The 56,316-nt window shown below is 72.3% G+C and carries 51 protein-coding genes and 1 pseudogene (1 of these 52 only partly in view); 15 read left to right on the top strand and 37 right to left on the bottom strand.

The window, feature by feature from the left end; genetic code table 11:
- Window positions 1-155 carry the 5' portion of a 50S ribosomal protein L35 gene (rpmI, locus tag ACIPXB_RS14710; RefSeq protein ID WP_030192941.1) on the bottom strand. 40 nt of this gene lie to the left of the window's left edge, so the window shows 155 of its 195 coding nt (coding positions 1-155); the start codon lies at window positions 153-155; the stop codon falls past the left edge of the window.
- Window positions 156-259: 104 nt separating this feature from the next.
- Window positions 260-922 carry a translation initiation factor IF-3 gene (gene infC / locus ACIPXB_RS14705; RefSeq protein WP_401449061.1) on the bottom strand — a complete coding sequence of 221 codons (663 nt, stop codon included), beginning with the start codon at window positions 920-922 and terminating at the stop codon, window positions 260-262.
- 333 nt (window positions 923-1,255) lie between these two features.
- Here infC and ACIPXB_RS14700 point away from each other — a divergent pair, with 333 nt between their 5' ends.
- Entirely contained in the window at window positions 1,256-1,633 is a 378-nt protein-coding gene (locus ACIPXB_RS14700; RefSeq protein ID WP_401449059.1) for a DUF1844 domain-containing protein, read from the top strand.
- Window positions 1,634-1,756: 123 nt separating this feature from the next.
- Here the strand turns inward: ACIPXB_RS14700 and ACIPXB_RS14695 are convergent, their stop codons facing one another.
- The 3 genes from ACIPXB_RS14695 to ACIPXB_RS14685 form a co-directional block, all read right to left on the bottom strand.
- Window positions 1,757-2,494: an SseB family protein gene (locus ACIPXB_RS14695; RefSeq protein ID WP_401449605.1), complete on the bottom strand. Its 738-nt coding sequence runs from the start codon at window positions 2,492-2,494 to the stop codon at window positions 1,757-1,759.
- Window positions 2,495-2,496: 2 nt separating this feature from the next.
- Window positions 2,497-3,861 (bottom strand): type VII secretion-associated serine protease mycosin, encoded by a 1,365-nt coding sequence (gene mycP / locus ACIPXB_RS14690; RefSeq protein ID WP_401449057.1) that lies wholly within the window; start codon window positions 3,859-3,861, stop codon window positions 2,497-2,499.
- 77 nt (window positions 3,862-3,938) lie between these two features.
- Window positions 3,939-4,652, bottom strand: a complete 714-nt coding sequence (locus tag ACIPXB_RS14685) for a hypothetical protein (protein WP_401449055.1) — start codon at window positions 4,650-4,652, stop codon at window positions 3,939-3,941.
- Window positions 4,653-5,526: 874 nt separating this feature from the next.
- On the opposite strand from ACIPXB_RS14685, the gene ACIPXB_RS14680 reads away from it, so the two are divergent.
- Complete coding sequence (locus ACIPXB_RS14680; RefSeq protein WP_401449052.1) at window positions 5,527-6,729, top strand: amino acid deaminase/aldolase; 1,203 nt, start codon at window positions 5,527-5,529, stop codon at window positions 6,727-6,729.
- 86 nt (window positions 6,730-6,815) lie between these two features.
- Here the strand turns inward: ACIPXB_RS14680 and ACIPXB_RS14675 are convergent, their stop codons facing one another.
- From ACIPXB_RS14675 to ACIPXB_RS14665, 3 genes are read right to left on the bottom strand one after another with little or no spacing between them, the layout of a single operon-like run.
- The gene (locus tag ACIPXB_RS14675) at window positions 6,816-7,607 is read right to left on the bottom strand and encodes a 3-oxoacyl-ACP reductase (protein ID WP_401449050.1); all 792 of its coding nucleotides are present in this window, start codon (window positions 7,605-7,607) and stop codon (window positions 6,816-6,818) included.
- A 7-nt stretch (window positions 7,608-7,614) separates the two neighbouring features.
- Window positions 7,615-9,003, bottom strand: a complete 1,389-nt coding sequence (locus ACIPXB_RS14670; RefSeq protein ID WP_401449048.1) for an aldehyde dehydrogenase family protein — start codon at window positions 9,001-9,003, stop codon at window positions 7,615-7,617.
- A gap of 8 nt (window positions 9,004-9,011) precedes the next feature.
- Window positions 9,012-10,376 (bottom strand): glutamine synthetase family protein, encoded by a 1,365-nt coding sequence (locus ACIPXB_RS14665; protein ID WP_401449046.1) that lies wholly within the window; start codon window positions 10,374-10,376, stop codon window positions 9,012-9,014.
- A gap of 106 nt (window positions 10,377-10,482) precedes the next feature.
- Between ACIPXB_RS14665 and ACIPXB_RS14660 the strand changes: the two genes are divergently transcribed.
- The 3 genes from ACIPXB_RS14660 to ACIPXB_RS14650 all read left to right on the top strand — a co-directional run bounded on the left by ACIPXB_RS14660 (window position 10,483) and on the right by ACIPXB_RS14650 (window position 13,624).
- Window positions 10,483-11,229: a FadR/GntR family transcriptional regulator gene (locus tag ACIPXB_RS14660; RefSeq protein WP_401449044.1), complete on the top strand. Its 747-nt coding sequence runs from the start codon at window positions 10,483-10,485 to the stop codon at window positions 11,227-11,229.
- Window positions 11,230-11,358: 129 nt separating this feature from the next.
- Window positions 11,359-12,855: an ethanolamine permease gene (gene eat / locus ACIPXB_RS14655; RefSeq protein WP_401449042.1), complete on the top strand. Its 1,497-nt coding sequence runs from the start codon at window positions 11,359-11,361 to the stop codon at window positions 12,853-12,855.
- A 67-nt stretch (window positions 12,856-12,922) separates the two neighbouring features.
- Window positions 12,923-13,624: a gamma-glutamyl-gamma-aminobutyrate hydrolase family protein gene (locus tag ACIPXB_RS14650; RefSeq protein ID WP_401449039.1), complete on the top strand. Its 702-nt coding sequence runs from the start codon at window positions 12,923-12,925 to the stop codon at window positions 13,622-13,624.
- A 109-nt stretch (window positions 13,625-13,733) separates the two neighbouring features.
- Here ACIPXB_RS14650 and ACIPXB_RS14645 read toward each other — a convergent pair whose 3' ends face one another.
- Window positions 13,734-14,684 carry a LysR family transcriptional regulator gene (locus tag ACIPXB_RS14645; protein WP_401449037.1) on the bottom strand — a complete coding sequence of 317 codons (951 nt, stop codon included), beginning with the start codon at window positions 14,682-14,684 and terminating at the stop codon, window positions 13,734-13,736.
- An 82-nt stretch (window positions 14,685-14,766) separates the two neighbouring features.
- Between ACIPXB_RS14645 and ACIPXB_RS14640 the strand changes: the two genes are divergently transcribed.
- Window positions 14,767-15,936, top strand: coding sequence for a TDT family transporter (locus ACIPXB_RS14640; RefSeq protein ID WP_401449035.1), 1,170 nt, complete (start codon window positions 14,767-14,769; stop codon window positions 15,934-15,936).
- On the opposite strand, the gene ACIPXB_RS14635 is transcribed toward ACIPXB_RS14640, so the two are convergent.
- Window positions 15,933-16,676, bottom strand: coding sequence for a helical backbone metal receptor (locus tag ACIPXB_RS14635; protein ID WP_401449032.1), 744 nt, complete (start codon window positions 16,674-16,676; stop codon window positions 15,933-15,935). The two genes, ACIPXB_RS14640 and ACIPXB_RS14635, sit on opposite strands and share 4 nt — an antisense overlap.
- Window positions 16,676-17,311: a helix-turn-helix domain-containing protein gene (locus ACIPXB_RS14630; protein ID WP_401449030.1), complete on the bottom strand. Its 636-nt coding sequence runs from the start codon at window positions 17,309-17,311 to the stop codon at window positions 16,676-16,678. The genes ACIPXB_RS14635 and ACIPXB_RS14630 overlap by 1 nt, the downstream gene beginning before the upstream one ends.
- 176 nt (window positions 17,312-17,487) lie before the next feature.
- Here ACIPXB_RS14630 and ACIPXB_RS14625 point away from each other — a divergent pair, with 176 nt between their 5' ends.
- The 4 genes from ACIPXB_RS14625 (at window position 17,488) to ACIPXB_RS14610 (ending at window position 22,411) form a co-directional block, all read left to right on the top strand.
- Window positions 17,488-18,393, top strand: coding sequence for a 5'-3' exonuclease H3TH domain-containing protein (locus ACIPXB_RS14625; RefSeq protein WP_401449602.1), 906 nt, complete (start codon window positions 17,488-17,490; stop codon window positions 18,391-18,393).
- A gap of 91 nt (window positions 18,394-18,484) precedes the next feature.
- Window positions 18,485-19,270: a siderophore-interacting protein gene (locus ACIPXB_RS14620; RefSeq protein WP_401449028.1), complete on the top strand. Its 786-nt coding sequence runs from the start codon at window positions 18,485-18,487 to the stop codon at window positions 19,268-19,270.
- 617 nt (window positions 19,271-19,887) lie between these two features.
- Window positions 19,888-21,435, top strand: coding sequence for a serine hydrolase (locus tag ACIPXB_RS14615; RefSeq protein ID WP_401449025.1), 1,548 nt, complete (start codon window positions 19,888-19,890; stop codon window positions 21,433-21,435).
- 25 nt (window positions 21,436-21,460) lie between these two features.
- Complete coding sequence (locus ACIPXB_RS14610) at window positions 21,461-22,411, top strand: RluA family pseudouridine synthase (RefSeq protein WP_401449023.1); 951 nt, start codon at window positions 21,461-21,463, stop codon at window positions 22,409-22,411.
- Between the two features lie 41 nt (window positions 22,412-22,452).
- Here ACIPXB_RS14610 and ACIPXB_RS14605 read toward each other — a convergent pair whose 3' ends face one another.
- Window positions 22,453-22,662 (bottom strand): hypothetical protein, encoded by a 210-nt coding sequence (locus tag ACIPXB_RS14605; RefSeq protein ID WP_401449020.1) that lies wholly within the window; start codon window positions 22,660-22,662, stop codon window positions 22,453-22,455.
- A gap of 117 nt (window positions 22,663-22,779) precedes the next feature.
- Here ACIPXB_RS14605 and ACIPXB_RS14600 point away from each other — a divergent pair, with 117 nt between their 5' ends.
- Entirely contained in the window at window positions 22,780-25,776 is a 2,997-nt protein-coding gene (locus tag ACIPXB_RS14600; RefSeq protein ID WP_401449017.1) for a hypothetical protein, read from the top strand.
- A gap of 82 nt (window positions 25,777-25,858) precedes the next feature.
- Here the strand turns inward: ACIPXB_RS14600 and ACIPXB_RS14595 are convergent, their stop codons facing one another.
- From ACIPXB_RS14595 to ACIPXB_RS14540, 12 genes and pseudogenes are all read right to left on the bottom strand, one after another.
- A complete protein-coding gene (locus ACIPXB_RS14595; RefSeq protein WP_401449015.1) occupies window positions 25,859-26,509 on the bottom strand; it encodes a TetR/AcrR family transcriptional regulator in 651 nt (216 codons plus the stop codon).
- A gap of 90 nt (window positions 26,510-26,599) precedes the next feature.
- Complete coding sequence (locus ACIPXB_RS14590; protein ID WP_401449012.1) at window positions 26,600-29,437, bottom strand: DEAD/DEAH box helicase; 2,838 nt, start codon at window positions 29,435-29,437, stop codon at window positions 26,600-26,602.
- Between the two features lie 224 nt (window positions 29,438-29,661).
- A complete protein-coding gene (tatC, locus tag ACIPXB_RS14585; protein ID WP_401449009.1) occupies window positions 29,662-30,627 on the bottom strand; it encodes a twin-arginine translocase subunit TatC in 966 nt (321 codons plus the stop codon).
- Window positions 30,628-30,671: 44 nt separating this feature from the next.
- Complete coding sequence (gene tatA / locus ACIPXB_RS14580) at window positions 30,672-30,968, bottom strand: Sec-independent protein translocase subunit TatA (RefSeq protein ID WP_401449006.1); 297 nt, start codon at window positions 30,966-30,968, stop codon at window positions 30,672-30,674.
- Window positions 30,969-31,063: 95 nt separating this feature from the next.
- Window positions 31,064-31,264, bottom strand: coding sequence for a hypothetical protein (locus ACIPXB_RS14575; protein WP_401449004.1), 201 nt, complete (start codon window positions 31,262-31,264; stop codon window positions 31,064-31,066).
- Between the two features lie 34 nt (window positions 31,265-31,298).
- The gene (locus ACIPXB_RS14570; RefSeq protein WP_401449001.1) at window positions 31,299-31,544 is read right to left on the bottom strand and encodes a hypothetical protein; all 246 of its coding nucleotides are present in this window, start codon (window positions 31,542-31,544) and stop codon (window positions 31,299-31,301) included.
- A gap of 25 nt (window positions 31,545-31,569) precedes the next feature.
- A complete protein-coding gene (locus tag ACIPXB_RS14565; RefSeq protein WP_401448998.1) occupies window positions 31,570-32,538 on the bottom strand; it encodes a helix-turn-helix transcriptional regulator in 969 nt (322 codons plus the stop codon).
- A gap of 17 nt (window positions 32,539-32,555) precedes the next feature.
- The gene (locus ACIPXB_RS14560) at window positions 32,556-33,512 is read right to left on the bottom strand and encodes a helix-turn-helix transcriptional regulator (RefSeq protein ID WP_401448995.1); all 957 of its coding nucleotides are present in this window, start codon (window positions 33,510-33,512) and stop codon (window positions 32,556-32,558) included.
- Window positions 33,513-33,660: 148 nt separating this feature from the next.
- Complete coding sequence (locus ACIPXB_RS14555) at window positions 33,661-34,041, bottom strand: FKBP-type peptidyl-prolyl cis-trans isomerase (protein ID WP_401448992.1); 381 nt, start codon at window positions 34,039-34,041, stop codon at window positions 33,661-33,663.
- A gap of 72 nt (window positions 34,042-34,113) precedes the next feature.
- Window positions 34,114-35,055: an FKBP-type peptidyl-prolyl cis-trans isomerase gene (locus ACIPXB_RS14550; RefSeq protein ID WP_401448989.1), complete on the bottom strand. Its 942-nt coding sequence runs from the start codon at window positions 35,053-35,055 to the stop codon at window positions 34,114-34,116.
- Window positions 35,056-35,161: 106 nt separating this feature from the next.
- Complete coding sequence (gene pafA, locus ACIPXB_RS14545) at window positions 35,162-36,523, bottom strand: Pup--protein ligase (protein ID WP_401448986.1); 1,362 nt, start codon at window positions 36,521-36,523, stop codon at window positions 35,162-35,164.
- Window positions 36,524-36,532: 9 nt separating this feature from the next.
- Window positions 36,533-37,820: pseudogene (locus tag ACIPXB_RS14540) on the bottom strand (MFS transporter).
- A 152-nt stretch (window positions 37,821-37,972) separates the two neighbouring features.
- Here ACIPXB_RS14540 and ACIPXB_RS14535 point away from each other — a divergent pair.
- Window positions 37,973-38,989: a LacI family DNA-binding transcriptional regulator gene (locus ACIPXB_RS14535; protein WP_401448983.1), complete on the top strand. Its 1,017-nt coding sequence runs from the start codon at window positions 37,973-37,975 to the stop codon at window positions 38,987-38,989.
- A gap of 90 nt (window positions 38,990-39,079) precedes the next feature.
- Here ACIPXB_RS14535 and prcA read toward each other — a convergent pair whose 3' ends face one another.
- From prcA to arc, 6 genes are all read right to left on the bottom strand, one after another.
- Window positions 39,080-39,841, bottom strand: coding sequence for a proteasome subunit alpha (gene prcA / locus ACIPXB_RS14530; protein ID WP_401448980.1), 762 nt, complete (start codon window positions 39,839-39,841; stop codon window positions 39,080-39,082).
- A 51-nt stretch (window positions 39,842-39,892) separates the two neighbouring features.
- Window positions 39,893-40,732 (bottom strand): proteasome subunit beta, encoded by an 840-nt coding sequence (prcB, locus tag ACIPXB_RS14525; protein ID WP_401448978.1) that lies wholly within the window; start codon window positions 40,730-40,732, stop codon window positions 39,893-39,895.
- Complete coding sequence (locus ACIPXB_RS14520; protein WP_401448976.1) at window positions 40,713-41,288, bottom strand: endonuclease VII domain-containing protein; 576 nt, start codon at window positions 41,286-41,288, stop codon at window positions 40,713-40,715. The genes prcB and ACIPXB_RS14520 overlap by 20 nt, the downstream gene beginning before the upstream one ends.
- 5 nt (window positions 41,289-41,293) lie before the next feature.
- The gene (locus ACIPXB_RS14515; protein WP_401448974.1) at window positions 41,294-41,506 is read right to left on the bottom strand and encodes a ubiquitin-like protein Pup; all 213 of its coding nucleotides are present in this window, start codon (window positions 41,504-41,506) and stop codon (window positions 41,294-41,296) included.
- A gap of 172 nt (window positions 41,507-41,678) precedes the next feature.
- Window positions 41,679-43,190: a depupylase/deamidase Dop gene (gene dop / locus ACIPXB_RS14510; protein WP_401448970.1), complete on the bottom strand. Its 1,512-nt coding sequence runs from the start codon at window positions 43,188-43,190 to the stop codon at window positions 41,679-41,681.
- A 247-nt stretch (window positions 43,191-43,437) separates the two neighbouring features.
- Complete coding sequence (arc, locus tag ACIPXB_RS14505) at window positions 43,438-45,204, bottom strand: proteasome ATPase (protein WP_401448967.1); 1,767 nt, start codon at window positions 45,202-45,204, stop codon at window positions 43,438-43,440.
- A gap of 264 nt (window positions 45,205-45,468) precedes the next feature.
- Here arc and ACIPXB_RS14500 point away from each other — a divergent pair, with 264 nt between their 5' ends.
- Window positions 45,469-45,798 carry a ferredoxin gene (locus tag ACIPXB_RS14500; protein ID WP_401448964.1) on the top strand — a complete coding sequence of 110 codons (330 nt, stop codon included), beginning with the start codon at window positions 45,469-45,471 and terminating at the stop codon, window positions 45,796-45,798.
- Window positions 45,799-45,802: 4 nt separating this feature from the next.
- Here ACIPXB_RS14500 and ACIPXB_RS14495 read toward each other — a convergent pair whose 3' ends face one another.
- From ACIPXB_RS14495 to ACIPXB_RS14485, 3 genes are all read right to left on the bottom strand, one after another.
- Entirely contained in the window at window positions 45,803-46,375 is a 573-nt protein-coding gene (locus ACIPXB_RS14495) for a hypothetical protein (protein ID WP_401448961.1), read from the bottom strand.
- Between the two features lie 163 nt (window positions 46,376-46,538).
- Window positions 46,539-47,444: a tRNA (adenine-N1)-methyltransferase gene (locus ACIPXB_RS14490; RefSeq protein ID WP_401448959.1), complete on the bottom strand. Its 906-nt coding sequence runs from the start codon at window positions 47,442-47,444 to the stop codon at window positions 46,539-46,541.
- A 19-nt stretch (window positions 47,445-47,463) separates the two neighbouring features.
- On the bottom strand, window positions 47,464-48,660 hold the full coding sequence (locus ACIPXB_RS14485; RefSeq protein ID WP_401448956.1) for a site-2 protease family protein: 1,197 nt from the start codon (window positions 48,658-48,660) through the stop codon (window positions 47,464-47,466).
- A gap of 134 nt (window positions 48,661-48,794) precedes the next feature.
- On the opposite strand from ACIPXB_RS14485, the gene ACIPXB_RS14480 reads away from it, so the two are divergent.
- The gene (locus ACIPXB_RS14480; protein WP_401448954.1) at window positions 48,795-49,679 is read left to right on the top strand and encodes a RecB family exonuclease; all 885 of its coding nucleotides are present in this window, start codon (window positions 48,795-48,797) and stop codon (window positions 49,677-49,679) included.
- A gap of 40 nt (window positions 49,680-49,719) precedes the next feature.
- Complete coding sequence (locus ACIPXB_RS14475; RefSeq protein ID WP_401449599.1) at window positions 49,720-50,391, top strand: response regulator; 672 nt, start codon at window positions 49,720-49,722, stop codon at window positions 50,389-50,391.
- 60 nt (window positions 50,392-50,451) lie between these two features.
- On the opposite strand, the gene ACIPXB_RS14470 is transcribed toward ACIPXB_RS14475, so the two are convergent.
- The 4 genes from ACIPXB_RS14470 to ACIPXB_RS14455 all read right to left on the bottom strand — a co-directional run.
- A complete protein-coding gene (locus ACIPXB_RS14470; RefSeq protein WP_401448952.1) occupies window positions 50,452-52,032 on the bottom strand; it encodes an ABC transporter substrate-binding protein in 1,581 nt (526 codons plus the stop codon).
- Window positions 52,033-52,101: 69 nt separating this feature from the next.
- On the bottom strand, window positions 52,102-53,706 hold the full coding sequence (locus ACIPXB_RS14465) for an ABC transporter substrate-binding protein (protein ID WP_401448949.1): 1,605 nt from the start codon (window positions 53,704-53,706) through the stop codon (window positions 52,102-52,104).
- A gap of 491 nt (window positions 53,707-54,197) precedes the next feature.
- On the bottom strand, window positions 54,198-54,899 hold the full coding sequence (locus ACIPXB_RS14460; protein WP_401448947.1) for an HAD family hydrolase: 702 nt from the start codon (window positions 54,897-54,899) through the stop codon (window positions 54,198-54,200).
- Between the two features lie 113 nt (window positions 54,900-55,012).
- Window positions 55,013-56,316: vitamin B12 dependent-methionine synthase activation domain-containing protein (locus ACIPXB_RS14455; RefSeq protein ID WP_401448945.1), on the bottom strand; the 1,304-nt coding region annotated here is incomplete at its 5' end.

The following is a 56,316-nucleotide window of genomic DNA, read 5'->3' as shown; positions in this document are numbered from 1 at the left end:
GGGGCCATCTCGGCGTTGCCGGTGAGGCGACGCGTCAGCTTGGACGACTTGTGCTCGAGCAGGTGGCGCTTGCCGGCGCGCTCACGGAGCACCTTGCCGGAGCCGGTGATCTTGAAGCGCTTCTTGGAACCGCTGTGGGTCTTGTTCTTCGGCATAGCGCCGTTATCTCCTCGTCAGTGGCGCCCCCACCGGCCCTGTGACGGGCCGGCCCACGGGAGCGTCATGTGTGTCGATTGATCCGGGACGGGCTGCCCCGGAATCAGGCCTCGGCGGGCGCCTCGGTCTCGGCTTCCTCGGCAGCAGCCTCGGTGGCCTCCGCGGACTGCCCCTGGCGCTCGGCCTTGCGGGCGGCCTGCGCCTCGCGGGCCTCGGCCATCGCCTCGGTCTTCTTCTTGTGCGGACCGAGGACCATGATCATGTTGCGGCCGTCCTGCTTCGGGTTCGACTCGACGAAACCGAGGTCCTGGACGTCCTCCGCCAGACGCTGCAGCAGTCGGTAGCCGAGCTCCGGCCGGGACTGCTCGCGACCACGGAACATGATCGTGATCTTGACCTTGTCGCCCTGCTTGAGGAACCGGACGACGTGACCCTTCTTGGTGTCATAGTCGTGCGGGTCGATCTTCGGCCGGAGCTTCATCTCCTTGATGACCGTGTGCGCCTGGTTCTTGCGCGCCTCACGGGCCTTCATGGCCGACTCGTACTTGAACTTCCCGTAGTCCATGAGCTTGCACACGGGCGGACGGGCGTTCGCCGCGACCTCGACCAGGTCGAGGTCGTACTCCTGTGCGAGCTCCAGGGCCTTGGCAAGCGGAACAATTCCGACCTGCTCGCCGCTGGGACCGACAAGTCGCACCTCGGGAACGCGAATCCGGTCGTTGATGCGGGGCTCGGCGCTGATGGATCCTCCTCGGTAGCACCACACGGCTGCCTGGCAGACAGTCGCGTACGTTTCTTCGTACGGACCCACCGCCCCGGGACACGAAAAACGCCCCGGACCGGGACACAGGCGGGAGCTCCAATACAACCGGAGCACCGCCGCGTACAACCGCGGGGCGCAGACTCGGGCGGCTTTCCATCGTCCGTACGGAACGATGGATGCCGCCTGACCGGTGACCCGCCGCCCCGGAGGGCGGTCAGGTGGGAGATCGGAGCCTCCACTTGTGGGCCGGGGACATGCGTCTCCGGCCGGTCGTCACACAAGGTTAGCACCCGGGGCCCGGGGAGACCAATCGGAGCCACGGCTTATGGTGAAGGCATGACTGACGCGACACCCTCCACCGCCACCGACGCCGACGTGGCCCCCGACTACGACGCCATGACGCGCGACATCGCGGACGTGCCCGCGGTCGAGGTGATCACCACGGTGGCCGTGCACCTGCTGAGCGCCGCGGCGGTCAACCTGGGCCTGGACAAGCCGGATTCCGAGCACAAGGACCTCGACGAGGCCCGCAAGCTGATCACCGCTCTGGCGGGCCTGGTCACGGCGAGCGCGACCGAGATCAGCTCCTTCCACGCGGCTCCGCTGCGTGACGGCCTGAAGTCCCTGCAGCTGGCCTTCCGCGAGGCGTCGATCGTCCCGGACGAGCCGGGCCAGGGGCCGGGCGAGAAGTTCACGGGCCCGGTCTTCGGCTGAGCGTCCGCCGCCGGCGGCGGACGAGGAGAGACGACGCAAGGGGCGGGGCCCGGTGGGAGACCACCGGGCCCCGCCCCTTCCGCACGTTCCTGACGTTTCTGCCGTTCTGCCGTTTCTACGTTTCTACCGTTCGAAGAGGGGCTCGCCGGGGGCTGCGGCGTCGGCCGGGAGGAGCGCGAGGCCCAGTCCCCGGACCAGCCGGGCCCGCAGGGTCTCGTCGGCGGCCAGGGCCCGCGCCACCGCGCGGGTGCCCGTGGCGGGGTCGGCGCCGTCGGCGAGGACGATCGCCAGGATGCCGTCCGCGTCGGCGCCGCCCGGGCCGAGGTAGGCCCGGCGCACCGAGGGCTCGGCGGCGACCGCGGCCCGCACGGCGCCGGTGACGGCCGGGTCGGCCAGCGGGTCGGCGTCGGTGCGGCCCTCGGCGAGGGCCCGCAGGCCGGAGCCGGTCAGCTGGTAGGGCACCGGGCCGGCCAGGTCGAGGACGACCGTGTCGGCCTTCTCGTGGGCCGCGGCCTGCAGGGCCTGGTGCAGCGGGACGGCCACCGGGCGGGCTGCCGGGTCCCACCGGGCCAGCGAGGCGGTGGAGGTGAAGGCCGGCAGCGCGCGGCGGCCGCCCGCGACCAGCGTGGGCACGGCCATGTCGCTGGTCTTCTCCCGCTTCAGGCCGGTCTCGGGGTCGGTCTCGACCTCACCGAGCACGGCGACGACGGGGACGAGCAGCCGGGCGCCCGCGAGCGCCGCGAGCACCTCGGGCTCCTTGGCCCGGTCCTCGGCCCACGCGGCGAGGGCCGCGCTCAGCCGGGGATCGGCGGTGCCGTCGTCGTCGGAGTATCCGGGGTCGGGAATGTTCTTCTGCGCCACAATCACCCGACCCTATCCTCTGCCCGGCGTCTGCCGAGTACGGCGGCCAGCGCGAGCAGGGCCAGTCCGCCGCCCGCGGCGGCGGGGGCCAGCAGGCGGGAGCGGCGTTCGGGCGGACGCACGGGCTCGGGCCCGGGGCCGAAGTAGGTCTGCCCGTACGGCACCGGGGCGGGCGTCGGGGCGTCGGGGCGCAGGGACTCGGCGGCGCGCAGGGCGGCGACGGGGTCGACGAGCCCGTGGCCGCGGGCGTCGTCGCGGCCGCCGGCCGGGGCGTTGGCGGCGGTGTCCTCGAGGAGCTTCTTGATCTGCGCCGGGGAGAGGTCGGGGTGGGCCGAGCGGACCAGGGCGACGGCGCCGGAGACGTAGGCGGCGGCGGCGCTGGTGCCCCAGCCCTCGTAGTAGGCGCGGTCGGGGTCGGCGATCACGACGTCGACGCCGGGGGCGCTGACGGTGGCGTACCAGCTGCGGGTGGAGAAGGGGGCCTTCCGGCCGCGCCGGTCGACGGCGGTGACGGCGATGACGCCGGGGTAGGCGGCCGGGTAGGAGGCGTGGTCGCCGTTCTCGCCGCCGTTGCCGGCGGAGGCGACCACGACGACGCCCTTGGCGAGGGCGTACTGGACGGCCTCGTCCTCGGCGGCCTCGTGGTGGGCGGCGTCGCTGTCGTCGCCGAGGGAGAGGTTGATGACGTGGGCGCCGTGGTCGGCGGCCCAGCGGATGCCTTCGGCGAGGGCGCCGCCCTTGTTCTCGCGGGCCTTGGCGCGGGCCGGGTCGCCCTCCTCCAGGATCACCCGGACCGGCAGGATCCGGGCGGCCGGGGCGAGGCCGAGGACGCCCTGGCGGCGGTTGGTGCCGTGCCCGTGGCCGGCGATGATGCCGGCCATGGCGGTCCCGTGGCGGGCCCAGGTCCGGTCGCCGCGGCCGGCGCCCATGCCGACGAGGTCGGTGCCGTCGAGGACCTGCCCGTCGAGGTCGGGGTGGGTCCCGTCGACCCCGGTGTCGAGCACGGCGACGGTGATCCCCTCCCCCCGGGTGGTCCCCCACGCCTCCTCGGCCCGCAGCGCGGTCAGCCCCCACTGCCGGTCCCGGATGACGTCGGCGACCGCGGGCGGAACGGCGACCCCGGCGAAGAGCGCGGCGAACAGGCCGACGGCGGCGACGCGGCGCCGCCCGGTGCCGGGGGCCCGCGTACGCCCGGCCGGGTGCCGCACGGTACGGCAGCCGGTGACGTCGGCCGGCCCGGCTCCCGCACCGGCCACGGACCCCTCGGGGTGCGGCGGTGCACCCGCCCTGCGGCCGGTGCCGTCGGTGGTGTCGGCGCCACCGTCCGGGGTGCGGGCAGGGGCGGGTATGGCCGGGCGGACGGGCATGGCTGGGCTCCCGGGTTCACCCGCGGCGGCGTAGGACCTCGACGGACGGAACGGGTCGGACGGGTCGGACGGGGGGATCATCGGGCGGGCTCCCCGGCGGGCGGGGCGGCGAGGGCGCGCAGCGACCGCTCGATCCGGTCGGCGACGGCCTTGGCCTCGTGCCCCAGGCCCGCCTGGGCGACCGGGCCGGTGTCCTCCTTCTTCATCGCCTCCTCGGCGGTGCGCGGCCGGCTCACCGTACGGCCGTCGGCGAAGGCGGAGACCGCGTACACGACGACCGGTGCCTCGGGGACGACGGACGCCGTCCAGGCGGCGCGCTGGGGGTCGGCGAACCCGTAGCCCTGGGGCACCGGGAGGTGGCCGCGCAGGGCGGTCATCGCGGTGGCGTCGGCGGGGGTGAAGACCAGGCCGACGGTGACGAGGGAACTGCGGGTGGCGTCGGTATAGGTCGCGCGCAGCACGCGGGTACAGCCCGTGGCGGCCAGCTGGGCCTGCCAGTCCGCGGGCAGCGCGGCGGAGCAGTCGGCGTCGGGGGCCAGGGCCACCCGGGTCCAGGTCCGCGCGGCCCCGCCGGGGCCGGCGCCCCGGCCCTCCAGGACGCGCGGGAACAGGGTGTCGACGGGCGTCGACCGCCACAGCGAGCCCGCCGTGCGGTAGACGGCCGCGGCCGACGGCGGCCGCGCCTCGGCCCGCCGCTCGAGCCAGGTCACGGCCCCTGCCCCGACGATCAGCGACGATCCCACGACGGCACAGAGCACGGCCCCGGCCACCCGCCGCCGGCGGCCCGGCACGACGACATCCTCGTACGCGACCACCCGCACCGCATCGACCCCCGGCCCACACGGCCCCTCGGTGACGGCATACGACGCGGCCGCAACAGCCGTACCGGCCCCACTGTCCCCCGCGCCGACCCCTTCGGACACGGACCGCTCACCGACCGGGCCGGCGGGCTGCTGGACATGCTCACCTCCGCCCGTCGGGACGGACCGTCCACCCGGCGCGGCAGTGCCACCAGCGGCAAACGCAGGCCGTGCGCCGGACGGGTCCCCGGACCGCAGGCCCGCACGGGTCCCGAACTCCTCGGGGGCGGCCCCGCCGGCATCGACCCGGGCCGGGGCGGGCGCCGGACAGGCGCCAGGCGCGACGGGCTCCGGGAGGCCGCTGGGCGTGGTGGGGTGTGGGTTCGACGTCGTCATCGCGCGGCTCCGCCCCCCGTTCCGTGCCCTCGCGGCTGCCTGCCCGTACTCTACGTCGTGCGCGTGCCTCACCGACCGATCCGCCCCACCGGCCCACGGCGTCCGCCGATGTCCCCGGCCTGGGTCAGGCCGGACCCGCCCCGGACGCCTGGCCCGGTGCGCCTCCGCGGTGCGGAGAAGGTTCCCACCGGGGCCGGGACACCCTCCACCAGCAGCCGGACCCCGTGCCCGGGCGCACGACGGCGGCTCCGTGCGGCAACCGCACCACACCGCCGGCCGGCCCACCCTGGCCAAGGCGCGATCCCGGCACCACGCGTCGGCGACCCACTGGCGCCCCCGCGCCGGCCGCGGCGGCCTACCGGGCCCGGGTGTCGCCGGCGGCGGGTCGGGCCCGCCTGGGGCGGGCATGGGTGGGGATCGCCGGGTTCTGCCCCTACCCACCGGTAGGCCCGTCTGGCAAGCTGCGCGCATGACTTCCCCCGCCGCCGACCGGGCCCGCTACGACCGGGCCACCGCCCACCTCGACGCGCCTCTCGCGATCGTGGATCTCGAGGCCTTCGACGCCAACGCCGACGATCTCGTGCGGCGGGCGGACGGGAAGCCGGTGCGGGTGGCCAGCAAGTCCGTGCGGTGCCGGGCGCTGCTCGAACGGGTTCTGGCCCGGCCCGGGTTCGCCGGGATCATGTCGTACACGCTCGCCGAGTCGCTGTGGCTGGCCCGTTCCGGGTTCGAGGACGTCCTGCTCGCCTACCCGTCCGCCGACCGCCGTGCCTTCGCGGAGCTCGCCTCCGACCCCAAGCTGGCCGCCGCCGTCACCGTCATGGTCGACGACCAGTCGCAGCTGGAGCTGATCGACCGGGCCCGCGACGGCGGCCGGCAGGAGATCCGGGTCTGCCTCGAACTCGACACCGCCCTGCACCTGTTCGGCGGCCTGGTACGGGTCGGCGCCCGCCGGTCGCCGGTGCGCGAGCCGGCCCAGCTGGCCGCGCTGGCCCGCGCGGTCGTCGCCCGCCCGGGCTTCCGCGTCGTCGGGATCATGGGGTACGAGGGCCACGTCGCCGGCGTCGGCGACGCCGTGGCCGGCCGGCCGCTGCGCTCCCGCGCGGTGCGGCTGATGCAGGCGAAGGCGCGCGCCGAACTCGCCGCCCGCCGCGCCGAGGCGGTACGGGCGGTCCGGGCCGTCGTACCGGACCTGGAGTTCGTCAACGGCGGCGGCACCGGCAGCGTGCAGCAGACCGCCGCCGAGGACGCGGTCACGGAGATCGCCGCCGGGTCGGGGCTCTACGTGCCGCGGCTCTTCGACCACTACACGTCCTTCCGTGGCCGCCCCGCCGCGCTCTTCGCCCAGCCGGTGGTCCGCCGCCCGGGTGTCGGCGTGGTGACCGTGCTCGGCGGCGGCTACCCGGCCTCCGGCGCCCCCGGCCCGGACCGGCTGCCCCAGCCGTACCTGCCGCAGGGGCTGCGGTACGACGCCCAGGAGGGCGCGGGCGAGGTGCAGACCCCGCTGCTCGGCAGCCCGGCCGACGACCTGCTGATCGGCGACCGGGTCTGGTTCCGGCACGCCAAGGCGGGCGAGATGTGCGAGCGGTTCGAGGAGCTGCACCTGGTCGAGGGCGACCGGGTGACCGTCACCGTGCCGACGTACCGGGGCGAGGGCCGTACCTTCCTGTGAGGGACGGGCGGGTGCGGCGGTCGGTGACCTGCTGACGGCACGGTCCGGGTGCCCCGCCCGCGCGGCGGGGCACCCGGACGGCCGGCCTACAGCGGGGTGACGTACGCGCCGGAGATGCCGCCGTCCACCAGGAAGTCGGTGGCGTTGATGAACGAGGAGTCGTCGCTGGCGAGGAACGCGACGGCGGCCGCGATCTCGGTGGGTTCGGCGAACCGGCCCAGCGGGATGTGCACCAGGCGGCGGGCCGCGCGCTCGGGGTCCTTGGCGAACAGCTCCTGCAGGAGCGGGGTGTTGACCGGCCCCGGGCACAGGGCGTTGACGCGGATGCCCTCGCGGGCGAACTGGACGCCCAGCTCGCGGGACATCGCCAGGACGCCGCCCTTGGAGGCGGTGTAGGAGATCTGCGAGGTCGCGGCGCCCATGATGGCCACGAAGGACGCGGTGTTGATGATGGAGCCGCGGCCCTGGCGCTGCATGTAGGGCAGCGCGGCCTTGCAGCACAGGTAGACGGAGGTGAGGTTGACGTCCTGGACGCGCTTCCAGGCCTCCAGGCCGGTGGTGAGGATGGAGTCGTCGTCCGGGGGCGAGATGCCGGCGTTGTTGAAGGCGATGTCGACCGAGCCGTAGGTGTCGAAGGCGGTCCGGAAGAGGGCCTCGACCTCCTCGGGGTCGGTGACGTCGACCTTGACGTACGTGCCGCCGACCTCTTCGGCGGCGGCCTTGCCGGCCTTCTCGTCGATGTCGCCGCAGACGACGTTGGCGCCTTCGGAGGCCAGGCGGCGCGCGGTGGCGAGGCCGATGCCGCTGCCCGCTCCGGTGATGACGGCGGTACGGCCGACCAGGCGGCGGCAGACGATCTCGGTGTCGGAAGTGGTCATGGTGTGCTCAGGCCTCCGTGCTGATGAAGACGTTCTTGGTCTCGGTGAAAGCGGTGAGGGCGTCGGGTCCGAGCTCGCGGCCGAGTCCGGACTGCTTGTAGCCGCCGAAGGGGGTCCAGTAGCGGACGCTGCTGTGGGAGTTGACGGAGAGGTTCCCGGCGGCGACGGCGCGCGAGACGCGGATGGCGCGGCCGACGTCGCGGGTCCAGATCGAGCCGGCCAGGCCGTACTCGGTGGCGTTGGCCAGGCGTACGGCGTCCGCCTCGTCCTCGAAGGGCAGGACGACGGCGACGGGGCCGAAGACCTCCTCGCGGGCGACGGCCGCGTCCGGGCCGACTCCGGTGACCACGGTCGGGGGGTACCAGAAGCCGGGGCCCTCGGGGGCGGTGCCCCGGATCGCCGTGAGGTCGTCGGTCAGGTAGGACCGTACGCGGTCCAGCTGGACCTGCGAGATCAGCGGGCCCATCTGGGTCTTCTCGTCGGCCGGGTCGCCGACGCGCACGCCCTCGATCGCGGGTGCCAGCAGGTCCAGGAAGCGGTCGTACGCGCTGCGCTGGACGAGGATGCGGGTACGGGCGCAGCAGTCCTGGCCGGTGTTGTCGAGGAAGGACATGGGCGCCGCGGCCGCCGCCGCCTCGAGGTCGGCGTCGGCGAAGACGACGTTGGGGCTCTTGCCGCCGAGTTCGAGGGTCAGGCGCTTCACGCGGGCGGAGCACTTGGCCATGATCTGCTGGCCGACGCGGGTGGAGCCGGTGAAGACGATCTTGGCGACGCCGGGGTGCTCGACGAGGGCGTCGCCGGCGACCGGCCCGCGGCCGGGGAGCACCTGGAGCAGGTGTTCGGGGATCCCGGCCTCGAGGGCGAGTTCGGCCAGCCGCAGCGCCGTCAGCGGCGTGGTCTCGGCGGGCTTGAGGATGACGGCGTTGCCCGCGGCGAGCGCCGGGGCCATGCCCCACGCGGCGATCGGCATGGGGAAGTTCCACGGGACGATGATGCCGATGACGCCGAGGGGTTCGAGGAAGGTGACGTCGAGGCCGCCGGGGACGGGGATCTGGCGGCCCGAGAGCCGTTCGACCCCGCCGGCGGCGTAGTCGAGCAGGTCACGGACGTTGCCCGCCTCCCAGCGGGCGTTGCCGATGGTGTGCCCGGCCTGGCGGACCTCCAGCTGGGCGAGTTCCTCGATGTGCTCGTCGACCACGGCGGCGAAGCGGCGCAGGAGCCGGGCTCGGTCGGCGGGGGCGGCCGCGGCCCAGGCGCGCTGGGCCGCGGCGGCCCGCGCGACCGCGGCGTCGACGTCGTCCCGTGTGGCGGCCGGGACGAGGGCGACGACGTCTTCGGTGGCCGGATTGAGCACCGTCAGCTGGTCGGGTGCGTCGGGGGCCTGCGCGTCGGTCACGGGGTTCCTCACAGACGTTCGAAGGAGCGGCGCAGTTCCCAGTCGGTCACCGCGGAGTCGTAGGCGTCGAGTTCGACGCGGGCCATGTTGCGGTAGTGGGCGACCACCTCCGGTCCGAAGGCGGCCTTGGCGATCTCGCTGTTCTCCCACAGCTCGGCGGCGTCCCGCAGGGTGGCCGGGACGTGGGCGAAGTCGGCGGTGTAGGCGTTGCCCGCACAGGGTTCGGGCAGTTCCAGACGGTTCTCGATGCCGTAGAGCCCGGCCGCGACCAGGCCGGCGACGGCGAGGTAGGGGTTGACGTCGCCGCCGGGGAGGCGGTTCTCGAAGCGCATGGAGCGGCCGTGGCCGACGACCCGCAGGGCGCAGGTCCGGTTGTCCACGCCCCAGGCGACGGCGGTGGGCGCGAAGGATCCCGGCTGGAAACGCTTGTACGAATTGATGTTGGGGGCGTAGAGAAGGGAGAAGTCGCGCAGCGCGGCGAGCTGGCCGGCCAGGAAGTGGCGCATCGTCTCCGACATGCCGCCCGGCCCGTCCCCGGCCATCGCGTTGCACCCGTCGGCGTCGGTGAGCGAGAGGTGGATGTGGCAGGAGTTGCCTTCGCGCTGGTCGTACTTGGCCATGAAGGTGAGCGAGACGCCTTCCTGGCTCGCGATCTCCTTGGCGCCGGTCTTGTAGATGGCGTGCTGGTCGCAGGTGACCAGGGCCTCGTCGTACCGGAAGGCGATCTCGTGCTGCCCGAGGTTGCACTCGCCCTTGGCGGACTCGACGGTGAGGCCGGCGGCCTGCATCTCGTTGCGGATGCGGCGCAGCAGGGGCTCGATCCGGCCCGTACCGAGGACCGAGTAGTCGATGTTGTACTGGTTGGCGGGGGTCAGGCCGCGGTAGTTCGCGTTCCAGGCCTGCTCGTAGGTGTCCTGGAAGACCATGAACTCCAGCTCGGTGCCGACCTGGGCGGTGAAGCCGTGCTCGGCGAGGCGTTCCAGCTGGCGGCGCAGGATCTGGCGGGGGGCGGCGACGACGGGGCTGCCGTCGTGCCAGGCGAGGTCGGCCAGGACCATGGCGGTGCCGTCGTTCCAGGGGACGCGGCGCAGGGTGGCGGGGTCGGCGTGCATGGCGAAGTCGCCGTAGCCCCTCTCCCAGGAGGACATCTCGTACCCGTCGACGGTGTTCATGTCGGTGTCGACGGCGAGGAGGTAGTTGCAGCCCTCGGTGCCGTGGGAGAGCACCTCGTCCAGGAAGAACTGTGCGGCGAACCGCTTGCCCTGGAGCCGCCCCTGCATGTCGGGGAAGGCCAGGACGACTGTGTCGATCTCACCACTCGCGACGAGGGCACGGAGCTCCTCGGGCGCGAGCGGCGGCTTGCGGTCTACCACGGGATTCTCTCCTTCGGTGAGCCGAGAACGCCTAAGGTATTGAACAGAACCATTGCTTGGGAAGGGCTTCGGGAAGATTCGGAGCACGGAGAAGGGGAGGAGCGTCATGACCGGCACGGCGAGCGAGAACGGCGCGGTCGCGCGGCTGAATCCCGTCCTGCGCCAGGTGCGGGCGGGCAACGGTTTCGAGGAGGCGCTGGAGCAGATCCTGCAGGTGGTACGGCTGGGCCTGGTGCCCGGCGGCGAGCGGCTGCCCCCCGAGCGCGAGCTGGCCGAACGGATGGGGATCAGCCGGGTCACGCTGCGCGAGGTGCTGAAGGTGCTCCAGGACCAGGGGCTGGTCGAGGCCCGGCGGGGCCGGTACGGCGGAACGTTTGTGCTGCCCCGCCCCGACACCCCGGCCGGTGGCGCCGAGGAGGAGCTGCGCCGGCGGGTCGCGGGGGTGGACATCGAGGACGCGCTTGCCTTCCGCGAGGTGCTGGAGACCGGCGCGGCCGAGCTGTGCGCGACGCGGGGACTGACCGGGGAGCAGGCCGAGCGGCTGACGGGCGCGCTCGCCGCCACCCATGACGCGCAGCTCGCCGACTACCGCCGCCAGGACACGCTCTTCCACCTCACCCTCTGCGAGCTGGCGGGCTCGGCCACGCTGACGGCCCAGTACGCGGCGGTCCGCGCGACCGTCAACGACCTGCTGGACTGCATCCCGCTGCTGGTGCGCAATCTGGAGCACTCCCAGCAGCAGCACACCGCGCTGGTCGAGGCGGTGCTGGCGCGCGACGCCGAGGCGGCGCGCGCGGTGATGCGCGAGCACTGCTGCGGGACGGCCGCGCTGCTGCGGGGCTTCCTGACCTGAAGGGGCCTGAAGGGGCCTGGGAGGCATTTGTTACCACCGTTTAACGCACGGGTCTTGCGCGCTCCACTCCGGTACGGCAAAGGTACGCCTCAAAACCATTGCCCTGAAGTACCCGAGGCAGGAGCGCACATGGCCGACGACATCGCACCCGTGCCCGTATCCGCACCCCCACCGCCCGCCGGCACCGGCAAGAAGGACACCGGCGCCGCCAAGGACGCGGGAGCGGACTACCTGGAGCGCCGCACGCTGCGCCGGGGCAGCGCCGGCTGGCTCCTGCTCACCGGCCTCGGCGTGGCCTACGTGGTCTCCGGCGACTTCTCCGGCTGGAACGTGGGCCTGGACAAGGGCGGCTTCGGGGGTCTCGCCATCGCCACCGTGCTCATGGGCGCCATGTACGCCTGCCTGGTGTTCTCACTCGCCGAGCTGTCCACCATCCTGCCCACCGCGGGCGGCGGCTACGGCTTCGCGCGGCGCGCGCTGGGCCCCTGGGGCGGCTTCCTGACCGGCACCGCCATCCTGATCGAGTACATCCTGGCCCCGGCCGCGATCGTCATCTTCATCGGCGACTACGTCGAGTCGCTGGGCCTGTTCGGCCTCACCTCCAGCTGGCCGGTCTACCTCGGCTGCTTCGTCGTCTTCATCGGTGTGCACCTGTGGGGCGTCGGCGAGGCGCTGCGCTTCAGCCTCGTCGTCACCGCCATCGCCGTGGCGGCCCTGCTGATCTTCGCGGTGGGCGCGTTCACCGAGTTCGACGCGGGCAGGCTCGACGACATCGCGGTCGACGCGACCGCGTTCGGCGCGAGCTCGTGGCTGCCCTTCGGCGTCCTCGGGATCTGGGCGGCGTTCCCCTTCGCCATGTGGTTCTTCCTCGGTGTCGAGGGCGTGCCGCTGGCCGCCGAGGAGGCCAAGGACCCGGTCCGCTCCATGCCCAGGGCGCTCGCGATCTCCATGGGCATCCTCGCGCTGCTCGCCCTCGTCACCTTCTTCGCGGCGACCGGCGCGCAGGGCGCGGACGCCATCAAGGCCGCCGGGAACCCGCTCGTCGTCGCCCTGGAGGGGGACGACGGGCCGACCGCGCTGAGCCGGTTCGTCAACTACGCGGGCCTGGCCGGACTCGTCGCCTCCTTCTTCTCCCTGATCTACGCCGGCTCGCGCCAGCTCTTCGCGCTCTCCCGGGCCGGCTACCTGCCCCGGTTCCTGTCGCTGACCAGCAGCCGCAAGGCGCCGTACCTGGGCCTGGTGATCCCCGGGGCGATCGGCTTCGCGCTCGCCGCGGCCACCGGCAACGGGGCGCGGATGCTCAACATCGCCGTCTTCGGCGCGACCATCTCGTACGCACTGATGGCCCTCTCGCACATCGTGCTGCGCCGCCGGGAGCCGCACCTGGCGCGCCCGTACCGCACGCCGGGCGGCATCGCCACCTCGACGGCCGCCTTCCTCCTCGCCCTGTCGGCCCTGGTCGCCACCTTCCTGGTGGACAAGGACGCGGCATTCATCGCACTGGCCGTGTACGCGGCCGCGCTGGCCTATTTCGCGATCTACAGTCGGCACCGTCTGGTGGCCTCGGCGCCGGAGGAGGAGTTCGCGGCCCTGGCCGCGGCCGAGGCCGAACTGTCCCGCGACTGACGCCCCGTCGCGCCCGTCGCACCGTCGCCGTCTCCCGTCTCCTCACCCCTTCCCGGAGGTAAGCACCGTGCCCAGGCCGCTCATCGGCATCACCACCTACGTGGAGGCGTCCACCCGCTACGGCGTGTGGGACGTCCCCGCGGTCCTCACCCCGACCGGCTACCACGAGCTGGTGCAGGCGGCGGGCGGTGCGGCCGTGCTGCTCCCGCCGGACGAACCGGAGTCGGCGGCGGAGGTGCTGAGCCGGGTGGACGGCCTGGTCGTCGCGGGCGGCCCGGACGTCGATCCGGTGCGGTACGGCGCCCCGCGCGACCCCCGCACCGGCGCCCCGGCGACGGTGCGGGACGCGTGGGAACTGGCGCTGATCGGGGCGGCGCTGGAGCACGGCGTACCGGTGCTGGGTGTCTGCCGCGGGATGCAGGCGCTCAACGTCGCGCTCGGCGGCACGCTGGTCCAGCACATCGACGGGCACGCCGAGGCGCCGGGCGTGATGTCCTGGCACCCGGTCCGCCCGGTGCCGGGCACCCGGTACGCCGCGCTGGTGCCGGAGGAGGCGCAGGTCCCGACGTACCACCACCAGTGCGTGGACCGGCTCGGCCGCGGCCTGGTCGCCTCGGCCCACGCCGCCGACGGCACCGTGGAGGCGGTCGAACTCCCCGGCGGCGACCAGTGGGTCCTGGGCGTCCAGTGGCACCCGGAGCGCGACAAGGACACCCGCGTGATGGCCTCCCTGGTCGAGGCGGCCCACACGACGGTCGCGGTGGGCTGACCCCCGGCCCCGGCCGGCCCCGCCCGCCGCACGGTCCTGTGGTCGGCGGCCGGGGACCGGCTCCCGTCCGCCGTACCGCCCCGCGTCCCGTACGGCGGCCGGGCCCGCGTCAGGTCGTCGAGCGGGTCAGCGACAGCAGGTCGCGGGCCGGGCCCGCCGGGCGGGTGCCGGCGGGCCACACCGCCCGCAGCTCACGGCGCAGTACCGCGTCGGCGACCGGCACCTCGACCAGGCGCCGGGCGGCGAGCTCGTCGACCAGCGCCAGTTCCGACAGCACGCACGGCCCCGCCCCGCTCACGGCGGCCGCCTTCACCGCGGTCGTGGAGGCGAGTTCCAGCAGCGGCGCCGCCGCACCCCCGTATGCCGCCAGCCCCGCGTCCAGCACCTGCCGCGTGCCCGACCCCCGCTCCCGCAGGATCAGCGCCGTACCCGCCAGCTCCCCCGCCGGGACCGGCGCCGACCGCCGGGCCCACGGGTGCCCGGGGGCGACCACCACCACCAGGCGGTCCTGTGCGATCACCACCGACCCCAGCCCGTCCGGCACGGTGACGCCCTCCACGAACCCCAGGTCCGCCTCGTGCGCCAGCACCCGCTCGGCGACCAGCGCCGAGTTGCCCGCCAGCAGCGAGACCGCCGTGTCGGGCCGGGCCGTGCGCAGCGCGATCAGCCAGCCCGGCAGCAGGTACTCCGCGATCGTCATGCTCGCCGCCACCCGCAGCCGGGAGTCGCGCCGTCCGCGCAGTGCCTGCGCCCCGGCGTCGAACGCCTCCGCCGCCTCCACGATCCGCCGCGCCCAGTCCGTGACCAGCGCGCCCTGCTCGGTCAGCCGCGAGCCGCGCGGCGACCGGTCCACGAGCGCCACGCCCAGCCGTACCTCCATCACCCGGATCCGGCTGCTCGCCGCCGGCTGGGTGATGCCCAGCTCACGGGCCGCGGCCCCCAGGCTGCCGAGCCGGGCCACCGCCAGCAGCAGCTCCAGGGCGCCCAGGTCCGGGACCCGGTGGGAGAGCGGGGCCGTGGGCGTCCGGGGGTCGTGCGGGGGAAGGTGCGCGTTACTCATAACGTCAGTTTATGACCTCATAGGAGGGGGAGGTCTGCCACCCGTTTCCGTCCCGCGCGAGGCTGAGGACATGGCCACCGTCATGCAACCCAGCCCCCAGACCTCCCGCCCCGGCACCACCCCCGCCGGCGGCGCGCAGGTCCCCTCCCGGCGCCGACTGCCGGCCCTGCGCCACATCGGCCCGAACTGGTACGCCTGCGTCATGGGTACGGCGATCATCGCGAACGCCGGCGCGGCCTTCCCGTACGCCATACCCGGCCTGCACGTCGCCTGCCGGGTGATCTGGGCCCTGTCGGCCCTGGCCCTGGCCGTCGTGCTCACCGCCCGCGCCGGGCACTGGCTGCACCACCGCGACCAGGCCCGCGCCCATCTCCTCGACCCGGCCGTCGCCCCCTTCTACGGCTGTCTGGCGATGGCCCTGCTCGCCGTGGGCGGCGGCACGATGATCATCGGCAAGGAGGTCATCGGCGAGAGCGCCGCCGTCGCCGTGGACGCCGTCCTGTTCACCGCCGGCACCGCCCTGGGTCTGGCCGCCGCCGTCACCGTCCCGTACCTGATGGTCGTACGCCACAAGGTCGAGCCCTCCCAGGCCACCCCCGTGTGGCTGCTGCCCCTGGTCGCCCCCATGGTCTCCGCCGCGCTCGGCCCCCTGCTGATCCCCCACCTGCCCGCCGGCCAGGCCCGCGAGGCCATGCTGCTGGGCTGCTACGCGATGTTCGGGATCAGCCTGCTGGCCACCCTGCTCGTGCTGCCGCTGATCCTCGGCCGGCTGATCGTCAGCGGGCCCCTGCCCCTGGCGCTGACCCCCACCCTGTTCCTGGTGCTCGGCCCCCTGGGCCAGTCCGTCACCGCCGTGGGCCAGCTCGCCGACCAGGCCCCGCTGGCGATCGGCGCCCCCTACGCCGACGGTTTCGCCGCCTTCGCCATCGTCTACGGCGTCCCCGTCATGGGCTTCGCGCTGCTGTGGCTGGCGCTGGCCGTGGCGATGGTGGTCCGCGCCGCCCGCGCCGGCATGGGCTTCGCGATGACCTGGTGGGCCTTCACCTTCCCCCTGGGCACCTGTGTCACCGGCGCCGAGGGCCTGGCCCGGCACACCGGCCTCGCGGCGTTCAACTGGCTGGCGGCCGCGTTCTTCGCCGCCCTCGTCCTCGCCTGGCTGGCCGCCGCCGTCCACACCCTGCGCGGCCTGGCCGACGGAAGCCTCCTCACCGGCCCCCGGCCCGCCCCGGCCACCGCCGCAGCCGCTCGCTAGCCGCCGGGCACGGTGGCACCCGCCGCCCGCAGTGCGTCCGCCAGCACTGCGGGCGCTTCGGCGAGCGAGGGCCCGTACCAGGTCAGGTGGCGGCCGCTGACCAGGGCCGCGGGAATCCCGGGAAAGGCCTCGGGCCCGTCCTGCGCGGTGAAGCGGTACGGCTCGTCGGGCAGCACGACCAGGTCGCAGCCCGAGGCGGCCAGCTCCGCCGCCGGCACCTTCGGATACCGCTCGGGGTGGCACCCGTACGCGTTGGCCACCCCCAGCCGGGCCAGCAGGTCCCCGGCGAAGGTGTCCCGGCCCAGCACCATCCACGGCCGCCGCCACACCGGCACGAACGCCCGCCACGCGCCCACCGGTTCCACCCGCGCCCACGCGGCCTCCGCGTCCGCCAGCCAGCCCGGCCGGGGCAGCCCCAGGGCGCCGGTCAGCAGCCGGTCCAGCTCGCGCAGCGCCTGCGGCAGGTCGCGGATCTCGGTCACCAGCACCGGCACCCCGGCCGCGCGCAGCGCCACCAGGTCCGGGGCCCGGTTCTCCTCCTCGTTGGCGATCACCAGATCGGGCCGCAGGGCCACGATCCGCTCCACGTCCGGGTTCTTGGTGCCGCCCACGCGTACGGCGTCCAGCCCGGCCGGGTGCGTGCACCAGTCGGTCACCCCGGCCAGCGTCCCCGGCGGTGCGCTCGCCGCCACCGCCTCGGTCAGCGACGGCACCAGCGAGACGACGCGGCGTACGGACATCAGTGGCCCGGCGAGGGCGGCTCGGCGGTCGCGTGGATGTGGTCGGCGACCCCGACGACCAGGATCCGGGTGTCCTCGGTGGCGGCCCGCCAGCGATGGCGCACCCCGCCGGAGAGGAACAGCGCGTCACCGCGCTCCAGCCGGTACGCCCGGCCCTCCGCCTCCACCTGGCAGGCGCCGGAGACCACGTACATCAGCTCGTCGTTGCGGTGCTGGTACTCGCGGCCGGCGTCCTGGTCCCCGGTGAACTCCAGGGCGTGCAGCTGGTGGTGCCCGCGGACGAGGGGACGCACGCCCGGCACCGGTACGGCGCCCTCGGGACGCTCGCCGCCCTCGGGACGCTCCGCACCGGGTCCGAAGTCCTCCGCGGCCCGGACGAGGTCCACCGTGCGCGCGGTGTCGGAGGCCTCCAGCAGCTCGACGGCCGTGGTCTCCAGCGCGTCGGCGACCCGCTCCAGGGAGCGCATGCTGGGCCGGGCCCGCTCGTTCTCTATCTGGCTCAGGAAAGGAACCGACAGTCCGCTGCGCGCCGACACGGCGGCGAGGGTGAGCTGGAGCGCGCGGCGCCGCTTGCGCACGGCCACGCCCACCCGGAGCGGATCCCTGGCGTCCTTTTCCTTTTCCTTGTCGTCCATGGCGGGGCTGCCCTCCCCTTGTCCGTCGCACATCGGTGTGCTGTAAGCACCTTACGCAGCATTCGCCCGGCATTTCGCGCGCACGGGGCGACCGCGCTACGCCGCCGGTGAACTCCAGTGGCGCTCCGGTCACTGTCCGTGGTGTACGGCATGATCGGGGCGTGACCCGACGTCTGATGCTCCTCGACACCGCCTCCCTCTACTTCCGCGCGTACTTCGGGGTCCCGGACTCCGTACGGGCCCCCGACGGGACCCCGGTCAACGCCGTGCGCGGGCTGCTCGACTTCATCGCCCGGCTGGTGCAGGACCACCGGCCCGACGACCTCGTGGCGTGCATGGACGCCGACTGGCGGCCGCAGTGGCGGGTGGACCTGATCCCCTCGTACAAGGCGCACCGGGTCGCCGTGGAGACGGCGGCCGGGCCCGACGAGGAGGAGATCCCGGACACCCTGGCCCCGCAGGTGCCGGTCATCGAGGCGGCGCTGGACGCCTTCGGGATCGCGCGGGTGGGGGTGGCGGGGTACGAGGCGGACGACGTCATCGGCACGCTGACGGCGCGGGCGGGCGGCCCGGTGGACATCGTCACCGGGGACCGCGACCTCTACCAGCTGGTGGACGACGCCCGGGGGCGGCGGGTGCTGTACCCGCTCAAGGGCGTGGGCACGCTCCAGGTGACGGACGAGGCGCTGCTGCGGGAGAAGTACGGCGTGGACGGGCCGGGGTACGCGGACCTGGCGCTGCTGCGCGGGGACCCCAGCGACGGGCTGCCCGGCGTACCGGGCATCGGCGAGAAGACGGCGGCGAAGCTGCTGGACGCGTACGGGGACCTGGCCGGGATCATGGCGGCGGTCGACGACCCGAAGTCGAAGCTGACCCCCACGCAGCGCAAGCGGCTGGACGAGTCCCGGCCGTACCTGGCGGTGGCGCCGAAGGTGGTGCGGGTGGCCTCCGACGTGCCGCTCCCGGCGTTCGACCCCGCGCTGCCGGGTGCGCCGGCGCACCCCGAAATGGTGGACGCGCTCGCCCGACGGTGGGGGCTGGGAGGGGCGGTTTCCCGTCTCAGCGGGTCACTTCGCGCGTGACGTGCTAGCTTAGGCTAACCTAAGTTTCAGGGGAGTCAGGGGATACGCCGTGGCCGAAGGACGCGCCCGTACAGTCGGAACCGCAGTCGTCATGCGCACCGAGCGGCTCACGCCGCACATGGTGCGGATCGTGCTGGGTGGTGACGGACTGGCCGGATTCGACGCGGGCGAGTTCACCGACCACTACGTGAAGCTGCTGTTCGCGCCGGAGGGCGTCGCCTATCCGCTGCCGTGGGACCTGGAGCAGATCCGGGCCACGTTCCCGCGGGAGCAGTGGCCGCGGCAGCGGGCGTACACGGTACGGCTGTGGGACCCGGCGCACCTGGAGCTGACGATCGACTTCGTCGTGCACGGCGACGAGGGCCTGGCCGGCCCCTGGGCGGCCCGCGCCCGGCCGGGCGAGCGGGTGCACTTCCTGGGCCCCGGCGGCGGGTACGCCCCGGACCCGGCGGCCGGCTGGCACCTGCTGGTGGGCGACGAGTCGGCGCTGCCGGCGATCGGCGCGGCGATGGAGCGGATGCCGGCGGGTGCCGACGTGTACGCCTTCGTCGAGGTCGACGGGCCGGACGACGAGCAGAAGATCGCGACCCCGGACGGGATCACCCCCGTATGGGTCCATCGCGGGCCCCGCCCGGTCGGCGAGGCCCTGGTCGAGGCGGTGACCTCGCTCGCGTTCCCGTCGAACGACGTCCACGCCTTCGTCCACGGCGAGGCCAGCTTCGTGAAGGACCTCCGCCGCTTCCTGCGCCTGGAGCACCAGGTGCCGCGCGAGCGGCTGTCGGTCTCGGGCTACTGGCGGCTGGGCGAGACGGACGAGGGCTGGCGGGCGATCAAGCGGGACTGGAACGCCCGCGTAGAGGCCGAACAGGAGTCCTGACGCCCCCGGCCCCGGCCCCACGGTGCACGGGTCCCTGACCCCACGGTGCGCCGAGCCCCGGGCCCGGCCGCCCTGGCCCTGCGGGGCTTTCCCCCACCCCGCCCCTTCCCGGACCCGGGGCTCCGCCCCGGACCCCATTGCGCTCAAACGCCGCGCGGGCTGACATACGCGCCCCCGGCCACCGACGGCGCGACGACCCACACGGGTGGTGCCGGCGGGAGCTGGGACGCGCCCGGCGGCCGCCGACGGCGCCCCGCCGCCCACTGGGGCCACCCGCACCCGACGGCGACCCGCACGGGTGGTGCGGGCGGGAACCCCGGCCCGCGCGCAGCGCGGGACGCACCCGCCCACCGCGGGCCCGCACCCGGCCAAGCGGCGCCGCACCACCGAGCCCCGCGGGCCAGAGCGCACCCGAGGCCGCCGACGGCGCCCCGCCGCCCACTGGGGCCACCCGCACCCGACGGCGACCCGCACGGGTGGTGCGGGCGGGAACCCCGGCCCGCGCGCAGCGCGGGACGCACCCGCCCACCGGGCCCGCACCCGGCCAAACGGCGCCGTGCCCCGCGGCCGAGCGCCCGCGCCCAGCGCAAACGCACGGCCCGCGTGACAATGGGCCCATGCATGCGCCACGCGCCCCGGTGGTCGCGGCCGCCGCCGGCCTCGTCGTCGCCCTCGCCGCCGGGCCGACCGCGGCCGCGCCCGGTCCGCCGCCGCCCCCGCGCCCCCAGATCACCGCCGAGGCGGTCCGGGCCGCGCTCGGCCGCCTCGACGCCACGGTCACCGACGCGATGCGCCGCACCGGCGTCCCCGGGGTCGCCGTCGCCGTGGTGCACCAGGACAAGGTCGTCCACCTCAAGGGCTACGGCGTACGGGAGACCGGCCAGGCCGCGGCCGTCGGCCCCGACACCGTCTTCCAGATCGCCTCCCTCTCCAAGCCCGTCGCCTCCACCGTCGTCGCCGGCACCCTCACCGACGCCGCCGGCTGGGACCGCCACACCGAGCTCCCCGGGTTCGCCCTGAAGGACCCCTGGGTCAGCGCCCACGTCACCACCGCCGACCTCTTCTCGCACCGCAGCGGCCTGCCCGACCACGCCGGCGACCTGCTCGAAGACCTCGGCTACGACCAGGCGTACATCCTCGACCACCTGCGCCTGGAACCCCTCGCCCCGTTCCGCGCCAGTTACGCCTACACCAACTTCGGCCTGACCGCCGCCGCCGAGGCCGTCGCCCGCGCCCGCGGCACCACCTGGGAGAAGCTCAGCCAGGACACCCTCTACAAGCCCGCCGGCATGACCCGTACCGCCACCACCTACCAGGCGTACGCCGACCGGCCCGACCGCGCCGTGACCCACATCCGGCGCGCCGACGGCAGCTGGGCGCCCGGCCCCGCCCGTGTCCCCGACGCCCAGGCCCCGGCCGGCGGGACCAGTTCCACCGCCCGCGACCTCGCCCGCTGGCTGCGGCTCCAGCTCGCCGACGGCGAGCTCGACGGCCGACGGATCATCGGCGCCGCGCCCCTCGCGCGGACCCACGTCCCCGAGATCGTCTCGCAGCCGCCCGCCACCCCCACCGCCCGCGCCGGCTTCTACGGACTCGGCTGGAACGTCTCCTACGACGACGCCGGCCGCCTGCGCCTGAGCCACTCCGGCGCCTTCGACCTCGGCGCCAACACCAACGTCACGATGCTTCCCCTCGAACAGCTCGGCATCGTCGTCCTCACCAACGGCCGGCCCGTCGGCCTGGCCGACGCCGTCGCCCTGGACTTCTTCGACACGGCCGAACACGGCAAGCCCACCACCGACTGGCTGACCCTGACCGCCGGGCTCTACGCCCAGCAGGACCGGGCGGCCCGCTCCCCCACCGACTACGCCCACCCGCCCGCCGGCGCCCGGCCGGCCCGCGCCGCCGACGCCTACACCGGGACGTACGACAACCCGTACTACGGCCCGCTGACGGTCACCGCCGACGACGGCGCGCTCACCCTCGCCCTCGGCCCGAAGCCGCTGCGCTTCCCCCTGACCCACTACGACGGCGACACCTTCAGCTTCGAGACCACCGGCGAGAACGCCGTCGGCCGCACCGGGGTGTTCTTCAAGGACGGCACGGTCCGCGTCGAGTACCTGGACGCCGACCGCCTCGGCACCTTCACCCGAAGCACCCGGTAGCCCCCGGCGCCTACCCTTGGCCTCGATGAGACGCCGCAGCCCCCGACCCGCCCCGCCCCTGCCGCAGCGCGACGGCATCGACCCCGTCCGGCTGCGCCAGCCGCCGCAGGCCTCGTACCGGACCGTCGGCGCGTTCCTGACCGCCCACTACGCGGGCGGCGCCGGGGCGGAGGCGGTCGCGCGGCTGCTCGCGGACGGCCGGGTGTACGCCTCCGACGGCCGGGCGGTGCGCGCCGGGGACCCGTACGAGCCGGGCGGCTCCCTCTGGTTCCACCGCGACCCCGTGCCCGAGACCCCCGTGCCGTTCCCGATCCGGGTCGTGCACCGCGACGAGCACCTCCTCGTCGTCGACAAACCGCACTTCCTGGCCACCACCCCGCGCGGCAGTCACGTCACCCAGACCGCCCTCGCCCGGCTGCGCCACGAGCTGGAGCTGCCCGAGCTCTCCCCCGCACACCGCCTGGACCGGCTCACCGCCGGTCTGGTGATGTTCAGCGTCCGCCCCGAGGACCGCGGCGCGTACCAGCTCCTCTTCCAGGCGCGGCGGGTGCACAAGGAGTACGAGGCGATCGCCGCCCACGACCCGGCCCTGGCCGCCACCCTGCCGCGTACGGTCCGCAGCCGGATCGTGAAGGTCCGCGGGGTGGTGGCGGCCGCCGAGGTCCCCGGCGAGCCGAACGCCGAGAGCCGCATCGAACTCCTCGACCACACCGACCGCCTGGGCCGCTACCGCCTCACCCCGCACACCGGCCGCACCCACCAGCTGCGCGTCCACATGAACAGCCTGGGCCTGCCGATCCTCGGCGACCCGGTCTACCCCGTGCTCACCGACCCGGCCCCGGACGACTACCGCCGCCCCTTGCAACTCCTCGCCCGGACCCTGTCCTTCACCGACCCGGTCACCGGAGCCGCACACCGCTTCGAGAGCGGGCTGAGGCTCCGGGCCTGGTACGACTACCCGGGCTGGGCGGCATAGCCCGGCCCCCTCGGTCCTCCTCCCCTCGCTCCCCCGCCCGCTCAGCGCAGCAGGCCGATCAGCGTGTCCGCGATCAGGACGGTCAGCGTGAGCGTCGCGCCGAACGCGATGCCCGCCCGCATCACTACGGCGGCCGGCGCGGCGCCGCCCGCCCGGGCGAGCAGCGCCGCGCCGATCGCGGTGAGGACGGCCGGCAGGAGCACGGCCCCGGCGACCAGCAGGGTCAGCGCGACGACGACGGAAACGGACATCTCGGTACCTCCGTGGGTTCGTTCGTTCTCGACGGGACGAAGATGGCGACTTCCGCGTACGGCGGGGTTCGGCGGACGAAAATGAACATCACTGAACGGGTGCGTGGGGGAGGGTGCATGCCGGAGACCGCCGAGGAGGCGCTGGCCGCGCTGCGGGACGTGCTGAACGAGGCGAAGGGGCGCACGGGGCTCGCGCGCAAGGAGCTGAAGGCCAGAACGGAGACCGCGGGAAATCCGGTGGGGCTGACGACGATCAGCCAGGCCCTCAACCCCGGCAACCCCGTCCCGACGTGGCGCACGGTGGCCGCCCTCGCCGGTGCCCTGCGCATCGACGCGGCCGGCCTCGACCACCTCCGGGAGCTGTGGTCGCGCGCGGAGGGCCGCCGCCCCGGTCAGGCCGCCGCACCCGACCCGACCGCCACGGTCGCGGAGTCGGGCCCCCGGCTGCTGGAGGTGCATCCGGCGCTCCTGCCGCGCGGGGCCGCCGCGGACGACCCGCCGCGGATCCCCTTCCTCACCCCGTACCTGCGCCGGCCCCACGACGACGAGCTGGAGCGGAGCCTGCGGCCGGCGCTGGACGGCACGGCGTCCGTGCTGGTCGTGCTCACCGGCGGCTCCTCCACCGGGAAGACCCGCGCCCTGTTCGAGGCCCTGGCCCGCCTGGCGCCGGCCCGCCCGCTGTGGCGCCCCGCGCACACCGCCGACCTGATGGGCCTGCTGGAGGCGGACGGACCGGGCCTCGGCCCCGGTGGTGTGCTGTGGCTCAACGAGGCGCAGCGCTTCTTCTACGGGGGCCGGGCCGAGGAAGCGGCTGCCGCCCTGCGCCGGCTGCTGCTCACCCGTACCGGGATCATCGCGGCCGGCACGCTGTGGACGGAGCCGTACTGGGAGGAGCTGGTCCGGCCCGCGGTGGCCGGGGATCCGCACAGCCAGGTCCGCGCGCTGCTCCAGTCCCCGGTCACCCGCAGGATCGCCGTCCCCGGTGAGCTGACGGACGCCGAGTCCGGCCGGTGGGAGGAGCTGGCGCGGTCCACGGGCGACACCCGGATGGCGGACGCGGTCCGGGCCGGGGCCGCCGACGGCAAGGTCGTCCAGCACCTCAGCGGGGGCCCGGAGCTGCTGGACGCCTATCTGATGGGCCCCGGCGGCCACTTCACGCACGCGGAGCACGCGCTGGTCACCGCGGCCGTGGTCGCGCGGGAGCTCGGCCACCGTACGGCGATCCCGCGGGCCCTGCTGGCCGAGGCCGCCGACGCCGCCCTGGCCCCGCGGCTGCGGCCCGCCGACGCCGACTGGGCGCGGGCCGCCCTGGACGCCCTCACCGCGGGCGTACGCCCGGACGGCCGGCGCACCGACATCCGCCACACCCTGACCGCGCTGGTGGCCGTCCGGTCCGCGGCCGGCACGGAACCGGCGTACGAACCGGCCGACTACCTCCACCAGGCCCTGCGCGCCCGGCGTGCCGTACCGCAGGCCTCGCCCGCGCTCTGGGAGGCCCTGACGCGGCACACCCGGGACCCGGACGGCCTGAACCTGCTCTCCCTCGCCGCGCAGAACCGCGACTTCGTCAAGCAGGCGGTGCTGCTGCTGCGGCGCGCGACGGTGGCCGGGCACCCCCGCGCAGGGCTCAGCCTGTTCTTCGTCGCGCCCGGTGCGGCATACGACGACCAGGACGTGGCGCGGTGGATCGCGGAGCACGCCGTCCTGGACGCACCGCGGTACGCCGCCGAGTGCTTCCGGGAGGTGCGCGAGTACGGCGATGACGGGGCCGCTGCGCGACTCGCCGAAAGGGCCGCCGCCGCGCTGGACGTCACCGACTCCGACGAACTGTGCGAGGTCCTGGACCTCTTCCTGGAAGCCGGACTCACCGCGTCGGCGGCCGCCCTGGCCGACCGCGCCCTGCCGGGCGCCGACCCGGGCTGCCCCGACTTCGCCCGGCTGCTCCTGCGCATCCGGCGGGCCACCGGCCACCCTCCGGCGGAGCTCGCCGACTGGGCCCGGGAGCTGGCCGGGCGGGTCCGGACGGCCGAGCCTCTCGTGGTGATGCTCCTGGTCGAGGAGTTGCGGGAGGCGGACCAGGGCGGGGCGGCGGCCGCTCTCGCCGACCGTGTCGTGGCCTCGGCGGACGTCGACGCCCCGGGGGCGGTCGCCGAGCTGATGCGCTCCGTGCGGGCTGCGGGGATGACGTCGGCGGCCCGGCACCTGGCCGTGCGGGCCGTACCGGCGGTGGAGCTGACCGACCCCGCCGAGGTCGGGGCGCTCCTGGACCAGCTGGCGGCCGCCGGACTGGCCGACGGCGTACGCGATCTGCTGGCGCGCGACCCCGTGGAGCAGGCCGTCGCCGGACGGGCCCACGGTGTGGTGTTGCTCCTGTGGGCCCTGCGACGGCTGGGGCAGGACGGGCCCGCGGGCCGGCTGATCGACCGCACCGCTGCCGAGCTCGACCTGACCGACCCGGGGTACGCGGCCTACCTCATCGAGCAGCTGCCGCTGCTCGGCAGACAGGCGCTGGTGCCCGAACTCGCCGGGCGCGCGGCGCGGGAGACCTTCGTCCGCGAGGTGTCCGGACTCGGCTTCCTGCTCCGCACCCTGCGCTCCCTGGGCCGGACGGACGAGGTCGCGGAGCTGTCCCGGCGCGCCGTCGACGCGGCCCGTCCCGGCTGGACGGTGGACACGAACATCAGCATGCCCGGGTCGTCGAACCTGGAGCCGGACGTCGCGGGACTGCTGCTCCTCCTGCGGGAAGTGGGACACGACGACCTGGCCGAGCGCCTGATCGACAAGGCCTCCCGCAGCGACGTCCTGGCGCGGTGCGGGCCCGACTCCGTGGACCGGCTCCTGCGGTCCCTGCGCGAGGCGGGCGAGTCGGCGGCCGCCGACCGCGTCGCCCGGGCGGCCCCCGCCCCGGCCCCGGAGCACCAGGACGCGGACCCGCCGCACCGGCGGTCGCCCTACGGTCTGGAGACGGACGGCTCGCCCGCCCGGCCCTGGACGTGGCAGGACCTCGACGCGCCGCGCACCGTACCGGCGCCCCGCCGCCACCTCGGCGGCGGGGACCGCCCCCCGATCGAGGCCGGCCCGTGGAGCGGCTGGGACAGGTACCACGACAACTGAGGGCCCCGCCCGATGAACCGCTACGGGCGCCAGATGAACCGCTACGGCGCCCGATGACCCGCTACGGGCACCCGGTGACCCGCTACGGCGCCCGGTGGCGCCGGATGCCCGCGATGCGCAGGGCCGCGTCCGCCGTGGCCTGCGCGAAGGCCTCCACCGGACGGTGCGGGTCCGAGCGGTGGATCAGCATCACGCCCTCGATCAGCCCGAAGACCAGGTCGGTGCGCAGCGACAACCCGGCCGGGTTGCCGGCCAGTTCGGCGGCGGCCGAGGTGCCCGCCAGCAACGTGCGGTAGGCGTCCTTCAGTTCGCCGCGCATCCGGCGGAAGCGGGCGAAGCGCTCACCGGCGATCTCGGGCAACAGGTAGAGCCCGCCGAGGTTGTACGGGCCGGAGCACAGCAGATGGACGTCCGAGCGGCACAGCTCCCACAGCCGCGCCTCGGGCGGGCGCCCGGCGTCGGCGAGCAGCCGCCGCGCCAGGGCCAGCGAGGGGGCGACCGTGGACTCCAGGAGTTCGGCGAGGAGTTGTTCCTTGCCTCCGAAGTAGTGGTACATCGTGGCCTGGCGCATTCCCGCCCGTTCGGCCACCGCCCGGGTGGTGGTGGCCGCGTACCCGCGATCGGCGAACAACTCCGCCGCCGCGCAGAGGAGTTCCTCGCGCGGCGGACGCCCGCTCTGCTGTCTGTGCCCGTCGGCACGCGGGCGTCCGACCCGTCTACCTGGCCCGTTCATGCGCCGATCGTCGCACAACAGGCCGAGAACCGATCATGGCAAGAGATGAGATCCGGCCATGGTCCCCTTCGGAGGAAGGCCCAAAAACGGCTATCCGACCGAGCTGTAGGCCACTACACCCCGCAACAGCGCGTCCACGGCCTTGCGTGCGTTACGGGCCACCGTGGAGCCGCTCTCACCGCCCGCCGGAGCGGCCGCCGCGATCTGCCCGAGCACGTCGATGACCTGCTTGCACCAGCGCACGAAGTCACCGGCCGGCATCTCCGCCTCGCGCAGCACCTCGTCCAGGCTCTTGTCGGAGGCCCACTGGTAGGCCGCCCACGCGAAGCCGAGGTCCGGCTCGCGCTGGCCCACGCCCTCCGTCTGGTTGATGCGGTGCTCCTCCTCCAGCGCGTCGAGGCGGCCCCAGATGTGGACCATCTCGCCGAGCGCCGCCTTCGCCGCGCCGCCGGGCACCTTGGGCGCCACCGCGTCGTCGGACTGGCGGGCCTCGAAGACCAGCGCCGAGACGCAGGCGGCGAGCTCGGCCGGGCTCAGGCCCTCCCACACGCCCGCCCGCAGGCACTCGGAGGCCAGCAGGTCGAGTTCGCCGTACAGGCGGGCGAGCCGCCTGCCGTGCTCGGTGACCTCGTCCTCGCGCAGGTAGTCCAGCTCGGTCAGCAGCGCGTGGATCCGGTCGAAGGTGCGGGCGATGGTGTTCGTCCGGCCCTCGATCCGCCGCTCCAGCTGCTTGGTGTCGCGCTGGAGGCGGTGGTAGCGCTCCGCCCAGCGGGCATGGTCCTCGCGCTCGTCGCAGCCGTGGCAGGGGTGCTGGCGCAGCTCGGCGCGCAGCCTGGCGATCTCGCGGTCGTCGGCGGCCGCCGCCCGGCCGGGCCGGTGCCGGTCGGGCACGATGTGCCCGGCCTTGGTGCGCAGCGCGGACGCCAGGTCCCGGCGGGACTGCGGCGAGCGCGGGTTGAAGGACTTGGGGATCCGCATCCGCTCGAGCGGCTCCACCGGGACGGGGAAGTCGATCGCGGCGAGCCGCTTGACCTGCCGCTCGACGGTCAGCACCAGCGGGCGCGGGCCCTCGTGGTACTCGTGGCCGCGGTGCCCGTTGACCCGCCCGCCCGGCACACCCGGATCCAGGACCAGGGCCAGGCCTGCGAACTTGCCGGTGGGCACGTGGATGACGTCGCCGGGCTTGAGCCGCTCCAGCGAGCTCGCCGCCTGCGCCCGGCGCTGGGCCGCGCCCTGCTTGGCCAGCTCCGTCTCGCGGTCCTTCAGGTCGCGGCGCAGCCGCGCGTACGCCTCGAAGTCGCCCAGGTGGCAGGTCATGCCCTCGCGGTAGCCGGCCAGGCCCTCCTCGTTGCGCTGGACCTGGCGGGAGATCCCGACGACCGAGCGGTCCGCCTGGAACTGGGCGAAGGAGGTCTCCAGCAGCTCGCGCGAGCGGTGCCGGCCGAACTGCTGCACCAGGTTGACCGCCATGTTGTACGACGGCTTGAAGCTGGAGCGCAGCGGGTACGTGCGCGTGCCGGCCAGGCCGGCGAGCGCGCCCGGGTCCATGCCGCGCTGCCACAGCACCACCGCGTGGCCCTCGACGTCGATGCCGCGCCGCCCGGCACGGCCGGTGAGCTGGGTGTACTCGCCGGGGGTGATGTCGGCGTGCTGCTCGCCGTTCCACTTGACGAGCTTCTCCAGGATCACCGTGCGCGCGGGCATGTTGATGCCCAGCGCCAGGGTCTCGGTGGCGAAGACGGCCTTGACCAGGCCGCGCACGAAGAGCTCCTCCACGACCTCCTTGAAGGTCGGCAGCATGCCGGCGTGGTGCGCGGCGATGCCCCGCTCCAGGCCCTCCAGCCACTCGTAGTAGCCGAGCACGTGCAGGTCCTCGGCCGGGATGGCGGCCGTGCGCTCCTCGACGATGCCGCGCACCGTCAGGCGCGCCTCCTCGTTGTTCAGGCGCAGCCCGGCGTACAGGCACTGCTGGACGGCGGCCTCGCAGCCGGCCCGGCTGAAGATGAAGGTGATGGCCGGGAGCAGGCCCTCGTTGTCGAGGCGCTCGATGACCTCGGGGCGGCCCGGGGTCCAGATCCGGCCCCGGGAGCGGCGCTCACGCTCGCGGTCGGCCTCGCGGACCATCTTGCCGCGGCGCCGGTCGCGCGGGTTGTACGTCCGGCTGTTCTCCTCGCGGGCCATGCGCAGCAGGTCGGGGTTGACCTCGCGGCGGGCGGAGCCGCGGCCGCCGTGGTCGCTCTCCTCCTCGAAGAGGTCGTAGATCCGGCGGCCGGCCATGACGTGCTGCCACAGCGGGACGGGCCGCTCCTCGGAGACGATCACTTCGGTGTCGCCACGCACGGTGTCCAGCCAGTCACCGAACTCCTCCGCGTTGGAGACGGTGGCCGACAGGGAGACCAGGGTCACCGACTCGGGGAGGTGGATGATCACTTCCTCCCAGACGGCGCCGCGGAAGCGGTCGGAGAGGTAGTGCACCTCGTCCATCACGACGTAGCCGAGGCCGAGGAGCGACTGGGAGCCCGCGTAGAGCATGTTGCGGAGCACCTCGGTGGTCATCACGACCACCGGCGCCTCGGAGTTGACGCTGTTGTCACCGGTCAGCAGGCCCACCTTGTCGGCGCCGTAGCGCTTGACGAGGTCGGCGTACTTCTGGTTCGACAGGGCCTTGATGGGCGTGGTGTAGAAGCACTTGCGGCCCTGCCGCAGGGCCAGGTGTACGGCGAATTCGCCGACGATGGTCTTGCCGGATCCGGTGGGGGCGGCCACGAGCACGCCCTTGCCGGCCTCCAGGGCCTGGCAGGCTTCGATCTGGAAAGGATCCAGTCCGAATTCGTACATCTCGCGGAAGGGGGCCAGCGCGGTGGCCTCCTCGGCGGCGCGGATCCGGGCAGCGGCGTAGCGCTCGGCGGGAGAGAGGTCCTCGGTCATCTTGACTTGAGCCTACCCGCCACCTGTGACAACAGGCGCGACGTTTACGGCAGGGGCCGCGGAACCCCCGGCGAGGGGCCGCACAACCCCGGCGCGGGGCCACGGAACGCCCGGCGGGAGCCGCGGAACGCCGGCGCGAAGCTGCCCGGAACGCGCGGAAGCGGCCGGTGCGCGCTGTACGCGCCCCGGCCGCTTCCGGCGGCGGGATGGGCGGGCGGCGGACCTCAGGTCGCGTCGTCGTAGCCGTTGATCCGGCGGCGGTCGCCGTCGGCCTGCTCGGGCAGGGCCGCGGGGGCGGCCACCGGCTCGGTCGCGCCGAGCGCGGCCGGGGTCAGGTCCAGCTGCGAGGCCTCGTCGTCGTCGAGGCCGGCGTCCGGGTCCCTGCGCTTGCGCCTGCGGTCGTTGACCAGGCAGATCCCGAGCGCGATGAAGTAGAGGGCCACGATGGGCAGGGCCAGCGCCAGCATGGTCGGCGGGTCACCGGTGGGGGTGGCGAAGGCCGAGAAGACCGTGATGCCGAGGACGAAGCCCCGCCACCAGCCGGCCAGCCGCTTCGCGGTGAGCACCCCGGTGAAGTTCAGCAGGACCAGCAGCAGGGGCAGCTCGAAGGCGAGCCCGAAGACGATCACCATGCGGGTGACCAGGTCGAGGTAGTCGTCGACCGGAAGCAGGTTGCGTACGTTGTCGGGCGTGAACTCGAGCAGGATCTGCGCGGTCTGCGGGAGGATCTTGTACGCGAGGACCGCGCCGGACAGGAAGAGCGGGGCGCCCACCGCGACGAAGGTCAGCGCGTACTTCTTCTCGTGCCGGTGCAGGCCGGGGGCCGCGAAGGCCCAGACCTGGTAGAGCCAGATCGGGGTGGCCAGCACGACGCCCGCCGTGAGGCCGACCTTGAGCGCGATGGAGAACGGCGCGATCAGACCGTTGGCGGTCATGTCCGCGCAGGGGCGGCCGTTGCGCTGGGTCACCACACCGTCGAGGCAGCCCACCGAGCTGAGCATCGGTTCCAGCAGGAACGCGATGATCGGGCGGAAGTTGTACGCGGCGATGATGGTGATCACGAGGATCGCCAGTACCGACTTCAGCAGGCGGTTCCGCAGCTCACGCAGGTGCTCCACAAGAGGCATCCGCCCTTCGGCGTCCTTCTCCTGCTTGCCTTGGTTCCCCTGCTTACGGGCAGACTTGAGCAACCCACGTCCCTTGTCTCGTTGCAGATGACTGGCGTGACCGGCGATCAGCCCTGGGCGGTGCGGTTCGGCTCGTTGACGGGCCGGGAGCTGGTGACGTCACCCGGCGCGGCCTGGATGGTGCGGGGGGCTGTCTGCTGCTGCGGGGCGGTGGTGTCGGCTGCCGGGGCGGCCGGCGCGGCGTCGGCCTCGCCGTCCTTCTTCATCGCCTTGGCCTCGCTCTTGAGGATGCGGGCCGACTTGCCGAGGCTGCGGGCCATCTCGGGGAGCTTCTTGGCGCCGAACAGCAGCACGATCACGGCGATGATCAGGAGGATCTCAAGAGGCTTCAGATTGCCGATCATGTGTGACTTCCTTCTCACCGAAACGGCTGGGTGTGGTGGCGGGCAGCCCGGGACGGCCCGGAATGCTCTCTGGCAAGGATCGTAACCCCCAGGGGTTAACGCCCGGCAATCCCCCGGGGTACCCCCGCTTGCGCCGCCAGATCGGCCGCGGCCTGCTCCAGTTCCCCCGCGGCGCCGGAGATCCGGCGCCCGGCACGGTCCACCTCCCGGGCCAGCCGCCGGGCCTGGAGGCCCACCCGGACGGCGAGCACTCCGAGGACGGACAGACCGGTGAAACCCAGGGCAATCGCGAGCATCGGCCACAGCATGCCCCGAGCCTAGCGGGTGCCCTCACACGCTCCGCAGGGTACTCACCCCACCGCCGGTCAGCAGCTCGACGATGCGCTCACCGGCGGGTTTGCGGACCGACGCGCCGCACTCGGGGCAGGTGAACGAGTAGAAGGTGGCCTTCCGGGTCCCGCCGATGGCCAGGCGCAGCGCGCCGGCCGCCAGCTCGCAGCGGGCCCGGCAGTCGGGACAGGCCGCCTTGAAGGTGACCGGCCCCCGGCCCCCCGAGCGGCCAGACAACGCAGACATTCCAGACATCGCTCGGCGATCCCCCTCAGTCCTGTTCCCCATACCCCGCGAGTGCGTCACGAGCCGCCTGCCGGGCGCTCTCCGCCAGCTCTCGAGGCTCCACGATCCGTCCGTCCCGCCCCAGCCTCAGCCCCAGCCGCCGCAGACTCGCCGGATCCGGGGTGCGCAGCGTGATCCGAAGACCGCCGTCGGGGAGCTCGCGCGCGCTGTCGTGCGGGTAGTACTCGGCGACCCAACGCCCGCCGGGGCCGACCTCGACCACCACCTCCGGGTCCTCGGCGGCCGGCTGCACCAGCCCCTCGGACAGGTCCCGCGGCTCGATCGCCGGCGGCTCCGCCCGCTCGTCCAGCAGCCGGATCTCGGCCACCCGGTCCAGCCGGAAGGTGCGCCGCGCCTCGGAGAGGTGGCACCACCCCTCCAGGTAGGTGTGCCCCACGGCGAACAGCCGGATCGGGTCGACCGTGCGCTCGGTCAGCTCGTCCCGGGCCGGCGAGTAGTAGCGCAGCCACAGCCGCCGCCGCTCCGAGATCGCCCGGTCGACGTCGGCGAAGACCCCGCCCTCCGACTCGAACGTCACCGACAGCCGCGCGCTCGCCCCGGCCGCCTCGCCCGCGGCCGCCTCCAGCTTCGCGGTGGCCCGCAGCAGCGCGTCCCGGTCGCTCTCGCGCAGCCCCGGCAGGGTCGCCACCGCGCGGGCCGCCACCAGCAGCGCGGTCGCCTCGTCGGCGGCCAGCCGCAGCGGCTCCGCCGTGGACTCCCCCGACGCGTCCGGATTGCGCCACCAGATGCGCTCACCGTCGGTGTCGATGTCGAGCAGGTCCCCGCCCCGGAAGGACGTCCCGCACATCGGCAGCACGTCCAGGTCCGAGATCAGCTCGTCCTCGGTGATCCCGAAGGCACGCGCCACATCGGCGATGTGCGCCCCGGGGCGCTCGCGCAGATACGTCACCAGGGACAGCATCCGGCGGGTCTGGTCAATGGCGTTCGCAGCCATGCTGGTACGCGTCCCCCTCAGCCCTTGGCCACGGCACGGAGCCGGTCGACCACGTCGGCCCGCAGATCAGCGGGCTCCACCACCACCACGTCCGGCCCGAACTCCACCAGCCAGGCGTCCAGCCCGTGCCCGTACGGGATCTCCAGCTCGTCCCAGCCGTCCCCGCCCTCGCGCACCGCCGTGGCCCGGGCCCGCAGCGGGTACCCGGCGCCCGCGCGCAGCCGGATCAGCGCCGAGCGCTCCGCGCTCTCCCCCGCCCAGCTCGCCACGGTCTCCCGTACGGTCACCACGTCCGGGACCTCGGCCGTGTACCTCCCGGCACGGCTCTTGACCTTGCCGCAGATCCGCGACAGCCGGAACACCCGCTCCGCGCCGCGGTCACGGTCGAAGCCCGCCAGGTACCAGTGGCCGCGCCAGCACTCCAGCGCCCACGGCTCCACCTGGCGCGCCTCGGGACGCGCCGCGTTGGACTTGCGGTAGTCGAAGGTGACCGGGCGCCGGTCCCGGCAGGCCAGCATCAGCGGCTCGAAGGCCGCCTCGTGGACCGGGATACGCGGCTCGATCGCGCTGTGCTGGCCGTCGTAGGCGTCACCGGCCTCCGGCATGCCGCCGGCCCGCAGCTTCTGCAGGGCCCCGCTGGCCGCGCCCGCGAGCCGCGCCTGCTGCCACACCTTGGCCGCCAGGCCCAGGGCCGCGGCCTCCTCGGCGTCCAGCGACACGGGCGGCAGCCGGTTGCTGTCGCGGCGGGCGAGGTAGCCGGGCTCGCCCTCCAGGTTCTCCACCGTCTCGATCACCAGACCGAGCTCGCGCAGATCGTCCTTGTCCCGCTCGAACATGCGGTTGAAGGACTCGTCGTTGCCGGCCTCCATATAGGCCTCGATGGAACCGCGCAGCTCACGCTTGCTGAGCGGCCGGCGGGTCCCCAGCAGACACAGCGCCAGGTTCATCAGCCGCTCGGCCTTGGCAATCGCCATCGACGCCCGTCCGCCCTTCTCACACCTACACATCGTCTGACACGTACACAGTCGTGACCGTTGACCGTACCGCCCCGGCGGGCCCCCGCAAAAGCGAGGGGCCCCAGCCGAAAAGGCTGGGGCCCCGCACCGGTCACGACCGGAAGGATCAGACGCCCATCAGGTCGCAGACGAAGATCAGGGTCTCGCCCGGAGCGATCACGCCACCGCCGGCACCGCGGTCGCCGTACGCCAGGTGCGCCGGGATCGTCAGCTTGCGACGGCCGCCGACCTTCATGCCCTGGATGCCCTGGTCCCAGCCCGGGATGACCTGGCCGGCACCCAGCTGGAACTGCAGCGCGGAGCCGCGGTTCCAGGAGGCGTCGAACTCCTCGCCGGTGGAGAAGGCCACGCCCACGTAGTGGACCTTGACCGTGGCGCCGGCCTTGGCCTCCGGGCCGTCACCCTCCCAGATCTCCTCGATCAGGAGGTCGGTGGGGGCCGGGCCCTCCGGGAAGTCGATCTCGGGCTTCTCGAGCTTGTCGCTCACGGAACTGCTCCTCAAACTCACGAACGTCGGGGTCCCGCCCGGACGCGGCCGGGGGGAACAACCGGGACAGTCTTACATCAACGCCAGGATGTCGAGGCTGAACACCAGCGTCGAGTTGGCCGGGATGTTGCCCTGCTGCTTGTCGGCGAAACCCTGGTCGGGCGGCAGGACCAGCAGGACGCGGCTGCCGACCTTCTTGCCGAGGATGCCGTCCTTCAGGCCCTTGACGGACAGCTGGTCCATCGGCCACGTCACCGTCTGACCGGAGGTGTACGTGCTCTCGAAGGTCTTGTCGTCGGCCCACAGCTTGCCGTTGAACTTGACGACGACCTTGTCGGAGTCCTTCACCGCCGGGCCCTCGCCCTCCAGGACATAGTTCGACACCAGCTTGGCCGGCGGCGTCACGTCCTTGGGAACCGCGACGGACACCTCCTTGCCGTCGGTGTTGGTGCCGACCTTGGGCAGGTCCTTGTTCTCCTGCGCGACCTCCTTGCCCGTGGCCGACGGCGGGATCGTCGCACCCTTGACGATGTCCACCACGAACACCAGCGTGGAGTTCGGCGGGATCTTCTCGCCCGAGCCCTGCGCGCCGTACCCCTGGTCCGGCGGGATCACCAGCTCGACACGGCTGCCGACCTTCTGGCCCTCCAGGCCCTTGTCCCAGCCCGGGATGACCATGCCGGCACCGACGGTGACGTCGAACAGCGCGCCACGGTCGAAGCTCGTGTCGAACGGCTCCTTCTTGTCCCACACCTGGCCGTAGTAGTTGACCTGGGCGACGTCACCCTTCTTCAGGGCCGGGCCGTCGCCCGCGCTCAGGACCTCGACCTTGAGTTCCTTGGGCGGGGCGCCCTTCCCCGGGGACAGGGCGGGCTTCTCCCCGAACTTGGCGCCCTTCGTGATCGCGGGCACCCCGTTCTTCATCTGGACGGAGTCGGAGCCTTTGTCGTCGCCACAGGCCGCTGTCGACAGCAGCAGAAGGGGTACGACAAGCAGGCCGGCAAGTCGGCGCACGTGTTCCTCAGATCTCAGACGGCACAAAGGGTCGCCGCCACTCTAAGCCGTGCCGAGGGCCCCGTACGAGTGACGTACGGGGCCCCGCGACGGATCACAACCAAGATCACATGCCGGCGATCAGCTTCTCCACCCGGTCGTCCACCGCACGGAACGGGTCCTTGCACAGCACCGTGCGCTGCGCCTGGTCGTTCAGCTTCAGGTGCACCCAGTCCACCGTGAAGTCCCGCCGCTGCTCCTGCGCCCGCCGGATGAAGTCACCGCGCAGCCGCGCCCGGGTCGTCTGCGGCGGCACCGACTTCCCCTCGAAGATCTTCAGGTCGTTGCAGATCCGCGCCGCCTGCCCCTTGCGCTCCAGCAGGTAGTACAGCCCCCGCCTGCGGTGGATGTCGTGGTACGCGAGGTCTATCTGCGCCACCCGCGGGTTCGACATGGTCATGTTGTGCTTGGCCCGGTACCGCTCGATGAGCTTGTACTTCATGACCCAGTCGATCTCGGTCTCGATCCGGTCCAGGTCCTCCGCCTCGACCGCGTCCAGGGTCCGGCCCCACAGCTCCAGCACCTGCTCCACCGTGCCGGTACGGATCCCCCGGCGCTCGGCGAAGTCCACCGCCTTGTCGAAGTACTCCCGCTGGATCTCCAGCGCCGACGCCTCCCGGCCACTGGCCAGACGCACCTTGCGCTGCCCCGTGATGTCGTGGCTGACCTCCCGGATCGCCCGGATCGGGTTCTCCAGGGTCAGGTCCCGCATCACCGTGCCCGCCTCGATCATCCGCAGCACCAGGTCGGTGGCCCCGACCTTGAGCAGCATCGTCGTCTCCGACATGTTCGAGTCGCCCACGATCACATGCAGACGCCGGTAGCGCTCGGCGTCCGCGTGCGGCTCGTCCCGGGTGTTGATGATCGGCCGGGACCGGGTCGTCGCGGAACTGACGCCCTCCCAGATGTGCTCGGCCCGCTGGCTCACGCAGTACACCGCACCCCGCGGCGTCTGCAGCACCTTCCCCGCGCCACAGATCAGCTGCCGGGTGACGAGGAACGGAATCAGGATGTCCGCCAGGCGGGAGAATTCCCCGTGCCGCGCCACCAGGTAGTTCTCGTGACAGCCGTAGGAGTTGCCCGCCGAGTCGGTGTTGTTCTTGAAGAGATAGACGTCGCCCGCGATTCCCTCCTCGTGCAGGCGGCGTTCGGCATCGACCAGCAGACCTTCGAGAATCCGCTCGCCGGCCTTGTCGTGCGTGACCAGTTCGGTCACGTTGTCGCATTCGGGAGTTGCATATTCCGGATGCGAACCCACGTCCAGGTACAGGCGGGCGCCGTTCCGCAGGAAGACATTGCTGCTGCGGCCCCATGACACGACACGGCGGAAGAGGTAGCGCGCCACTTCGTCAGGAGACAGTCGGCGCTGTCCCCTGAACGTGCACGTGACGCCGTACTCGTTCTCCAGCCCGAAAATGCGGCGGTCCATGACTGAACATTACGCCTTCTGCTGTGTTCTGAAACCGGGTTCGAGAACGCCGTTTCGATCAGTTTCTGATGAGCGGGTCCCCGGAACCCGCAGGCGCGCCGGTCACACCACGCCCCCGGCCCGGCGCCGCCAGCACCCGCTGAGTGGCCATCAGCACCACCAGGGCCAGCGCCCCGCCCGCCGACGCCACCCCGAAGCCCGCCGCCGTCCCGCCCAGTTCCACCGCCGGACCCGCCACCGCCGTACCCATCGCCGCACCCACCCCGAAGAACGTCACCAGCCAGGAGAACGCCTCCGTCACCGTGCCCACCGGAGCATGCCGGTCCACCACGATGAACGCGCACGCGATCGACGGGGCCAGGAACACCCCCGCCAGCGCCGCCAGCGCCGTCATCGCCACCGGATCCGGGGTCAGCATCAACGGCACGTAGCACACCGCCAGCAGCGCCACCAGCAGCCGCAGCCGCCGCTCCGGCGCACCCCGCCAGCTGCGCGCCCCGTAGACCACACCGCCGATCAGCGCACCCAGCCCCAGCGCCGCCATCAGCCAGCCGTACACCGCCTCGTTCCCGTGGTCGTCCGCGTACGCCACGCCGGCCACCGTGATGGACCCCAGCGCCGTCCCCACGAAGAAGAACGCGCCCAGCAGCGCCAGCAGCCCTCCCGAACGCAGCGCGCCCAGCCAGTGCGCCTCGCGCGGCGCCGAACGCCAGGCACGCGACGGCGGCGAGAGCACCACCGACAGCGCCCCCAGCACCCCCACCGCGTTGATCACCAGCAGCGCCACCGCCGGGTCCCACAGCGCCACCAGCAACGTCACCAGCAGCGGACCCACCGTGAACATGACCTCCTGGGCCACCGCGTCCATCGCGTACGCCTGGTGCACCCGCTCCTCGCGGCCCCCCAGCACGTTCGGCCACAGGGCCCGCAGGCCCCCCTCCAGCGGCGGCGTGAACAGCCCCGCGACCACCACCGCGGCGTACGCCCCCAGCACCGGCGTGGTACCCGCCAGCGCCAGCCACACCATGCCCAGCGCCGAGACCAGGGCCGCCGGCAGCTGCACGCGCGGCTGGCCGTACAGGTCCACGGCCCGGCCCAGCAGCGGCTGACCCACCGCGTTGGCCACCCCGTACACCGCGGCCAGCGCACCGGCCAGGCTGTAGCTGCCCCCCTCGGCACGGACGAAGAGCACGATCGCGATCGGCGCCGTGCCGTTCGGCAGCCGCCCTATGAGCGTGCCGACCAGCAGCCTTGCCGCGTGCCGCGTCCTCAGCAGCTCCGCGTATCCCGCGGCCATGTCCGCCCCTTTCCGCCCGGACCCCACCGAGGATCGCAGGTAATACGTATAACGTGACGGGTCATACGTACCATGGCCGCATCCCGCGGTCCACCCCGCACCCACCCCGCACCCGCCCCACACCCCACGACCTCGCACGTCAGGAGCCCCGTGTGACGAGACCCACCAGCCGCGACGTCGCCCACGCCGCCGGGGTCTCCCAGGCCACCGTCTCCCTCGTCCTCGCCGGAAAATGGCGCGGCCGCGTCTCCGAACGCACCGCCACCCACGTCCGCGAGACCGCCGACGCCCTCGGCTACCGCCCCAACCTCGCCGCCCGCAACCTGCGCCTGGGCAGCACCCGCACCGCCCTCCTCGTCGTCCCCGCCCTCACCAACGAGTTCTTCGCCCGCGTCTACACCGGCGCCGCCAAGGTCGCCGCCGGACACGGCTTCGGCGTCGTGCTCTACCTCTCCCCCGACGGCACCGGCCCCGCCCGCGACCCCTTCGCCTCCGCCCGCACCGCCCTCGACGGCATCATCGCCTCCTCCATGGCCACCGACGCCCTCGAAGGCATCCGCGGCGAGGACCAGGACCTGCCCCTGGTCATGCTCGACAGCGACCCCACCGCCGGCGGAGCCTCCGCCTACGTCAACATCGCCCTCGCCGACGGCATGACCGCCGTCACCACCCACCTCCTGGACCAGGGCCACCGGCACTTCCTGCACCTCGCCTCGGCCGTCGACTCCTGGACCTTCGACATCCGCGCCGCCGCCCTCGCCCGCACCCTCGGCCCCGGCACCACCCTGCGCACCGTCCGCGCCCCCCTCACCATCACCGACGCCTGCGCCGCCATGGAACGGGCCCTTGCCGACCACACCGGCCCCGCCACCGCCCGCCCCACCGCCGTCGTCTGCGACGACGACATCCTCGCCGTCGGCGCCTGCAAGGCCGCCCGCCGCCTCGGCCTGGCCCTGCCCGAGGACCTCTCCGTCACCGGCTTCGACGACATGGCCCTGGCCACCGCCGTCGAACCCGAACTGACCACCGTCCGCATCCCCGCCGAACGCGTCGGCGAAGACGGCATGCGCGCCCTCCTGGCCGTCCTGGAAGGCCACGCATGGACGGCCCCGCCCCTCCCTGTCGAACTCGTCGTCCGCGGCTCCACGGCCCCGCCCACGGCCCGCTAGAGCGATGACGCCGGACACCCTCCGGACACACCGGTGCCCCCGGACCGCGAACGGTCCGGGGGCACCGGTGTACGGAAGGAAGAGGAACGACTACTCCGCGTCGTCCGCCGCCTCGTCATTGGACACCGCGTCGGCCTGCGCCGCCGCCGGCACCTCCGGCTCCAGCAGCCGCGCCAGCTGCCGGCCCCGGATCCGCTTGAACTTGCGCTGCTGGACCCGCGTCCGGTCCAGCACCGCCACCTCCAGCCGGTCCGCCGGAATCTCCCGGTCCGCACCGTTGGCCTGACTGGACAGCGCCTGCACCGCCAGCTTCAGCGCCTCCGCCAGCGTCATACCGTCCCGGTGACGCTGATCGAGGAACGTACTGATCTGCTCCGCGTTCCCGCCGACCGCCACGGAGCCGTGCTCGTCCACGATCGAACCGTCATGCGGCAGCCGGTAGATCTGGTCGCCCGCCGCGGTCGCCCCGACCTCGGCGACCACCAGCTCCACCTCGTACGGCTTCTCACCGGCCGAGGAGAAGATCGTGCCGAGCGTCTGCGCGTAGACGTTCGCCAGCCCACGGGCCGTCACATCGTCACGGTCGTAGGTGTATCCGCGCAGATCGGCGTAGCGCACCCCGCCGATGCGGAGGTTCTCGTACTCGTTGTACTTGCCCGCGGCCGCGAAACCGATCCGGTCGTAGATCTCGCTGAACTTGTGCAGCGCGCGGGAGGGGTTCTCACCGACGAACACGATGCCGTCGGCGTACTGCAGCACGACCAGGCTGCGACCACGGGCGATGCCCTTGCGGGCGTACTCGGCCCGGTCGGCCATGGCCTGCTGGGGTGACACATAGAACGGAGTCGACACCGGCTGTCCGTCCCTTTCTTCTGGGCGACGAGGGCGAGGAGGAGGGGCGGGTCAGAGCAGGGCCGCGCGCGGCCCGTCGGGCTGCTCCAGCCGCCGGTTGGTGACGCTGCGGGCGAGTTCCTGCGACTCCTCGTCCGTCAGCCGGCGGAAGCCCTCGTCGGTGATGACGGTGACGATGGGATAGATGTGACGGTAGAGGTCCGGCCCACCGGTCGCCGAGTCGTCGTCGGCGGCGTCGTACAGCGCCTGCACGACCAGCGTGGTGGCCTGCTCCTCCGTCAGGTCGGGCCGGTACAGCTTCTTCATGGACCCGCGGGCGAAGATGGACCCCGACCCGGTCGCGGCGTAACCGTGCTCCTCGGAGCGGCCGCCGGTCACGTCGTAGGAGAAGATCCGGCCCTTCTCACGGGCCTCGTCGTACCCGGCGAACAGCGGCACCACGGCCAGCCCCTGCATGGCCATCCCCAGATTGCTCCGGATCATGGTCGACAGCCGGTTGGCCTTGCCCTCCAGGGAGAGGGTCGCGCCCTCCACCTTCTCGAAGTGCTCCAGCTCCAGCTGGAACAGCTTGACCATCTCCACGGCCAGGCCGGCCGTACCGGCGATGCCCACCGCGGAGTACTCGTCGGCGGGGAACACCTTCTCGATGTCCCGCTGCGCGATCATGTTCCCCATGGTCGCCCGCCGGTCACCGGCGAGCACGACCCCGCCGGGGAACGTGGTGGCGACGATGGTCGTCCCGTGCGGCGCCTCGACGACACCCTCGGGCAGCTTCCGGTTCCCGGGCAGCAGCTCGGGCGAGTGCGCCCCCAGGAAGTCCATGAAGGAGGACGACCCCGGCGTCAGGAAGGCGGCGGGGAGGCGCCCGGTGCTACGAGTGTTGGCTTCCACGCGTTCCCTCCAAGTATTGGATGGCCCGACGAATGCGGTCGGGGTTCTCCTTCAAGAGGCCGAGGCCCGTATTGCAGTTGAAGCACAGTACGCCCCGGACCCTACCCGTCTTGTGACAGTGATCCACATGCACGGCTGGTGCGCGAAGACAGATGATGCAGACGCCGCCCTGAGCCGCGATCATCCGATCACGCTCGGCTTCGGTGAGGCCGTACTTGCGCTTCAGGTGGTCCGCCCGCATGAGCGGCTTGCGGCACGCCTTGCATCGAGTGGCGAGCCCGTCGGGCGCACTGTTGCGGCGATGCCACTCACTGTGCGGCTTGATCTCCCCACAGGCCCGGCAGAGCTTGTGACCTTCGGGCACCTCGATCCGCTCCCGGACCTCCTTGCCCTCAGCCTCCCGACGGGCTCGATAGCGCCGCGCGCAGTATTCAGCCACACACTTGCGACAACGCGTCTGGAGCCCGTCGGGACGGTTCCGGTCCGCCGCGAAGGAAGCAGGCTCAAGCAGCTCGAAGCAGCCTCGGCACTGCTTCCCATTCGGCAAATCGGACATTTACCTCATTGCCCACCTTTCTGGACAAATGAGCGCACGAAATCCTCGGCGTTCTCCTCGAGTACATCGTCAATCTCGTCAAGAACCGAGTCGACGTCGTCGGAGAGCTTCTCCTGCCGCTCCTTGAGGTCGGACTGCGCCTCGGCGGTCTGCTCCTCGACCTCCTCGGTCGAGCGCTGCGCCTTCTGCTGTCCGCCGCCGGTGTCCTTGGTCGCCATGTCTACCTCACCCCGCTCGGTTCGCACGCTCATGACGAGGGACCCCGGGACGGGATCCCTCAAGATCAGACCCTATGTCGGACCCTACAAGGAGGGCCCGGCGTTCGTCCCCGCACTTCCATAACGTGCGGGTGCTTTCATGATTCCCGGCCCGGCGGCCTTTCAGCCGTCCTCAGCCCCCGGAAAGCACCCGGACCAGGTCCTCCGCCGTGCGGCAGCGGTCCAGGAGCTCCTTGACGTGCTTGCGGGTACCCCGCAGGGGTTCCAGCGTCGGGACGCGCTGGAGCGAGTCCCGGCCCGGGAGGTCGAAGATCACCGAGTCCCAGGAGGCCGCGGCCACGTCGTCCGCGTACTGCTCCAGGCACCGGCCCCGGAAGTACGCCCGGGTGTCCTCCGGCGGCTTGCTCTCGGCCCGCTCCACGTCCGCCTCGTCCAGCAGCCGCTTCATCTTGCCGCGAGCCACCAGACGGTTGTACAGGCCCTTGTCGGGACGCACGTCCGCGTACTGGAGGTCCACCAGGTGCAGGCGGGCCGCGTCCCAGTCGAGGCTGTCGCGGCGCCGGTAGCCCTCCAGGATCTCGCGCTTCGCGATCCAGTCGAGTTCCCCCGACAGGCTCATCGGGTCGCTCTCCAGCCGGCCCAGCACGTCCTCCCAGCGGGAGAGGACGTCGGTGGTCTGCTCGTCCGCGTCGGAGCCGAAACGCTCCTCCACGTACTTGCGCGCCAGCTCGAAGTACTCCATCTGAAGTTGTACGGCGGTCAGGGTGCGACCGCTGCGCAGTGTGATCAGATGGCGCAGGTCCGGGTCGTGGGAGACCTGGTGCAGGGTGCGCACGGGCTGGTCCACGGCCAGGTCGACGTTGATGAAGCCGTCCTCGATCATGGAGAGGACCAGTGCCGTCGTACCGAGCTTGAGGTACGTCGAGATCTCGGAGAGGTTGGCGTCGCCGATGATCACGTGGAGGCGGCGGTACTTCTCCGCGTCGGAGTGGGGCTCGTCGCGGGTGTTGATGATGGGCCGCTTGAGGGTGGTCTCCAGGCCGACCTCGACTTCGAAGTAGTCCGCGCGCTGGCTGATCTGGAAGCCGTGCTCGCGGCCGTCCTGGCCGATGCCGACGCGTCCGGCGCCGGTGACGACCTGGCGGCTGACGAAGAAGGGCGTCAGGTGGCGCACGATGTCCGAGAAGGGGGTCTCCCGCTTCATCAGGTAGTTCTCGTGCGTGCCGTAGGAGGCGCCCTTGTTGTCGGTGTTGTTCTTGTAGAGCAGGATCGGCTGGGCGCCGGGCAGCTGGGCGGCCCGTTCGGCCGCCTCGGCCATGATCCGTTCGCCGGCCTTGTCCCACAGGACGGCGTCGCGGGGGTTGGTGACCTCCGGGGAGCTGTACTCGGGGTGCGCGTGGTCGACGTAGAGTCGCGCGCCGTTGGTGAGGATCACGTTGGCGAGGCCGATGTCCTCGTCGGTGAGCTGGCTGCTGTCCGCGGCCTCGCGGGCGAGGTCGAAGCCGCGGGCGTCCCGCAGCGGGTTCTCCTCCTCGAAGTCCCAGCGGGCGCGTCGCGCCCGGTGCATCGCCGCCGCGTAGGCGTTGACGATCTGGGACGAGGTGAGCATGGCATTGGCGTTCGGGTGACCGGGGACGGAGATCCCGTACTCCGTCTCGATCCCCATTACTCGCCGTACGGTCATGCGGCCCTCCTTGCCCGGCGGCGCTCCCCTCTGTGGGAGCGGCGCTCACGTACCGCTGGTGCGCGGTATCCGGTGCGTGTGCGGTGCCCGTCCCCGCACTGCGCGTCCGGCGGTACGGAAGAGCCTAGAGCGGCACCGCGCTCGTGGGGAGATCATTTCGGTCATTGCGTGTGCCCTGTCACCGGCCGAAAAGCAGTCGGCTGCGGGTGCCCCTGGTAGGGCACCCGCAGCCGCCCCGCTGGTCGGGTCAGAGGTACTGGCCCGTGTTGGCCACCGTGTCGATGGAGCGTCCGGTGTCCGCGCCCTGCTTTCCGGTGACGAGGGTGCGGATGAAGACGATCCGCTCGCCCTTCTTTCCGGAGATCCGGGCCCAGTCGTCCGGGTTGGTGGTGTTGGGCAGGTCCTCGTTCTCCTTGAACTCGTCCACGCACGCCTGGAGGAGGTGGGAGACCCGCAGGCCCTTCTGGTTGTGCTCGAGGAAGGCCTTGATGGCCATCTTCTTGGCCCGGTCGACGATGTTCTGGATCATCGCGCCGGAGTTGAAGTCCTTGAAGTAGAGGACTTCCTTGTCGCCGTTGGCGTACGTGACCTCGAGGAAGCGGTTCTCCTCGGTTTCGGCGTACATCTGCTCGACGACGGTCTGGATCATGCTGTGGACCGCGACCTCGGGCGAGCCCTGGTGCTCGGACAGGTCGTCCGTGTGCAGGGGCAGGGAGGCCTTGAGGTACTTCGCGAAGATGTCGCGGGCGGCCTCGGCGTCGGGGCGCTCGATCTTGATCTTCACGTCGAGCCGGCCGGGGCGCAGGATGGCCGGGTCGATCATGTCCTCTCGGTTGGAGGCGCCGATGACGATGACGTTCTCCAGGCCTTCCACGCCGTCGATCTCGGCGAGCAGCTGGGGGACGATGGTGTTCTCCACGTCCGAGCTGACTCCGGATCCGCGGGTGCGGAAGAGGGATTCCATCTCGTCGAAGAAGACGATGACGGGGGTGCCCTCGCTGGCCTTCTCCCGGGCTCGCTGGAAGACGAGGCGGATGTGGCGCTCGGTCTCGCCGACGTACTTGTTGAGGAGCTCGGGGCCCTTGATGTTCAGGAAGTAGGACTTCCCGGCGGGCTGGCCGGTGACCTCGGCGACCTTCTTGGCGAGCGAGTTGGCCACGGCCTTGGCGATGAGCGTCTTGCCGCATCCGGGCGGTCCGTAGAGCAGGATGCCCTTGGGCGGGCGCAGTTCGTGCTCCTTGAACAGGTCCGGGTAGAGGTAGGGGAGCTCGACGGCGTCGCGGATCAGCTCGATCTGGTCGCCCAGGCCGCCGATCTTGGAGTAGTCGATGTCCGGGACCTCTTCGAGGACGAGTTCCTCGACCTCGCTCTTGGGGACGACCTCGTAGACGTAGCCGGAGCGGGGTTCGAGCAGGAGGGCGTCGCCGGGGCGGATGGTGATGTCCAGGAGCGGCTCGGCGAGCCTCACCACCCTTTCCTCGTCGGTGTGCCCGACGACCAGGGCGCGCTCGCCGTCCTCGAGGATCTCCTTGAGGGTGACGATGTCCCCGGCCCGTTCGAACTCCATGGCCTCGACCACGTTGAGGGCCTCGTTGAGCATGACCTCCTGGCCGCGCCGGAGGTCTTCCGGGTCGACGCTGGGGCTGACGTTCACGCGGAGCTTGCGGCCGCCGGTGAAGATGTCGACGGTGCCGTCCTCGTTCGCCTGGAGGAAGACACCGAAGCCGGCCGGCGGCTGCGCGAGCCGGTCGACTTCTTCCTTGAGGGCCACGATCTGGTCGCGTGCCTCACGGAGGGTATTTGCCAGTCGCTCGTTTTGTGCGGAGACGCCGGCCAGGTTTGTCTGGAGCTCGACGATCCGCTCTTCGAGAATCCTCGTGTGTCGCGGAGAGTCGGCGAGCTTACGTCGCAGGACGGCGATTTCCTGCTCGAGATAGGCAACCTGACCGGCGGGGTCGTCGGACCCCCGACCGGGCCGGATGCCGCGGTTGATGTCGTCGTCGTGGGCTGCCACGGTCCTCACCTCCTCCAAGGGGAGCTGGACGCTTCCTGACCCTACCTGGGCTGGTGGTGATTGAAACCCCTAGATCACAAAGACGGTAGAGGTGTGTCCGATCTTCACCCTTGCGTACTCCCTCACGCCAAGGAAATACCCACCCATCAACATCTGAAAGCGGCCGGTTGTAAGGTCGAGGCGTTCAACACCCGTCAGGGCTCGCGCGACTTGCCGCGATGTGTGACGGGAATGGTTCACGGAGCGCAGGGAACGGCAGGGGATATGACCGTGCAGCACGAGGCACCGATCGAGCACGCGGGCGGCGCCGGCGTGGCCGGGGGGCCGCTCGAGGTGTGGATCGATCAGGACCTGTGCACCGGGGACGGGATCTGCGCGCAGTACGCGCCGGAGGTGTTCGAGCTGGACATCGATGGTCTGGCGTATGTGAAGAGCGCGGACGACGAGCTGCTGCAGGACCCGGGGGCGACGGCTCCGGTTCCGCTGCCGCTGCTTCAGGACGTGGTGGACTCGGCGAAGGAGTGTCCGGGCGACTGCATCCATGTGCGGCGGGTCTCGGACGGGGTCGAGGTGTTCGGTCCGGACGCTGAGTGACGGTTCAGATGCTGCGCGCGTTCGGGCCTGTCAGCTCCTGGCTGAATTTTCCGTCGGTCCACCGCCACTTGGCGAGCTGTTCGGTGTCGGGGCAGCAGCGGGGCACTTCGGGGGCGGAGTAGCCGAGGAGGGTCGCGGTGACGGCCTGGTCGCGTACGGCGAGCTCGGTGACGTTGCGTCGTGCGGCGGGGGCGAGGAGGGTGGCGACGACGCGGGGGCGGGCGGCGTCGGCGACGACGTAGAGCGCGTGGGGCGGGGTGCCGGAGCCTGCGGCGCACTGGACGGCGACGACGGTTTCGGGGTGGCCGTCCCCGTCGAGGTCTCCGGTGGTGGTGGCGGTGACGTTCTGGGCGACGCCGCGGCAGTCCAGGGGGTAGGTCAGGCCCGTGGTGTCGGGTGCGGCGGGCGGGGCGGGTGTTCCGGGGGCTGCCGTGGTGGTGGTCGCGGTGCCGGCGGCCGGGTCGGGCTGGAGGAGGCCGGCTGCGGCGATGACGGCGGCCATGGCGGTGGCGGTGGCCAGCCAGTGCAGGGGGCGGGTGCGGGTGTGCTCCAGTTCCGGAACGGGGAGGCTCTGCACGCGGGGTGGCTCCTGGGGCGGCGTGACGAGGGGGAGCGAGCATCGTGTCACACCTCACGTTCGTCCGGAACGGGCGGGGTGGGGCAACGAAAAGGCGCCGTGGCGCAGTTCCCCGGTGGGTGCGGGAACTGCGCCACGGCGCGGGCAGGTTGTGGCGGGTGTGTCAGCCGCGGCCGGATCCGGAGCCTGAGCCGGGGCCCTCGTAGTCCTCGCCGTAGGCGCCCTTGGCGGGGCGGCGGCGGCGCAGCGGGGGCTCGACGCCGTCGGCGAGGCGGCGGGCGGTGACGAGGAAGCCGGTGTGGCCGATCATCCGGTGGTCGGGGCGGACGGCGAGGCCTTCCACGTGCCAGTTGCGGATCATCGATTCCCACGGCTGCGGCTCGGCGAAGCAGCCGATCTCGCGGATGGACTCGACGGTCTTGGACAGCTGGGTGGTGGTGGCCACGTAGCAGCACAGGATGCCGCCGGGGACGAGGGCCTTGGAGACGGCGTCCAGGCACTCCCAGGGGGCGAGCATGTCGAGGATCACGCGGTCGACGTCGGTGTCGGACAGGTTGTCCTGGAGGTCGCCGACGGTCAGCTGCCACGCGGGGTGCGGGCCGCCGAAGTAGCGTTCGACGTTGTCCTTGGCGATCTCGGCGAAGTCGGCGCGGCGCTCGTAGCTGTGGAGCATGCCCTGGTCGCCGATGGCGCGCAGCAGGAAGCTGCTGAGGGAGCCGGAGCCCACGCCCGCCTCCACGACGCGGGCGCCGGGGAAGATGTCGGCGAAGGCCAGGATCTGGCCCGCGTCCTTGGGGTAGACCACGGCGGCGCCGCGGGGCATGGACAGGACGTAGTCGGGGAGCAGGGGGCGCAGCGCGAGGTAGGCGACGTTCCCCGTGGTACGGACAACACTGCCCTCGGGAGCACCGATCAGCTCGTCGTGCGGGAAGGAACCCTTGTGGGTGTGGAAGTTCTTCCCGGCTTCGAGCGTGAACGTGTAGTGGCGTCCCTTGGGGTCGGTGAGCTGGACCTGGTCCCCGACCTTGAAGGGCCCGCGTCGGCGGGCGGCACCGGTCGGTTCGGACATACGACCAGCCTACCGGGCACTAGGCGGTGGGTCGTGCCATGGCCTTCACGAAGGCCTTCTCGACGTCGAGGGTGGACAGGACGCCGTAGACGGCGCCGTCGGGCTCGATGACGAGGTATTCGGTGGCGGGGGTGGCGTTGAGGCGGTCGAGGAGTTCTTTGCCGGCGAGGTCCGCGGAAACCTTCATGCCGTCGACGAGGTCCTGGGCGAGGGCGGAGACGGCGACCCAGGGGCGGCGGTGTTCGGGGACGGAGGCGATGGCGCTCTCGCGGACGATGGCGGTGGGGTCGCCGAGGCCGTCGACGACGACGAGGGCGCGGGCGCCGGCGGTGTTGGCGCGGCGCAGGGCCTCGGAGAGGGGGGTGGCGGATTCGACGGGGATGGCGCGGCGGGTGAGGGTGCGGGCGCGTAGTTCGGGGAGGTGTTCGCGCAGCCGGGCCATGCGCAGGCTGTTGCCGGCGCCGGACCACATGATGGCGGCGAGGAGGGCGGCGAGGAGGGCGTTCATGACGGTGTCCATGCCGCCGAGGTCGTCGGTGGTGCCGCCGATGACTCCGGTCTCGGTGAGCAGGGGCAGGCCGAGGAGGACGGCGACGGCGATGGCGCGGCCGACCCAGGCGGCGGCGATGGTGCCGGTCATGGCGCGGCCGGTGATGCCCCAGACGACGGCGCGGAGCATGCGGCCGCCGTCGAGGGGCAGGCCGGGCAGGAGGTTGAAGGCGGCGACGATCAGGTTGGAGATCATCAGGCCGGCCAGCAGGACGCCGGGGACGGTGCCGGGGTCGACGGCGGTCATGCCGAGGTAGAAGACGCCGGCCAGGAGCAGGGAGAGCAGGGGGCCGACGAAGGCGAGGACGAATTCGCGGCCGGGGGTGCCGGCCTCGTCGACGTCGGTGGCGCCGCCGAAGAACTGGAGCTGGATGCGGCGTACCTGGAGTTTGAAGCGGAGTCCGGCGACGGCGTGGGCGAGTTCGTGGACGAGGACGGAGGCGTAGAAGGCTACGGCGAAGAAGAGTGCGACGAGGTAGCGCAGGGGGCCGAGCTCGGGCAGGAGGCGGTCGAGCTGCTCGCCGAAGATCCAGGTGATGAGGGCGGCGACCAGGAGCCAGCTGGGCTTGACGTAGACGGGTACGCCGAAGGGGCGGCCCATGAGGAGTCCGCCGCCCGGTTCGGAGCGGGTGGTTCCACGCTCGCCGGTTTCGTCGGTTTCTGCCACGGCTGTCCTTCGGTCGGTGCGGTCCTGCGGTCCGCGGCGTCGCGCGGTGTGATGCTTCGATCATGCAGTGCGAGGGGGGCCGGCGTCGATGGTATGCGTGTCGTTGTCGGTGGCGGGTCGTAGGGTTCTCTGTTATGACGACGAGCCCCGGTCCCGAATCCGACGCCGCCACGCCGGGCGCGGCCCGGCCCACGTCGCTGTCCCCGTCGCGGGCGAGCGATTTCATGCAGTGCCCGCTGCTGTACCGGTTCCGGGTGATCGACAAGCTGCCGGAGAAGCCGAGTGCGGCGGCGACGCGGGGGACGCTGGTGCACGCGGTGCTGGAGCGGCTCTTCGACCATCCCGCTGACGAGCGTACGGCGCCGCGGGCCAGGGCGCTGGTCCCGGGGCAGTGGGACCGGTTGCTGGAGTCGAAGCCGGAGCTGGCTCAGCTGTTCCCGGAGGATGACGGGGGTGCGGGGCTGGCGCGGTGGCTGGCGGAGGCCGAGGCGCTGGTGGAGCGCTGGTTCACGTTGGAGGACCCGACTCGGCTGGAGCCGGTGGAGCGGGAGTTCTTCGTGGAGACGGAGCTGGAGTCGGGGCTGCGGCTGCGCGGGATCATCGACCGGGTGGACGTGGCGGCGACGGGTGAGGTGCGGATCGTCGACTACAAGACGGGCAAGGCGCCGCGGGCGGAGTACGCGGACGGTGCGCTGTTCCAGATGAAGTTCTACGCGCTGGTGGTGTGGCGCCTGAAGCGGGTGGTGCCGCGCCGGCTCCAGCTGGTGTATCTGGGCAGTGGGGACGTGCTGACGTACGACCCGGTGATCGCGGATCTGGAGCGGGTGGAGCGCAAGCTGCTGGCGCTGTGGGAGGCGATCGTGGAGGCGACGGAGACGGGTGAGTGGCGGCCGCGGCCGACGAAGCTGTGCGGCTGGTGTGATCACCGGGCGGTGTGCCCGGAGTTCGGGGGCCGGCCGCCGGTGTATCCGTTGACGATCTCCCGGCGGGATCCGGGATCGCCGGTCAGGGCAGAATGAGGCGGACCGTACGTATCCGCCGATGACGAAGAGGTTTTCCGTGGCGATCCGCGTCCTTCTGGTCGACGACCAGCCGCTGCTGCGCACCGGTTTCCGGATGATCCTGGAGGCGGAGGGCGATCTGGCGGTGGTCGGCGAGGCCGGGGACGGCCTGCAGGCGCTGGAGCAGGTGCGGGCGCTGCAGCCCGACGTGGTGCTGATGGACATCCGGATGCCGCGGATGGACGGGGTGGAGGCGACCCGGCAGATCACGGGGCCGGGCCGGGACGGTCCGGCGAAGGTGCTGGTGCTGACCACGTTCGACCTGGACGAGTACGTGGTGGAGGCGCTGCGCGCGGGGGCCAGTGGTTTCCTGCTCAAGGATGCGCCGGCGAACGAGCTGGTGCAGGCGATCCGGGTGGTCGCGGCGGGTGAGGCGATGCTCGCGCCGAGCATCACGCGGCGGCTGCTGGACAAGTACGCGGGGCATCTGCCGTCGGGTGAGCAGCGGGTTCCGGATGTGCTGGCGACGTTGACCGAGCGGGAGGTCGAGGTGCTGAAGCTGGTGGCGCGCGGTCTGTCGAACGCGGAGATCGCGGCGGATCTGTTCGTGAGCGAGACGACGGTCAAGACGCATGTGGGTCATGTGCTGACCAAGCTGGGGCTGCGCGACCGTGTGCAGGCCGCGGTGTACGCGTACGAGAGCGGTCTGGTCCGCCCGGGGGCGCAGTAGGAACGCCGCGGCGGGCCGGAACGGTGTTCCGGCCCGCCGGGGGGTTGATCGGGGTGGTGCTCAGCCCTTGCTGATCTCCCAGAAGCGGAACACCGTCGAGGCGTCCAGCGACCACTGCAGGCCCGTGATGTTCGGGCGGGAGACGGCGTACTGCTTGCCCTGCCACAGGGGCAGGACCGGGATCTCCTCGGCGACGATGTCCTGGAGCCGCGTGTAGTCGGGGTTGGCGGAGACGCGGTCGGACTTCGCGGAGGTCGCCGGGATGATCGTGCCGGTGATCTCCTTGTTGTCGTAGTTGTTGCCGAGGACGTTGCCCGGGCCGAAGAAGGGCTGGGTGAAGTTGTCGGCGTCGGGGTAGTCGGGCACCCAGCCGATGACGTACACGCCGTACTTGCCGGCGGCGATGTCCTTCTCGTACTGCTCGTACTCGACGGACTTGACGTCGGCCTCGAACAGGCCGCTGTCGTTGAGCTGCTTGGCGATCAGCGAGAGCTGCTGGTCGGTGGCGGGGCCGTAGCGCGACGGGGTGCCGTAGAGGGTGAGCTTGACCTTGCCGCTGATGTTGGCGGCCTTGAGGGCGGCCTTGGCCTTCTCGGGCTGGGGGGCGCCGCCGTAGCGGTCGAAGAAGGCCGTGTTGTGGGCGGGGATACCGGCCGGGATGATCGAGTACAGCGGGGTCGCGGTGCCCTCGTAGACGTCCTTGACCAGGGCCTCGCGGTCCACGAGGTAGGAGATGGCCTTGCGGACGGGGAGCTTGCCGGTGACCGGGTCGTTGGTGTTGAAGACCAGGTACTGGACCTCGGCGCCGGTGCCCTGGACGACCTCGACCTTCTGGGAGCCGGACTTGGAGGCCAGGCCCGCGATGTCCTTGGCGTTCAGGCCGCGGAAGGCGAAGTCGACGTCGCCGCTCTCCAGGGTGTTCTTCAGGGAGGTCTGGTCGCCGTCGAAGAACTTCAGCGTGACGCCGGTGTTCTTGGCCTTGGCCTTGCCGGTGTAGGAGTCGTTGACGGAGAAGTTGGCGGCCTTGTTGGTGAAGGAGTCCAGCTTGTAGACGCCGGAGCCGACGGCCTTGTTGTCGGTGCGCAGCTTGTCGGCCGGGTACTCGCGGTGGTCGACGATGGCGCCCGCGCCCGAGGCGATCTTGCTCGGGAAGGTCGCGTCGGAGGTCTTCAGGCGGAAGACGACGGTCTTGTCGTCGGGGGTGTCGATGCCGGCGATCGAGCCGAGCAGGACGGCCGGGCCGTTCGGGTCCTTGATCTTCAGCGTGCGCTCGAAGGAGTACTTGACGTCCTTGGAGGTGAGGGAGTTGCCGTTGCTGAACTTCAGGCCCTCGCGCAGGGTGCACTTGAACACCTTGCTGTCGCTGCCGTCGAAGACGCAGGACTGGGCGGCGTCCGGCTCGGGCGCGGTGCCGCCCTTGGGGAAGCTCAGCAGCGACTGGAAGACGTTGTTGAAGAGCAGCCAGGAGCCCGGGTCGTAGCCCGACGCGGGGTCGGTCGACTTGACCTTGTCGGATATGCCCATGACGACGCCCTTGCCGCCGCCGCCCACGCCGCCCTCCGTCGAACCGCAACCGCTGAGCAGCGCTGCTGCGGTGGCCGCGCCGAGCGGTGCCACCAACCACTGGTTACGTCTCATCACGAACGTCCTTCTCCGTCTAGCTTGTCGTTGCACGTGGTTGCGCCTGATGCGCGGTTAACGGTTGCGGCGTCAGCCGCTGACACCCCGGCCGAGTTCCCACAGCTGGAGGTCGGAGATGGCGTTGACCGACCACTCCACCCCGGTGATCCCGTCGCGCGCGGCGACGTACTGCTTGCCCTGCCACAGCGGGAGCACGGGGACGTCGTCGGCGACGATCTCCTGCATGTCCGCGATGACGGAGTCGGCGGCCTTGCGGTCGGCCGCGCGGCGGGATTCGGGGATCAGCCTGGTGCGCACCGTGTTGTTGGCGTACGGCGTGCCCAGGAAGTTGTCGTGCTCCAGGAAGGGAGCGAGGAAGTTGTCCGCGTCGGGGAAGTCGGGGAACCAGCCGAGGCCGTAGGCCGCGAACTCGCCCTTCTTCTGCGCGGGACGGAAGGCGGCCCATTCGGCGCCCTGGACGGTGATGTCGAACAGTCCGGTGCCGTTGAGCTGGGTCTTGAGGGCCTCGAACTCGGCGGCGGTGCCGTCGCCGTAGTGGTCCGTGGTGTAGTTCAGGGTCAGCTTCACGGGGGTCTTGACGCCGGCCTCGCGCAGCAGCGCGGCGGCCTTCGGCGTGTTGGCCTCGCCGTACTTGTTGTAGAACGCGTTGACGTGGCCGCCGACGTTGGTGGGGACCAGGGAGTACAGCGGCTGGGCGGCCTTGCCGTAGACCTTGGAGATGATGTTGTTGCGGTCGACGGCGGCGGCGAGGGCCTGGCGCACGGCCTTGTTGTTCACCACCGGGGCCTCGGTGTTGAAGCCGAGGTAGCGGATCTCCAGGCCGGGCATCTGGACCAGCTTGACGCCCTTGGGGGGCTTGCCGGAGAAGTCCTTGATCTGGGCGGGCGACAGGGTGCGGGAGACCATGTGGACGGAGCCTTCGGTCAGGGCCTTGCCGACGGCCTCGGAGTCCTCGAAGGTGCGCAGCTCGACCCTGTCGTTCTGCAGCTTGATGTCGCCCTTGTAGTGGGGGTTCTTGGTGAAGACGGCGCGGACGAGGTGGTTGTCCTTGACCTCGGCCTTCATCGTGTACGGCCCGGAGCCGTCCACGGCGAAGCCCGCGCGGAGCTTCTTCGCGTCGTACGTCTTCTGGTTGACGATGCCGGTCGCGGGGGTGGAGAGCTTGTACGGGAAGGTCGCGTCGGGGGTCTTCAGGTGGAAGACGACGGTGTCGGCGCCCTTGGCCTCGACGGTGTCGAGGGTGGACAGCAGGGCGGACGGGCCGTTCTCGTCCTTGATCGTCAGCACTCGGTCGATGGAGTACTTGACGTCCTTGGCGGTGATCGGGTCACCGCCTGCGAACTTCAGGCCCGGGCGCAGGGTGCAGCGGTAGCTCTCGTTGCCGGCGTCGGTGAAGCGGCAGTCGGAGGCCGCTTCGGGGACGGGCTGGCCGCCGCCGCGGGGGGTGCGCATGAGGGTCTGGATGGTCTGGCGCAGCACGTTCCAGGCGCCGGCGTCGTAGGCGTACGCCGGGTCGAACGGGGCGGGGGCGTAGTCGGCGGCCTCGAACCGGTCGGTGGTCCCGACGACGATCGTTCCCGAGCCTGCTGTTCCGCCGGTCGCGCTGCCGCATGCGGTCAGCACCGGGGTGAGCAGGCCGGCCACGGCCGTCAGCACCAGGGTCTTGCGGTTCATCCTCGACGTACTCCCTCGACCGGCACGTGGTCACTGCGGTGAAAGGGGCACGTCGCGGCGCTCGCCCGGTCAGGGCGGAACGATCGGGCCGGTGTGTTGACGATCGGTCCACTCGGCCCGGCACAGGGGTATGTGTCCGGGTCGGCAGCGGTGCGGTGCGGTGCCCGGCGATGACATTAGTGGTCCGGGACGGTATGGCTGGAACCGAGCGAACGGGGCAGAACAGCACACCGTGATGGGCACGAACTGCCCGCTCACACCAGTGTCTCGACAGATTCGGTCATGAGCTGATCAATCCGGACACAAGGGAACCCCCAGAGGTGCCGGAAGGGGCTCCCGAGGGGGTCCGCGGAGGGTCGCCGGGTGACCAAGGTCACCTCGACCTGACGCTGTGAAGGGGGATGGAATTTCGGCCTCCGGCCGCTCACGCGGAAGATCCTTCCGTGTGACGTCGATCCCACCCCGATCTGTTCGGTACGCAGCGTGCGCGGTCAGTTCATCGGAGTGATGAGCGCGCGCAGGAAGGACAGGTCCACGTCCTCCAGGGAGCCGACCACCGTCCGGCCGGGGGCGGCCGGGATCATCCCGACGGAGGGCACCGCCACGACCCGGCAGCCGGCGGCCTCGGCGGCGGCCACGCCGGTCGCGGTGTCCTCGACGACCGCGCACCGCGGGGGGTGGGCGCCCAGGGTCCTGGCGGCCAGCAGGTAGGGGTCGGGGTGGGGCTTGGTCCGCGGCACCTCGTCCCCGGCGACGGTGAGGTGGAAGCGCTCGGGTCCCAGCGAGCGCAGCACCCGGTCGATGACCCGCCGGTGGGAGGCGGAGACCAGGGCGGTGGGCACGTTGTGCCGGGCCAGCTCGCTCAGCAGCCGCTCGGCACCGGGCATCAGCGGCACGCGGTCGGCGATCCGGGCCTCGAAGCGCTCGTTGAGGAGGACCGTCAGCTCGGCGAGGGTGATGTCGGCGCCGGTGGACTCGATGAGGAAGCCCGCGCTGCGGCTCATGGGTCCTCCGACGACGATGTCGCGCCAGGACTCGTCCAGCCGGTGGCCCAGCTCGCCGAAGACCGCGACCTCGGCGTCCCACCAGAAGCCCTCGGTGTCCACGAGCGTGCCGTCCATGTCGAGCAGCACCGCCTGGAGGGCGGATCCGTCGGCCGTAGGCGCGACAGGGGCGGGAACGGTGCTGGTCATACGGCACGACCTCTCAGGAGGGACAAGAAGGCCGGTCACCTCTTCCCGCGGGCGTGCCCGGAAGGAACAGGCGACCGGCCTGTGTGGGACCGACAAGTGTACGTCGGCGGCCCTCAGCGTGCGTTGAAATACTTCGCTTCGGGGTGGTGGATGACGATGGCGTCGGTGGACTGCTCGGGGTGGAGCTGGAACTCCTCCGACAGGTGGACGCCGATCCGCTCCGGCTGGAGCAGGTCCGCGATCTTGGCGCGGTCCTCCAGGTCGGGGCAGGCGCCGTAGCCCAGGGAGAAGCGGGCGCCGCGGTACTTGAGGTCGAACATGTCCTCGACGTTCGCGGGGTCCTCGCCCCCGAAGCCGAGCTCGGCGCGCACCCGGGCGTGCCAGTACTCGGCGAGGGCCTCGGCCAGCTGGACCGAGAGCCCGTGCAGCTCCAGGTACTCGCGGTAGGAGTCGGACTCGAACAGCTTGGCCGTGGCCTCGCCGATCCGGTTGCCGACGGTGACGACCTGGAGGCCGACCACGTCCGTCTCCCCCGACTCCTCGGGGCGGAAGAAGTCCGCCAGGCACAGGCGGCGGCCGCGGCGCTGGCGCGGGAAGGTGAACCGGGTCAGCTCGGAGCCGTCCTCGTGGAGGAGGATCAGGTCGTCGCCCTTGGAGACGCAGGGGAAGTAGCCGTAGACCACGGCCGCCTCGAGCAGGTTCTCGGTGTGCAGCTTCTCCAGCAGGCCGCGCAGCCGCGGCCTGCCCTCGCTCTCCACGAGCTCCTCGTACGTCGCCCCGCCCGCCCGGGCCTGCTTCAGGCCCCACTGGCCCTTGAACAGGGCGCCCTCGTCGAGCCAGGAGGCGTAGTCCTTCAGCGGGATGCCCTTGACCACGCGGGTGCCCCAGAACGGGGGCGTGGGGACGGGGTTGTCGACGGCGACGTCGGAGCGGACGCCGCTCTCGGGCTCGTCCACCTCGGGTACGGGCGCTTCGCGCTTGGCGACGCGGCGCTGCTTCAGCGGCGGCAGCTCGGCGCCGGGCACACCGCGCTTGACGGCGATCAGGGCGTCCATGAGGCGCAGGCCCTCGAAGGCGTCGCGGGCGTAGCGGACCTCGCCCTCGTAGATCTCGTGGAGGTCCTGTTCGACGTAGGCGCGGGTCAGGGCGGCGCCGCCGAGGATGACCGGGTAGTCGGCGGCCATCTTGCGCTGGTTGAGCTCCTCGAGGTTCTCCTTCATGATCACGGTCGACTTCACGAGCAGACCGGACATGCCGATGACGTCGGCCTTGTGCTCCTCGGCGGCTTCGAGGATGGCGGAGACGGGCTGCTTGATGCCCAGGTTGACGACGTTGTAGCCGTTGTTGGAGAGGATGATGTCGACGAGGTTCTTGCCGATGTCGTGGACGTCGCCACGGACGGTGGCCAGCACGATGG

The organism is Streptomyces sp. NPDC090022, from assembly GCF_044748145.1.
In the GTDB taxonomy this organism is placed as follows: Bacteria; Actinomycetota; Actinomycetes; order Streptomycetales; family Streptomycetaceae; genus Streptomyces.
Note: the sequence above shows the minus strand (reverse complement) of the source record. Positions and strands in the feature narration are given on the sequence as shown.

Excerpts from the sequence above, each read along its gene's own strand:
- ACIPXB_RS14700 (WP_401449059.1), top strand. The coding sequence starts at position 1,256 with ATGACTGACGCGACACCCTCCACCGCCACCGACGCCGACGTGGCCCCC.
- mycP (WP_401449057.1), bottom strand. The coding sequence starts at position 3,861 with ATGCCCGTCCGCCCGGCCATACCCGCCCCTGCCCGCACCCCGGACGGT.
- ACIPXB_RS14680 (WP_401449052.1), top strand. The coding sequence starts at position 5,527 with ATGACTTCCCCCGCCGCCGACCGGGCCCGCTACGACCGGGCCACCGCC.
- ACIPXB_RS14675 (WP_401449050.1), bottom strand. The coding sequence starts at position 7,607 with ATGACCACTTCCGACACCGAGATCGTCTGCCGCCGCCTGGTCGGCCGT.
- ACIPXB_RS14660 (WP_401449044.1), top strand. The coding sequence starts at position 10,483 with ATGACCGGCACGGCGAGCGAGAACGGCGCGGTCGCGCGGCTGAATCCC.
- eat (WP_401449042.1), top strand. The coding sequence starts at position 11,359 with ATGGCCGACGACATCGCACCCGTGCCCGTATCCGCACCCCCACCGCCC.
- ACIPXB_RS14645 (WP_401449037.1), bottom strand. The coding sequence starts at position 14,684 with ATGAGTAACGCGCACCTTCCCCCGCACGACCCCCGGACGCCCACGGCC.
- ACIPXB_RS14640 (WP_401449035.1), top strand. The coding sequence starts at position 14,767 with ATGCAACCCAGCCCCCAGACCTCCCGCCCCGGCACCACCCCCGCCGGC.
- ACIPXB_RS14635 (WP_401449032.1), bottom strand. The coding sequence starts at position 16,676 with ATGTCCGTACGCCGCGTCGTCTCGCTGGTGCCGTCGCTGACCGAGGCG.
- ACIPXB_RS14630 (WP_401449030.1), bottom strand. The coding sequence starts at position 17,311 with ATGGACGACAAGGAAAAGGAAAAGGACGCCAGGGATCCGCTCCGGGTG.
- ACIPXB_RS14625 (WP_401449602.1), top strand. The coding sequence starts at position 17,488 with ATGCTCCTCGACACCGCCTCCCTCTACTTCCGCGCGTACTTCGGGGTC.
- ACIPXB_RS14620 (WP_401449028.1), top strand. The coding sequence starts at position 18,485 with ATGCGCACCGAGCGGCTCACGCCGCACATGGTGCGGATCGTGCTGGGT.
- ACIPXB_RS14615 (WP_401449025.1), top strand. The coding sequence starts at position 19,888 with ATGCATGCGCCACGCGCCCCGGTGGTCGCGGCCGCCGCCGGCCTCGTC.
- ACIPXB_RS14610 (WP_401449023.1), top strand. The coding sequence starts at position 21,461 with ATGAGACGCCGCAGCCCCCGACCCGCCCCGCCCCTGCCGCAGCGCGAC.
- ACIPXB_RS14605 (WP_401449020.1), bottom strand. The coding sequence starts at position 22,662 with ATGTCCGTTTCCGTCGTCGTCGCGCTGACCCTGCTGGTCGCCGGGGCC.
- ACIPXB_RS14600 (WP_401449017.1), top strand. The coding sequence starts at position 22,780 with ATGCCGGAGACCGCCGAGGAGGCGCTGGCCGCGCTGCGGGACGTGCTG.
- ACIPXB_RS14595 (WP_401449015.1), bottom strand. The coding sequence starts at position 26,509 with ATGAACGGGCCAGGTAGACGGGTCGGACGCCCGCGTGCCGACGGGCAC.
- ACIPXB_RS14590 (WP_401449012.1), bottom strand. The coding sequence starts at position 29,437 with ATGACCGAGGACCTCTCTCCCGCCGAGCGCTACGCCGCTGCCCGGATC.
- tatA (WP_401449006.1), bottom strand. The coding sequence starts at position 30,968 with ATGATCGGCAATCTGAAGCCTCTTGAGATCCTCCTGATCATCGCCGTG.
- ACIPXB_RS14575 (WP_401449004.1), bottom strand. The coding sequence starts at position 31,264 with ATGCTCGCGATTGCCCTGGGTTTCACCGGTCTGTCCGTCCTCGGAGTG.
- ACIPXB_RS14570 (WP_401449001.1), bottom strand. The coding sequence starts at position 31,544 with ATGTCTGCGTTGTCTGGCCGCTCGGGGGGCCGGGGGCCGGTCACCTTC.
- ACIPXB_RS14565 (WP_401448998.1), bottom strand. The coding sequence starts at position 32,538 with ATGGCTGCGAACGCCATTGACCAGACCCGCCGGATGCTGTCCCTGGTG.
- ACIPXB_RS14560 (WP_401448995.1), bottom strand. The coding sequence starts at position 33,512 with ATGGCGATTGCCAAGGCCGAGCGGCTGATGAACCTGGCGCTGTGTCTG.
- pafA (WP_401448986.1), bottom strand. The coding sequence starts at position 36,523 with ATGGACCGCCGCATTTTCGGGCTGGAGAACGAGTACGGCGTCACGTGC.
- ACIPXB_RS14520 (WP_401448976.1), bottom strand. The coding sequence starts at position 41,288 with ATGTCCGATTTGCCGAATGGGAAGCAGTGCCGAGGCTGCTTCGAGCTG.
- ACIPXB_RS14515 (WP_401448974.1), bottom strand. The coding sequence starts at position 41,506 with ATGGCGACCAAGGACACCGGCGGCGGACAGCAGAAGGCGCAGCGCTCG.
- dop (WP_401448970.1), bottom strand. The coding sequence starts at position 43,190 with ATGACCGTACGGCGAGTAATGGGGATCGAGACGGAGTACGGGATCTCC.
- ACIPXB_RS14500 (WP_401448964.1), top strand. The coding sequence starts at position 45,469 with ATGACCGTGCAGCACGAGGCACCGATCGAGCACGCGGGCGGCGCCGGC.
- ACIPXB_RS14490 (WP_401448959.1), bottom strand. The coding sequence starts at position 47,444 with ATGTCCGAACCGACCGGTGCCGCCCGCCGACGCGGGCCCTTCAAGGTC.
- ACIPXB_RS14480 (WP_401448954.1), top strand. The coding sequence starts at position 48,795 with ATGACGACGAGCCCCGGTCCCGAATCCGACGCCGCCACGCCGGGCGCG.
- ACIPXB_RS14465 (WP_401448949.1), bottom strand. The coding sequence starts at position 53,706 with ATGAACCGCAAGACCCTGGTGCTGACGGCCGTGGCCGGCCTGCTCACC.
- ACIPXB_RS14460 (WP_401448947.1), bottom strand. The coding sequence starts at position 54,899 with ATGACCAGCACCGTTCCCGCCCCTGTCGCGCCTACGGCCGACGGATCC.